Here is a 57,671-nt window from a genome sequence, read left to right as displayed (position 1 = left end):
CTGGATCTGGAAGCCAATGGCGTGCCCATCGTCGGCACCTCGCCGGACATGATCGACGCCGCCGAAGACCGCGAGCGTTTCCAGAAGCTGCTGCAGGACCTGGGCCTGCGTCAGCCGCCCAACCGTACCGCCCGTACCGAAGCCGACGCGCTGCAACTGGCGCAGGAAATCGGCTATCCGCTGGTGGTCCGCCCGTCCTACGTGCTGGGTGGCCGCGCCATGGAAATCGTCCACGAGCAGCGTGACCTGGAGCGCTACATGCGCGAAGCCGTCAAGGTTTCTCACGATTCGCCGGTGCTGCTGGATCGCTTCCTGAACGACGCCATCGAAGTCGATGTGGACTGCCTCTCCGACGGTGAACGCACCTTCATCGGCGGCGTGATGGAACACATCGAACAGGCCGGCGTGCACTCGGGTGACTCGGCTTGCTCGCTGCCGCCGTATTCGCTGTCCAAGGACACCATCGAAGAACTGAAGCGCCAGACCGCGCTGATGGCCAAGGGCCTGAACGTGGTCGGTCTGATGAACGTGCAGTTCGCCATCCAGCAAAGCGAAGTCGATGGCAAGACCGTCGATACCGTCTTCGTGCTGGAAGTGAATCCGCGTGCATCGCGTACCGTGCCCTTCGTCTCCAAGGCCACCGGCCTGCAACTGGCCAAGATTGCGGCACGCTGCATGGTCGGCCAGTCGCTGGACAGCCAGGGCATCAAGAACGAAGTGGTGCCGCCGTACTACAGCGTGAAGGAAGCCGTCTTCCCGTTCGTGAAGTTCCCCGGCGTGGACACCATCCTCGGCCCCGAGATGAAGTCCACCGGTGAAGTCATGGGTGTGGGCAAGACCTTCGGCGAAGCCTTCGTGAAGTCGCAGATGGGCGCCGGCGTGAAGCTGCCGACCTCGGGCAAGGTCTTCCTGTCGGTGAAGAACAGCGACAAGCCGCGTGCCGTGCAAGTAGCGCGTGACCTGGTCGCGCTGGGCTTCTCCATCGTCGCCACCAAGGGCACGGCGGCGGCCATCAGTGCTGCCGGTATCCCTGTTGCCACCGTCAACAAGGTGGTCGAAGGTCGTCCGCACATCGTGGACATGGTCAAGAACAACGAGATCGCCCTGGTGGTGAACACCGTTGAAGAAAAGCGCAACGCCATCGCCGACTCCGGAGCGATCCGTACCTCGGCACTGGCGGCGCGCGTGACCACCTTCACCACCATCGCCGGTGCCGAAGCGGCAGTGGAGGGCATGCGCCATCTGGAGTCCTTGGACGTCTACGATTTACAAGGCCTGCATAAAGCTATACACTAAACCCACAACACGTTACTTTGTCGGCTGTAGTTGACGCCGACAAGCTAAGAGGGCATCTGAGCAATCGATGCCCTCTCTGACTTTTGGACGACACCCTGCGGCCACAACATGTTCAATGTTGCAGGGCAGCGCCGTCCGGGGACGCTAAGGACATGACGCCATCCCGCCATCGGCAACCGCCTGGCGTCATGTCCTTAGCGGCTCTGAGTCAGGAGCGCGTGTTGTTGAAGAGCTGACGGAATCCTGCAGCAACGGTCCGTTCACCAGCCAGACTGTTCCCGTAAAGACGACGCTTGTCCGCCAAGTTGGCGGCAATGGTGTGCTTTTGCGTGTTCATCGGCCGGCGGACCTTGGATGCGTCTTCCGTGTACCCCTAACCTTGAGCAAGAGACTTATGAGCACAGTTCCCCTTACCAAGCGTGGCGCCGAACTTCTGAAGGAAGAATTGCACCGTTTGAAAACCAAAGACCGCCCTGAAGTCATCAATGCGATCGCCGAAGCGCGCGCGCAGGGCGACCTGTCCGAAAATGCCGAATATGAGTCGGCCAAGGAACGTCAAGCCTTCATCGAAGGCCGCATCGCCGACCTGGAAGGCAAGCTGGGCGCGGCCCAGATCGTCGATCCGGCCGAACTGAACGCGGAGGGCCGGGTGGTTTTCGCCTCCACCGTGGACCTGGAAAACCTGGACAGCGGCGAGAAGGTGACCTACCAGATCGTCGGTCTGGACGAAGCCGACATCAAGGAATCCAAGGTGTCCGTGACCTCGCCCATCGCCCGTGCCCTGATCGGCAAGAGCGCCGGTGACGTGGTGGCCGTGGAAGCCCCGTCGGGTCTGAAAGAATATGAAATCCTGGAAGTGCGCTACGTCTGACGTGGCGTGATGGCGCGGCCCCGTGAAAAAGCAAGCGGGGCGGGTGTCGTAGCGATCGGCTTGATCCGTCTGTGAGATCCGTCCGTATGAGTTGCCTGCAAGTCCGACGAGCCGGAAATGAAAATGCCCGCATCAGCGGGCATTCTGTTTTCTTGGCCTTCGAAGAAGGCCGGTCGCGGCGGATCAGCCCAGCGACTTCTTGGTGCTGCGCTGGCGCGGCTTGGCCTTCTTGACCAGGCCGCCGGCGGTGATGCGTTCATTGCCCTTGAGCATGACCTTGCTCACTGAAGGGCGCTTGGTGGCGTGCGACTTGACGATGGTCACTTCGCGCAGGCCGCCCTTGGCGCCGGCGGCGGTTTTCTTGGCATCGTCCTTTTGCGGGCGATACAGGACCAGCAGCTTGCCGATGTGCTGTACCGGTGCGGCCTTGAGCTCGGCGCAGATGGTTTCGTAGATCGCAATGCGCGCTTCGCGGTCGTCGCCGAAGACGCGAACCTTGATCAGGCCGTGGGCATCGAGGCTCTTGTCGATTTCCTTCATCACGGATTCGGACAGGCCGCTTTCGCCCACCATCACGACGGGGTTCAAGGCATGGGCCTGGGCGCGCAGTTCGCTGCGCTCGGCGGGAGTCAATGTCAACATGGGAATGCAGGTTCGGGACGAGGTCTCGGCGGCGCCAAGTTGTCCCTCAATGAGATAAAACCAGTATTCTACGCGAATGGCAAAGAACAAACTGAACAAAAACTGGTTGCACGACCATATCAACGATCCTTATGTGAAGCTTGCACAAAAGGAGGGTTATCGTGCGCGCGCCGCCTACAAGCTCAAGGAAATCGACGAGGAAGAACGCCTGATCAAGCCCGGTCAGGTCATCGTCGATCTCGGCTGCACGCCCGGGAGCTGGTGCCAGTACGTACGCAACAAGCTGGCCGGCGCCGAGGGTGGCGGCATCCATGGCACCATCATCGGTCTGGACATCCTGCCGATGGATCCGATTGCGGACGTTCACTACATCCAGGGCGACTTCCGCGAAGATGAACCGGTGCGCCAGCTGGAAGCGCTGCTGGACGGCCGCAAGGTCGACCTCGTGCTGTCGGACATGGCGCCCAACCTGTCGGGCGTGGCCATTGCCGACGCAGCGCGGGTGGAGTACCTGATCGACCTGGCCATCGAATTTGCCCAGTTGCACATGAAACCTGGCGGCTCCTTGCTGGTCAAGTGTTTCAATGGGACCGGATACAACGAGCTGGTGCACAAATTCCGGGCCGAGTTCAAGACCGTGATGTCCAAAAAGCCCAAGGCCAGCCGTGACAAGTCCTCGGAAATATTTCTTCTGGGAAAGATCCTGAAGAATCCGAGCCACTGAATCGGCAGGATTTGATGCAAAAGCGGTCTGCTGCAGGATGTTCGGTGCAAGATCTACAGTGTTTCTGACCAAATACTGAATTTTCCTGCCTTGTTTTGCCTGCTTTCAACCCTATATCGACCAATGGAAATCGTCCGCGCGCGAGTTCCGGTGATGTGGGCGGACAGACATCTGCTGTTCCTGCTATTGCGGAATTAATGAAATGGCAACGAAGCAACTGTGGTGCTGCGCATGCGAGGCAATTGTGCGTTGCGCGATGGCACGGCAGCGCAAGGCGGACGGCGGTTTTCTGTGTAAGGGTGGTTGAATCCGGGTAAAATCGGACAATACAAAGGCAACGTGGCGCCCAGGCGTCGGAGGAGTTCCAGTGAACAATATGTTTTCCAAGGCTGCCATATGGGTGGTCATCGCGCTCGTGCTGTTTATGGTATTCAAACAGTTCGACAGCCGCAGCATGGCAACCAACGCCAAGCCGATCGCGTATTCGGACTTCATCTCCGAGGTCAAGGCCGGTCACATCAAGGATGCGACCATCGAGGATCGCAACATCATCGCCACCACCCAGGACGGCACCAAGGTCAAGACCGCGACCACCATCCTGGATCGTGGCCTGGTCGGTGACCTGCTCAACAATGGCGTGAAGTTCGACGTGCGTCAGCCGGAAGAGCAGTCCTTCCTGTCGCAGATCTTCATTTCGTGGTTCCCGATGCTGTTGCTGATCGGTGTCTGGATCTTCTTCATGCGCCAGATGCAGGGCGGTGGCAAGGGCGGTGCCTTCTCCTTCGGCAAGTCCAAGGCCCGCATGCTGGATGAGAACAGCAATTCCGTCACCTTCGCCGACGTCGCCGGTTGCGACGAAGCCAAGGAAGAAGTGCAGGAGCTGGTCGAGTTCCTGCGTGATCCGACCAAGTTCCAGAAGCTGGGTGGCCGCATTCCCCACGGTGTGCTGATGGTCGGTCCCCCGGGTACCGGTAAGACCCTGCTGGCGCGCGCCATCGCGGGCGAAGCCAAGGTGCCGTTCTTCACCATTTCGGGTTCCGACTTCGTGGAAATGTTCGTCGGCGTGGGTGCATCCCGCGTGCGCGACATGTTCGAAAACGCCAAAAAGCATGCTCCCTGCATCATCTTCATCGATGAAATCGACGCCGTCGGTCGCCATCGCGGTGCCGGCATGGGCGGCGGTAACGACGAACGTGAACAGACCCTGAACCAGATGCTGGTGGAGATGGACGGCTTTGAAGCCAATTCCGGCGTCATCGTGATCGCCGCCACCAACCGTGCCGACGTGCTGGACAAGGCGCTGCTGCGTCCGGGTCGCTTCGATCGCCAGGTGATGGTCGGCCTGCCCGATATCCGTGGTCGCGAACAGATCCTGTACGTCCACATGCGCAAGGTGCCCATCGCTCCGGACGTCAAGGCCGATATCCTGGCCCGTGGTACCCCCGGCTTCTCCGGTGCCGACCTGGCCAACCTGGTCAATGAAGCAGCCCTGTTTGCGGCCCGTCGCAACAAGCGTCTGGTTGAGATGCAGGACTTCGAAGATGCCAAGGACAAGATCGTCATGGGTCCGGAACGCAAGTCGGCCGTGATGCGCGAAGAAGAACGTCGCAACACCGCCTACCACGAGTCCGGCCACGCCGTGGTCGCCAAGCTGCTGCCCAAGGCCGATCCAGTGCACAAGGTCACCATCATGCCGCGTGGTTACGCACTGGGCCTGACCTGGCAACTGCCGGAACATGACCGCGTGAACATGTACAAGGACAAGATGCTGGAAGAGATCTCGATCCTGTTCGGTGGTCGTATTGCTGAAGAAATCTTCATGCACCAGATGTCCACCGGCGCTTCCAACGACTTCGAGCGTGCCACCAAGCTGGCCCGTGCGATGGTGACCCGCTATGGCATGTCCGTCACCCTGGGTACCATGGTGTATGAAGATTCGGAACAGGACGCCTACTTTGGCCGCATGTCTTCCAAGACCGTATCCGAAGCCACCCAGCAAAAGGTGGATGCGGAAATCCGCAGCATCCTGGACGAGCAATATGCGCTGGCCCGCCGCCTGCTGGAAGAACATCGCGACAAGGTCGATGTCATGGCCAAGGCCCTGCTGGAATGGGAAACCCTGGACGCCGATCAGGTCAACGACATCATGAACGGTGACGAACCGCGTCCTCCGCGCAACGGTGTGCCGGCCAAGAAGTCGTCCTCGGACAACAATCGTCCCGGCGACGTCACCCCCAACGCCACGGCACCTGCCTGAAGCGTGACGGTAACGACGCAGGGCAGTCTGCGGTAAGAGAAAAAGGTGAGGAGCAATCCTCGCCTTTTTTCATTTTGTCCTCCCCCGACCCCTCGCTTCGAGGCCGTCATCTCCCGGCAGGTGCGGGCGAAAGAAGCAGGCAGCCGGCATGCGGCGGTGTATCATGCTGCGCCACGCAGTAGTGCACCGCCCGTGGCGGAAGCTGAACACCCGTTCCACCCTGATAGAAGCAAGATGACGCAAGCATTCCTCAAATGCGGCAGGTTCCGCCTGCCGGTACAGCAAGGTCGCCGGCCGCTGGTCATGGGCATCCTCAATGTGACGCCGGACTCGTTCTCCGACGGCGGTCGCCACCACTCGCTGGAAATGGCCCTGGGCCATGCCGAACAGATGATCGCCGATGGCGTGGACATCATCGACATCGGCGGCGAATCCACCCGCCCCGGCATCGCGCCCTTGTCGCTGGAGCAGGAGCTGGAACGCGTCATGCCGGTGATCTACGCGCTGCGCGATTGCGGCAAGCCCCTCTCGCTGGACACCTACAAGCCCGCCGTTATGCGCGAAGCGCTGCTGGCGGAAGTGGACATGATCAATGACATCAACGGCTTTCGCGCCGAGGGCGCCATCGAGGCAGTCAGGGACAGCGAGGCCGGCCTGTGCGTGATGCACATGCAGGGCCAGCCGCAGACCATGCAGCAGGCGCCCGTCTACCAGGATGTGGTGACCGAAGTTGCGCATTTCCTGCAGGGGCAGGTGGATTTGATGCAGGCCGCCGGGATCGCCCGCGAGCGCATCTGCATCGATCCCGGTTTTGGCTTTGGCAAGACAGTGGAGCATAATCTTGCTTTGCTCAAAAGCACGCGCCGCCTGATCGGCCAACTGGACATGCCGCTATTGGCGGGCATGTCCCGCAAATCCATGATCGGTGCGGTCACCGGCAAGCCGCTGGAGCGGCGTATGGCCGGCAGCATCGGCGCGGCGCTGGCGGCAGCGCAGCAGGGCGCGATGATCATCCGCGTACACGACGTGGCCGAGACCGTCGATGCCCTCACCATGTGGCAGGCCGGGCGGGAAGACATCTGAGACCGGCCATCCGGCGAGGCGAACCGCCTGGCCCGGGTGATGGAAGAGTGACACAGACAAGGGAGACGGGCCAACCATCCGGTGGCCCGCAGGAAAGCGTTAGAGGAATCAAGATGGCAGCAAAATATTTCGGCACCGACGGCGTACGCGGTCGTGTGGGTGTGGCCCCGATCACGCCTGATTTCGTCATGCGCCTGGGCTACGCCGCAGGCAAGGTGCTGACCCAGGCCAAGGATGGCGCGGCGCGGCGCACGGTATTGATCGGCAAGGACACCCGGATTTCCGGCTACATGCTGGAAGCCGCCCTGGAAGCCGGTTTCGCGGCGGCCGGGGTGGACGTCTGGCTGGCCGGGCCGATCCCCACCGCGGCCGTGGCCTATTTGACCCGCGCCTTGCGGCTCTCGGCCGGCGTGGTGATATCCGCATCGCATAATCCGTATCACGACAACGGCATCAAGTTCTTTTCCGCCAGCGGCAACAAGCTGCCGGATGCCGTCGAAGCCGATATCGAGGCGGCCCTGGAGCGGCCCATGGACTGTGTGCCCTCCGAGAAGCTGGGCAAGGCACGTCGTCTCAATGATGCCGCCGGTCGCTACATCGAATTCTGCAAGAGCACCTTCCCCGGGGCCATGGACCTGCGCGGCATGCGCCTGGTGGTCGATTGTGCCCACGGCGCGGCCTACAACATCGCGCCCCATGTGTTCCACGAACTGGGGGCCGAGGTCATCACCATCGGCAACCAGCCCGATGGCCTGAACATCAACGAGGATTGCGGTGCCACCGCGCCCAAGACTCTGGTGGCGTCGGTGCGCGAATACCGCGCCGACCTGGGCATCGCGCTCGACGGCGATGCCGACCGCCTGATCATGGTCGACGACAGCGGCCGCATCTACAACGGCGACGAACTGCTCTACCTGATGGTCAAGGACAGGCTGGCCACCGGCGCGATCGATGGCGCGGTCGGCACGCTCATGACCAACATGGCCCTGGAGGTCGCCTTCAAGAAGATGGGCGTGCCCTTCGCGCGTGCCAAGGTGGGTGACCGTTATGTGCTGGAAGTGCTGCAGGAAAAGGGCTGGCTGCTGGGCGGCGAGGGTTCCGGTCACCTGCTGGCGCTGGACAAGCACACCACCGGCGACGGCATCGTCTCGGCGCTGCAGGTGCTGTCGGCCCTCAAGCGCGCAGGCCAGACCCTGGCACAGATGACGGCGGACATCAGCCTGTATCCGCAGTCGCTGATCAACGTGAAGATCCCAGCCGGTTACGACTGGAAATCCAACACCGCCTTGCAGGCGGAAAAGGCGGCCGTAGAAGAACAGCTGGGCGAGCGCGGACGCGTACTGCTGCGCCCCTCCGGTACCGAGCCCCTGATCCGCGTGATGGTGGAGGCCCAGGAGGCCGAACTGGCGCGCAGCATGGCGCAGCGTATCGCCGCCAAGGTGCTCTGAGTTCTTCCTGTTTCGGACTGCGGACGATGTCAAAAGAGCTAGCCCAAATCCTCATGGTGGAAGACGAACCCAGCATCGCGGAGCTATTGCGCTTCACGATGCAGGGGGCTGGTTTCGCCACCACCATTGCCACCGATGTGGCCCAGGCCCGCAAGTTCATTGCCGAGGCGCTGCCCCACGTGATCCTGCTGGACTGGATGTTGCCGGACAGCTCGGGCCTGGTGTTGCTGAGCGAATTGCGGCGTGATCCGCGCACCGCCGCGCTGCCGGTCATCATGCTGACCGCCAAGGGCATGGAAGAAGACAAGGTCAAGGGCTTGAACGAGGGCGCCGATGACTACGTGACCAAGCCCTTTTCACCCAAGGAACTGGTGGCGCGGGTACAGGCACTGTTACGCCGCAAGACCCCCGAGATCGGCAGCCAGGTGCTGCGGTATCGCGACATCGGCATCGATGTCGAGCGGCGCGAAGTCTCGGTCGGTGGCCGGTCGGTGACGCTGGACCAGGCAGAATTCAAGCTGCTGCGTTATCTGGTGGCCCATCCGGAACGCATCTTCTCGCGTGCCCAGTTGCTGGACAAGGTGTGGGGTGACCATACCTTCATCGAAGAACGCACGGTGGACGTGCATATCATGCGTCTGCGCAAATCGCTGGGTGATCTCGCGCATTACGTGCAGACGGTGCGTGGCATGGGCTACAAGCTCAGCGGCGAGCAATGATCGCCCTTCAGGTGGTCGGCCTGCGCCGCTGAAGCCGCATCATGAAAAAAGCGATCCGAGGATCGCTTTTTTCATGGCTGCTCCCTCTCGCCAGGCTCAGTCCAGCGGCACACTGCGATAGCGGTTGACCTCCGAGGCCGACACCCATCCGCCCTGATTTCCCCAGCTGTTGAGCACATAGGACAGCACCGCCGCCACCTCGGAATCGCTCAGTTGCGGCCCGAAGGGCGGCATGCCGAAGGGATAGGGATTGCCGGTCGTGGATGGCGGAAAACCGCCATTGAGCACGGTGCGAATCGCATTGAGCGGTTGTGGCCCGGCGATGGCATGGTTGCCCGCCAGCGGCGGATAATCCGGCGCGCTACCCTGGCCCTTGCCGCCATGACAGTCCACGCACAGTGATCCGTAGAGCTTTTGGCCCTGCTTGAGGATGCGCTCGGCTTCCACCGGCTCCGGGCGCGGTGCGCCGGAGTCGGCCGAACTTTCCGATGAGGGTGCCGGCAGCGTCTTGAGGTAGACGCTGATGGCCGAGATGTCGCTATCGGTCAGATATTGCAGGCTGCGGCCGACGATTTCCGACATGGGCCCCAGCGCCGTACCGCGAGCCGATACCCCGGTCTTGAGCAGGGCGGCAATATCGGCCTCGCTCCAGCTTCCCAGCCCCTGCTCACCGCCATGCAGTGGCGGCGCATACCACGCCAGCGCCGGTATCACGCCGCCCTCCAGCGCCAGCGGCGCCAGGCTCGCGCCCAGAGCGTTGCGTGCGCTATGGCAGGCGCTGCAATGGCCGGCGCCCTGGACCAGATAGGCGCCACGGTTCCATTGCGCATCGCGTGCCGGGTCGGGCGTGAAGCTGCCTGGTTTGAAATACAAGGCACGCCACAGCCCCAGCAGCATGCGCTGGTTGTAGGGGAAGCGCAGTGCATGATCGCGATTGGGCTGATTGACCGGCGGCAGGCTCTGCAGATAGGCGAAGAGGGCATCGCTGTCGTCGCGGCTCATCCGGGTGTAGCTGGTATAGGGGAAGGCCGGATAGAGGAAGCGGCCGTCGCGGCCCCGCCCGTGATGCAGCGCGCGCCAGAAATCGTCGCGGCTCCAGTTGCCGATGCCGGTGGCTTTGTCCGGGGTGATGTTGCTGGTGTAGAGCGTGCCGAAGGGGCTGGCGATGGCGCGTCCACCGGCATATCCCGCTCCGCCGCGCACGGTGTGGCAGGCCATGCAATTGCCGGCCTGCGCCAGGTATTGGCCCTTGAGCCGCTGCGCCTGTGGATCACCGACCGCGGAAGCCACGCCCGGGTCCTCGCTGCCCAGGCTCTGCCAGGCCACCACGCCAGCCAGGCCCACCAGCGTGCCGGCGGCGCCCAGCAGCAGCCACTTCAGGCCGGTCGTCCAGGGCCGCCTCATGGTATTGCTCCCATCGTGCCGGGCTTCGACAGCGCCGGCCCCATGCTGCCGCACTGTGCGGGCAATCGCTTGGCCGGTGCAGCGGCCGGGCGGTAATTCGGTGGCACCGGCTGCGCCGCCAGCCAACTGCTGGCGGCGTTGATGTCTTCCGGGCTCAGGGCGCGGGCGATCTCGCCCATGCAGTCGGGCGCCTTGGCCTTGCGCTCGCCGTTGCGCCAGGCGCCCAGCTGCGCATTGATGTAATCCCGTGGCAGTCCCAGCAGCCCAGGGATGCCCGGTGCCACGCCGGCCAAGCCGTCACCATGGCAGGCGGCGCAGGCCGGAATGCGTTGCGCCGGCCGGCCGGTGGTAACCAGCTGGCGGCCGCGTTCCAGCACCGTTGCGCTGGCCTCGGTGGTGACTGGCGGCGGGTAGGGCGGATGCTGGTCGGCAAAGAAGGCGGCGATCTGCTGCAGATAGTCGTCCGAAAGATTGGCCAGCAGGTAATTCATCATCGGGTAACGGCGCTGGCCATCCCGGAAGCTCTGCAACTGATGCAGCAGATAGCCTTCGGGCTTGCCGGCGATGCGCGGGTAATAGCCATCGGCGGTAGCGCGCCCTTCCTTGCCGTGGCAGGCGGTACAGGCTGCCATCCGTTCCGCCATGCCGGGCACTGCCCTGGCATCGGCAGGGGAGGCCGTCGACTGGGCCATGGCTGGCGCGTATGCAATCCAGGTCCCCAGTGCGATGGCAGCAATTTCCTTCATATTTGTTATGAGCGGGCGCATCGACCTATTGTAGTGCAAGGCGCCACTGTGCTTGCAGCTTTGCAAGCCCGGGCGCAGCGGATACAATAGCGGCCTTGCTGCCCCCGTAGCTCAGTGGATAGAGCGATCCCCTCCTAAAGACAATTGGGCAGCGGCTGCCGAAAGGCGCCGCGTGAATGGAGTCAAATTCGGTGAACCCTGACAGCGCCTGGTCGTGATGGCTGCGCGGCTGCTGGCAATACCGAGCCAAGCCGGCTTCCGTGAGGACGCCGGAAGGTGTAGAGACTAGACGGCTCCGGTCTAAAGGCCAGTGCATCGATGGCACTGCCCACGATCAAGGTATAGTCCAGACCACAAACAGACTCTGGTGGCGAAAGCCATAGTGGTATGAAGGGATAGGTCACACGTTCGATCCGTGTCGGGGGCGCCAGCATAAAAAAAGCGCAGAAGTCAGCTTCTGCGCTTTTTCATTTTCTGCCCCACCAGTGTCACATCACCGTGGGGCAGCCTCACTCCGATCCATCATCGGTCAATGGCCCTGGTTGGTGCTGTCCAGGAAGCGGCGCGCGTTGTCGCTCTGGGGGCGCGTTCCCGAAGGCGAGGGGGCAGCGCCCGGGCTGCCGGGCGCGCTGCCTGGCACGTTCGGCGCCGGCTGGGCCGTGCCCGGGGCGGCCGGGGTCTGGCTCGGGGTCCAGCCGAAGAAGTTCGAGATCGCATCCACCACCGTCACACCCACATTGGTCACCAGACCGTTGTTCGGGGTGAAGTTGTCGTAGTACGGTTCGCCATCGATGAAGCGGATGCCGTCCGGCACCGGCTGGTCGAACTGCGGCACGCCCTTCAGGGCCTTGGCCATGTAATCCACCCAGATCGGCAGCGCCAGCTGGGCACCGAATTCCATGCCACCCAGGCTCTTGGGCTGGTCATACCCCATCCACACCACGGTGGCCAGCGTGCGCTGGTAACCGGCGAACCAACCATCCACCGCATCGTTGGTGGTACCGGTCTTGCCGGCCAGGTCGGTGCGGCCGATGCTATTGCTGCGCGCGCCGGTGCCGCGCTGGGCCACGGACTTGAGCAGGTTGGTCATCATGTAGCTGTTGCGCTCGGCCACCACGCGCGGTGCGCCATTGCCGACGATCAGCGGGTCCGCCTTGGACAGCACCTTGCCGCGGGCGTCGGTGATCTGCGAGATCAGGTAGGGCTGGATCTTGTAGCCGCCATTGGCGAACACCGAATAGGCCGCCGACAACTGCAGCGGATTGGTCTGCCCAGCACCCAGGGCCATGGGCAGGTAGGGCGGAACCTTGTCGGCATCGAAACCATAGGTGCCGGTGATGAAGTCCTTGGCGTAAGGCACGCCGATGTAGTCCAGCGTGCGGATGGCCACCAGGTTGACCGACTTCTGCAGGGCCGTGCGCACCGTGATCGGGCCGGCCGGGGTTTCGTCATCCTTGGGTTCCCAGTTAGGCTGGCCGGGGCCGGCAGGGTAGGACACCGGAGCATCGTTGACGATGGAGGCGGGCGCAAAACCCTTCTCCAGCGCTGCTGAATAGATGAAGGGCTTGAATGTGGAGCCGGGCTGGCGCCAGGCTTGCGTCACGTGGTTGAAGTTGTTCTGGGTGAAGTCGAAACCGCCCACCAGCGCGCGGATGGCACCGTCCTGCGGCACCACCGACACCAGCGCTGCTTCCACTTGCGGCAGCTGCACCACCTGCCAGTTCTGCTTGGCATCCTGCATCACGCGGATCAGCGCGCCGGGGCCGATGCGCACTTCCTTCTTGGCCTTTTCCGACAGCGCCGATGCCACGAAGCGCAGGGCTTCGCCCTTGATGCTGATCTTGTCGCCGCTGCGCAATACGGCGTCGATCTGCTTGGGGCTGGCAGCCACCACCACGGCGGCCAGGATGTCATCGTTGTCCGGGTGGTCGTCCATCACGTCGTCGATGGCGGAGGCACGATCCTCCGCGTTTGAGGGCAGCTCGATGGTCTCTTCCGGACCACGGTAGCCATGGCGACGGTCATAGTCCATCACGCCCTTGCGCACGGCCAGGTAGGCGGCCTGCTGGTCGGCGGCATTGACGGTGGTGTAGACGTTGAAGCCCTGCGTATAGGTGTCTTCCTTGTACTGGGCGTACACCATCTGGCGCACCATTTCATTCACATATTCGGCATGTACCGTGTACTGGCTGCCCGGTGCACGCACCTTCAGTTCTTCCTTGGAAGCCTTGTCGTACTGCGCCTGGGTGATGAAGCCCACGTCCAGCATGCGCTGCAGGATGTACTGCTGGCGGATGTGGGCGCGCTTGGGGTTGACGATGGGGTTGTAGGCTGATGGTGCCTTGGGCAGGCCGGCCAGCATGGCGGCTTCGGCCAGGGTGACGTCCTTGAGGTCCTTGCCGAAATAGGTGCGGGCGGCAGCGGCAAAGCCGAAGGCGCGCTGGCCCAGGTAGATCTGGTTCATGTAGACCTCCAGGATCTGGTCCTTGGTCAGGGCATGTTCGATCTTGTTGGCCAGCAGCACTTCATAGAGCTTGCGGGAGAAGGTCTTTTCCTTGGTCAGGAAGACATTGCGCGCCACCTGCATGGTGATGGTGCTGGCCCCCTGCGAGGCGCTGCCGCGCAGCACGTCGGTCACCAGGGCGCGGGCGATGCCGATCCAGTCGATGCCGCCGTGCTCATAGAAGCGATAGTCCTCGATGGCCAGCACGGCATTCTTCATGTCGGCCGGGATGTCGTCCAGCTTGACCAGGCTGCGCTTTTCTTCACCGAATTCGCCCAGCAAGACCTTGTCTTCGGACCAGATGCGCAGCGGGACCTTGGGCCGGTAATCGGTGATCAGGTCCAGCGAGGGCAGGCGCGGGTTGATGAAGATCAGGGCGTAGACCACCAGTAGCGCGCCGGCGATGGCCAGGCCCACGATGGACAGACCGATGAACTTGGCGATGTTGGGATTGAGAAAGCCGCGCTGGCGGCGCAGCGGGTCTGGCAAGGTTGAAAGAGGCATGGGATCAGTACGAATCGGGATGCGCTATCTTACAGCATCGGGCCGCCAGGCCGGCGGGGAGGGCTGGGACAATGCTTTACCAGTTGTAACATCGATCCCTTTCGACGCTGAAATTCGAGATTTTGTAGTTATTTATCGTCAACAACGTTGCCGCCGCGACAATCCGGCGCGCGTCGCGCGCTCTGCCGCAGCGGACGCTTCCTGAGCTTAAATCAGCATTTCGGCGGCGCAGTCGGTACAATGCCGCTCTTGTTCCGCTTCTGCGCCGCTGCGGCGCCTTGCAAGCGACTTCGCATCCATCCTGCGCGGCCCAGGCCGTCGCATTCACGCAGATCACGCTACTCACGCTATGGCAGTCATTTCCCTCTCCGACGCACAACTGGCCTTCGGCCACGTCGCGCTCCTCGATCACGCCGAATTCTCGCTGGAGACCGGCGAACGCATCGGCCTGATCGGCCGCAACGGCACCGGCAAGTCGTCGCTCCTGAAGATCATCGCCGGTCGCTCGAAGCTGGACGATGGCCTGCTGGTGATGCAGCAGAACCTGAAGATCGCCTATGTCGACCAGGAGCCACATTTCCCGGAAGAGATGACGGTGTTCGACGCCGTAGCTTCGGGCCTGGGCGAGTTGCCGGCTTTGCTGGCCGAATATGAAGCCATCACCGGTCAGTTCGGCGGTGATAACGACGATGCCCTGCTGGAGCGCATGCACCAGATCCAGACCGTGCTGGACGCGGCCGACGCCTGGTCCATCGGCAACAAGGTCGAGACCACGCTGGACAAGCTGAACCTGAACCGCGAAGCGCGCATCGGTGAACTCTCCGGCGGTATGAAGAAACGCGTGGCCCTGGCCTGCGGCCTGGTGGGCAACCCCGACGTGCTGCTGCTGGACGAGCCGACCAACCACCTGGACTTCGGCTCCATCCTGTGGCTGGAAGGCCTGTTGCGCGACTTCAAGGGGAGCATCCTCTTCATCACCCACGACCGTAGTTTCCTGGACAACGTCTCGACCCGCATCATCGAACTGGATCGCGGCAAGATCCTGTCCTTCCCCGGCAACTTCAGCACCTACCAGACCCGCAAGGCCGAGCTGCTGGCCAACGAGGAAGTGGAAAACGCCAAGTTCGACAAATTCCTGGCCCAGGAAGAGGTCTGGATCCGCAAGGGCGTGCAGGCCCGCCGTACCCGCGACGAAGGCCGCGTGCGACGTCTGGAAGCGCTGCGCGTGCAGCGCAGCGAGCGCCGCGACCGGCAAGGACAGGTCAAGCTGGAAGTGGGTACCGGCGAGCGCTCCGGCAAGATCGTGGCGGAACTGGAAAACGTCAACAAGGCCTACGGCCCCAAGACCATCGTGCGCGATTTCAGCACCATCCTCATGCGAGGCGACAAGGTCGGCCTGATCGGCCAGAACGGCGCCGGCAAGACCACGCTGCTCAAGCTGATCCTGGGTGAGGAAGCGCCGGACAGCGGCACCGTCAAGCAGGGGACCAAGATGCAGGTCGCCTATTTCGATCAGATGCGCGCGCAACTGAATGAAGAAACCACGCTGGCTGACACGATTGCTCCGGGCAGCGACTGGGTCGAGGTCAACGGCCAGCGCAAGCACGTGATGACCTATCTGTCGGACTTCCTGTTCGCGCCGGAACGCGCCCGCTCGCCGGTACGTACGCTCTCCGGCGGTGAACGCAACCGCCTGCTGCTGGCGCGGCTGTTCGCCAAGCCGGCCAATGTGCTGGTGCTGGACGAACCGACCAACGACCTTGACATCGATACGCTGGAATTGCTGGAAGAACTGCTGGAAGAATATCCGGGGACGGTGTTCCTGGTCAGCCACGACCGTATGTTCCTGGACAATGTCGTGACCCAGGTGATCGCCGCCGAGGGCAATGGCGTCTGGCGTGAATATGTGGGTGGTTATTCCGACTGGGAGCGCCAGCGTCCGACCACGCAGGCGGCCTCCAAGGCTGGCGCCAAGGCGGCCGACAAGGTCGCCGACAGCGGCGAGGTCAAGGCCGAATCGACCATGGCGGCACCGGTGGCTGCGCCCGCGGCCAAGAAGAAGCTGAGCTACAAGGAACAGCGTGAGCTGGAAGAACTGCCCAAGCGCATTGCGGCACTGGAAGCGGAGCAGAAGCAGATTTCCGAGAAGCTGGCCGACCCCGACCTCTACAAGAAGAGTGCCGATGACGCCGTCAAGCTGAACCAGCGTTTCGCCGAGATCGACGAAGAACTGCTGGTCAGCCTGGAGCGCTGGGAAGAGATCGAAGGGAAGAAGTAAGCCCGCTCAGCTCGGCTTGCGCAAGGCTTCGCGCAGGTCGGGCAGCATCTCGCGCAGATTGGGCGCATCTTCGGCATACGGACGCAGAGCCAGGTAGGCTTCCAGATCTTCCAGCGCCGCCTGGGCCATGCCCAGATTGGCGAAGGCCAGGCCGCGGTCGCGCTTTTCGGTGACTTCTTCGGGCAGGAGGATCACCAGGCGTTCCTGCACGTCCAGCACCTGTTGCCAGCGCTGGCTTTCCATGAAGATGGCTTTCAGGTTGCGCAGCATGCGCGCCAGGATTTCGCGTGGATGAGCCGCCCGCAGATAGGCTGCCAGGGGCAGTTCGTCGCCAAACTCTTCTTCCGGCTGATGGGCCAGGAAGGGCTCCAGACGCTCTTCCAGTTCTTCCCGCGACAGGCTGGAACCGTTCATGGGGTCCAGCACGATTTCACCCGACTGTACCGATAACTTCATCAAGAAGTGGCCAGGGAATGAAACCCCCTTCATGTCCAGCCCGATCTGCTGGGCCAGTTCGATATACACCACCGCCAGCGAGATAGGGATGCCGCGTCGGGTCGAGATGACGCGGTGGATGTAGCTGTTGTCGGGGTCGTAGTAATTGTTGACGTTGCCGGCGAAGGCCATTTCCTGGAAGAAGAACTGGTTCAGCATGCGCAACTTCTGGATTTGCGACGCATCCGGCGGCAGCCGCTGCCTGAGCTTGAGCGCCAGGGTGTCGAGCGCCATTTCCTCTTCAGCGAAATCCATTTCGGGATAGAAATCCTGTCCCAACGTCAGGGCGGATTCGAACAAGGGGATCGAATCGTCCTGGCGCACCAGCGAAGCAAAATAGTCGAGGGAGGTGAGCGTCATGACACCCATGCTATCAAAATATTGCGCGCTGCGTCAGGTCTGCCTGGAGGCGAGTGAAATTTGTTGTTTCACTCTACCTCTTTGTTTTGCTGAAGCGGCAAGAGAGCTGGTTCAGCGCCTCAGCGGCGGGCGATCCGCTTGAACTCGCGCAGGCGGAAACCCATGGCAAACAGCGGTCCGAAATAGGCCGCTGCGCACACCACCAGCACTAGTCCCAGCGCGGCAATGCGCAGCAGGGGCTGGGCGCGCAGGGCGACCCAGTCGAAGTGACCGGCGATCCACAGGGCGACGCCGGCCATCACCAGCAGCGCGCCGCACAGACGCACCAGGAACAGGCCCCAGCCCGGTCGCGGCACATAGATCTGGCGTCGGCGCAGGCCGATGAACAGGCACAGCGCATTGAGGCAGGCCCCCAGCCCGATGGACAGCGCCAGGCCGGCATGGGCGAAGATCGGCACGAACAAGCTGTTCATGGCCTGGGTGGCGATGAGCACGCCGACGGCGATGATCACCGGGGTGCGGATATCCTGTTTGGCATAGAAGCCGGGCGCCAGGATCTTGACCAGGATCAGTCCGATCAGGCCCACGCCATAGGCCACCAGCGCGTGGCCGACCATGGTGACGGAAAGCGCGTCGAAACGGCCGTAGTGGAACAGGGTGGCGGTCAGCGGTTCGGAGAGCGTGGCCAGTCCCACCGCGGCCGGCATGGCCAGCATGAAGGTCAGCCGCAGCCCCCAGTCCAGCAGGGCCGAGTATTCCTCCATGTCCTGCGCGGCGTGGGCGTTGGACAGGCTGGGCAGCAGGATGGTCCCCAGGGCGACGCCCAGCAGGGCGGTGGGGAATTCCATCAGGCGGTCGGCATAGGTCAGCCAGGAGACGCTGCCGTGCTCCAGGCGCGAGGCGATGTTGGTATTGATCATCAGGCTGATCTGCGCGGCCGAGACGGCAAAGACGGCCGGCCCCATTTTCTTCAAGACCCGTTTGACGCCCTCGTCGCGCAACCCGAGCATGGGATTCCAGTACAGACGCGGCAGCATGCCGATCTTCACCAGCGCCGGCACCTGGATGGCCACCTGCAGGATGCCGCCCACCAGCACGGCGAAGGCCATGGCGTAGATCGGCTGCTCCATGAAGGGCGCTACGAACAGCGAGGCCACGATGAAGGCCACGTTGAGCAGCACCGAGGTCACGGCCGGGATCTTGAATTCCTTCCAGGTGTTGAGGATGCCTCCGGCCAGCGCCACGAAGGCCATGAAGCCGATGTAGGGGAACATGATGCGGGTCATCAGCACCGAGGCGTGGAAGGCGTCCGGGTTGTACTGCAGGCCGGTGGCGATGAAATAGACCACGAAGGGGGTGGCCACGATGCCGATCACGCAGGTGATGAGCATCACCCACATCAGGGCGGTGGCGACGTGGTCGACCAGATGTCTGGTCTCTTCGATGCCGCGGCGGTTCTTGTATTCGGCGAGGATGGGTACGAAGGCCTGCGAGAACGCACCCTCGGCAAACAGGCGACGCAGCAGGTTGGGGATGCGGAAGGCGATATTGAAGGCGTCGGTGTAGGCGGAGGCGCCGAAGGCGCGGGCAAACAGGATTTCCCGGACCAGTCCGGTGATGCGCGAGAGCATCGTCATGCCGGAAATGGCGGCTAGCGTTTTATGCAAGTTCATGGAGCGGCATTATAGCGGGGGGCTGATGGCGGCGGCCGCTGGCGCGACCCTGATCCGGTGATCCCGGCGCCAGGTGAATGGACGTGGCAACACGGCGGGTGCTGGTAGAGTGGCCGTAGCGCCGGCTGGTTCGATGCCGGCTGACAATTTCTTCATGGCAATCCGTGGGCCGCGGTTGTCGCATGGCGGCCGATGCAGGCCTGTTTACAGCAGTTCAGCGACAGAAGAGGACAAGTTGATTGCCTTGTCGGGTGAATCTGGTTATAATCCGATGCTTTACAGAATTTGGCATCGCGAGTCCTCGGGGTTTGCGGCGCAAACGACTCTCGATTTAGGATAATTTTCATGGCAAATACCGCACAGGCACGTAAGCGTGCTCGTCAAGCAGTCAAGCAAAACGCTCACAACTCGAGCCAGCGCTCGACCCTGCGCACCGCAATCAAGGCAGTTCGCAAGGCCATCGCCGCCGGCGACAAGGCTGCAGCAACCTCCGTGTTCCAATCTTCCGTGTCGACCATCGACAGCATCGCCGACAAGAAGATCATCCACAAGAACAAGGCTGCTCGCCACAAGAGCCGTCTGGCTGCTGCCCTGAAGGCCCTGGCTGCTTAATTGCTGCATGGCTTGAGCTGAAGCGCGGTTCACCCGCTTCAGACTGCAGTACAAGAAAACCGCTTGCTCGCAAGCGGTTTTTTGCGTTGGTAGATCGATTTCTGCTGGCTTGACTGCTCGCCGTCGGCCGGGGCGGACCCCGGCCGGCGCCTGCTTACTGCGGCAGGCCCTCGATCTTGGTGCCGGGCTTGATGTTTTTCTGCTTGAACCAGCCCTTGTTCATCTCCAGCGCATAGACCGCCGCGCGCTTGGCGCAGTGGGAGTCCAGAGTCTGTTCCTTCATTTCCTCGATGTTGATGATGACGCCTTTTTCATCCATGAAGGCTACCGAGAGCGGGATCAGGGTATTTTTCATCCACATGCATACCCCGGCCGGCTGACCGAACAGGAACAGCATGCCTTCGTTGTCGGCCATCCGGTCGCGGAACATCAGACCCTGCTCGCGCTCGGCCTCGGTCTTGGCCACTTCGGCCTTGATCAGGTGGATGCCGATGTTGAGCTGGGTGGTGGGGAATTTGCGTACCGACGGCGTCTGGGCGCTGGCGCTGGCAATGCATCCGACCGCCAGCAGGGCGGCGGTGGTGCACTGGAAAAGGCGGGAAAGTGAAGATTGGCGCATGTTCAATATCTATCGTAGATCGGATGGTGCGAAGAGCAAGCAGGATAGCAGGAGCCGGGCAGGGCGCAACAGTGGATGAGCGAGCGGGCCTGCCAAAGCGCGCGGACATGAAAAAAGGCAGGACCAGCCTGCCTTTTTCTTGATGCGGACGCTAATTACTTAGCTTCAGCTGCCTTCTTTGCCTTCTTGGCCTTCTTTGCCTTCTTGGCCTTCTTTGCCTTCGGAGCAGCGGCTTCAGCCTTCGGCGCTTCCGGAGCGGCCGGAGCTTGTGCGAAAGCAGCAGTTGCGAACAGACCAGCGATCAGAGCGGCGATCAATTTTTTCATTTTGCGTCCTTCAATTCAACATGTTAGGGATGTGAGGCAAACGATGATTCGTGCGAATCACTGCCAATAACGGTGGGCGCGGATGAAGGTTGACACTGATTTTGATCTTTTTTACGAGGATTGAAGAAGAATGATGCACTCTGCCACAATAAAATGTTGTCAGAATGTTCAGTTTTTGGGCCTTGGACTGTTCAGGATGGGGTGTCCAGTGCTGCCGGATCGACCTCACGCCATTCGCCGGGCATCAGAGGATGGCTTGCCAGTGAGAACGGCCCGATCGCGATGCGCACCAGGCGCAGCGTCGGCAGGCCGACGGCAGCCGTCATCCGGCGCACCTGGCGGTTCTTGCCTTCGCTGATGGTGAGCGCGATCCAACTGGTCGGCTGGTTCTGGCGCTGGCGGATCGGTGGTGTGCGCGGCCACAGCCAGGGCGGTTCTTGGATCAGCCGGGCCTGGCTGTGCTGGGTCACGAAATCGCCCAGGTCCAGCGGCTTGCTCAAGCGTTGCAGCACCTCAGGGCTGGCCTGGCCTTCCACCTGGGCCAGATAGGTCTTGGGCTGCTTGCGCCGGGGATGGGCAATGGCATGCTGCAGCTTGCCGTCATCGGTGAGCAGGAGCAGGCCCTCGCTGTCGGCGTCCAGCCGGCCGGCGGGATAGACATTGGGAATATCGATGTAGTCGGCCAGGGTCTGGCGTTCGGGGTGGGCCGAGAACTGGCTCATCACCTGGAAAGGTTTGTTGAATAAGATCAGAGGCATGCGCTAGTGTCGCAAAAACATGGCATTCCGTAAAATCCTGATGCATAATCGTCCACGGATGTCCTATATCTTATATAAGACCTTGCGCGTGCATTCCGGAATTTCCCCGACTCAAACCACGGAAATCTCTTAAAATTCCCCGCTTGTATGACAATCCAGGCAATGGCGACCTGCTGGTCGCCTGGTCCGGATTGCCGCTGATGCCTTCTATCCCTTCTATCGCCACCGCCTCAACCATCGGAGACCACGATGTCGTACCAACATATCCAAGTGCCTGCTGAAGGGCGCAAGATCACCGCCAACGCCGATGACACCCTCAATGTCCCCAATAACCCCATCATCCCCTTCATCATGGGCGATGGCGTGGGCGTGGATGTGACGCCGGTGATGCTCAAGGTGGTCGATGCCGCCGTGGAAAAGGCCTACGGTGGCGCGCGCAAGATCCACTGGATGGAAATCTACGCCGGCGAAAAGTCGACCCGGCTGTATGGTCCCGATGTCTGGCTGCCGGATGAGACCCTGGACGTGCTCAAGGAATACCTGGTCTCGATCAAGGGGCCCCTGTCCACGCCGGTCGGCGGCGGTATCCGCTCGCTCAACGTGACCATGCGCCAGCAGCTGGACCTGTACGTCTGTCTGCGTCCGGTGCGCTACTTCAAGGGTGTGCCCTCGCCGTTGCGCGAGCCGGAGAAGACCGACATGGTGATCTTCCGCGAGAACTCCGAGGATATCTACGCCGGCATCGAATGGCAGGCCGGCACACCGGAAGTGAAGAAACTGATTGAGCTGCTGACCCGCGAGATGGGCGTCAAGAAGCTGCGCTTCCCGGAGACCTCTGCTCTGGGCATCAAGCCGGTCTCGCGCGAAGGTACCGAGCGCCTGGTGCGCAAGGCGATCCAGTACGCCATCGATCACGACAAGCCCTCGGTCACCCTCGTCCACAAGGGCAACATCATGAAGTACACCGAAGGTGCTTTCCGTGACTGGGGCTACGCGCTGGCCGGCCGCGAGTTCGGTGCCGAGCTGATCGACGATGGTCCGTGGATGCGCCTCAAGAACCCCAAGACCGGTCGCCAGATCGTGATCAAGGATGCGATCACCGATGCCTTCTTCCAGCAGGTGCTGATGCGCCCGGCGGAATACAGCGTGATTGCCACCATGAACCTGAACGGCGACTATATCTCGGATGCCGTGGCGGCCCAGGTGGGCGGCATCGGTATCGCGCCCGGCGCCAACATGTCCGATTCGGTGGCGGTATTCGAAGCGACCCACGGTACCGCACCTAAGTACGCCGGCAAGGATTACGTGAACCCCGGTTCCAGCATCCTGTCGGCGGAGATGATGCTGCGCCACATGGGCTGGATCGAGGCGGCCGAGCTGATCATCACGGCCATGCAAAAGTCCGTTTCGTCCAAGCGGGTGACCTATGATTTCGCGCGCCTGCTGGAAGGGGCGACCCAGGTGTCCTGCTCCGGCTTCGGCGAGGTCATGATCGAGAACATGTAATCCCGTCGGTAACAGGAATGGCAAAAATGCAACAGCCGGGGAGACCCGGCTGTTTGCCTTTGGAACGAGGAAAGAGGGATGACGTGGCGCCGCTCGGCCGATAAGGCGCACCAACGAAAAAAGCCCTGCGAGGCAGGGCTTTCAAGAGCGGACCGGGGTTTAAGCGGCGTTCTGGATGTTCGATGCTTGCTTGCCTTTGGGGCCTTGCGTAACGTCAAACTGGACTTTCTGACCTTCTTTCAGGGTCTTGAAGCCGTTCATCTGGATTGCGGAGAAGTGAGCGAACAGATCTTCGCCGCCGTCATCCGGAGTGATAAAGCCAAAGCCTTTGGAATCATTGAACCACTTGACAGTACCTGTTGCCATAAAAGCATCTTTCAAATATTAACTATCACACGAGCCGTCAAAGCAAGAAGCATCGCGCGTCACGCAGCCCCCCTTAAACCGTGCCCCCTTCGCATTGATCAGTTGTTACATTTAGTAACTACTATTCAATGAAATTGCATTGTTCTCGGTCGAAATCCAAAAGTCAAGGAGTTTTCATCACAAACTTTGCGGCCCTGTTTGGCGTATGGGCAAAGATACCCTTGATTTAGGATAAATCATCGTCATCTGCGCAAGGTCCGGAAAACAAGTAATATCTATCTCATCTAGAGGTTACGAGATCATTGTGCGTTGCACAGCTTTTGATGGTCCAATAAACGCATGGCAACCAAGCACGTAAATGATGGCGGTACAGTCCTGGAACGGCAGGAGGCCAAACTCAAGCCGCCGGCGATGTACCAGGTTTTTTTGTTGAACGATGACTATACGCCGATGGAATTCGTCGTCGCAGTCATCCAGCAGTATTTCAACAAGGACCGTGAAACCGCGACGCAGATCATGCTCAAGGTTCACCGCGATGGGAAGGGAATGTGTGGTGTGTATCCCAAAGATATCGCATCCACTAAAGTGGAACTCGTTTTAACCCACGCTCGAAAGGCAGGGCACCCCCTGCAATGCGTGATGGAGGAAGCATGATTGCGCAGGAACTCGAAGTCAGTTTGCATATGGCCTTTGTCGAAGCCAGACAATCGCGTCATGAATTCATTACCGTGGAGCACTTGCTGCTGGCGTTGCTGGACAACCCGTCGGCCGCCGAAGTGTTGCGCGCCTGCTCGGTGAACATTGACGATCTGCGCAAGACGCTGACCAATTTCATCACCGACAATACCCCCACGGTACCCGGTACCAACGAAGTGGATACCCAGCCCACGCTGGGCTTTCAGCGCGTGATCCAGCGCGCCATCATGCACGTGCAGTCGGCGTCCAATGGCAAGAAGGAAGTCACCGGCGCCAACGTGCTGGTGGCCATCTTCGGCGAGAAGGATTCGCACGCGGTGTACTACCTGCACCAGCAGGGCGTGACCCGTCTGGACGTGGTCAACTTCATCTCGCACGGTGTGCGCAAGGACCAGCAGGCCGATCCGCAGAAGGCCCCGGAAGGTGCCGAGGACGTGCAGGCCGAAGGCCAGCAGAAGGAAAGCCCGCTCGACCAGTTCACCCAGAACCTGAACAAGGCCGCCGCCGAAGGCAAGATCGATCCGCTGATCGGCCGCGATTCCGAGGTCGAGCGTGTGATCCAGACCCTGTGCCGTCGCCGCAAGAACAACCCGCTGCTGGTGGGCGAAGCCGGCGTGGGCAAGACCGCCATTGCCGAGGGTCTGGCCTGGCGTGTCACGCAAGGCGATGTGCCGGAGATCCTCAAGAACGCCGTGGTCTACTCGCTGGACATGGGCGCGCTGCTGGCCGGCACCAAGTATCGCGGTGACTTCGAACAACGTCTGAAGGCAGTGTTGAAGCAGTTGAAGGACAGCCCCAACGGCATCCTCTTCATCGACGAAATCCACACCATCATCGGCGCGGGCTCCGCTTCCGGTGGCACGCTGGACGCGTCCAACCTGCTGAAGCCGGCGCTCTCCAGCGGTCAGTTGAAGTGCATCGGCGCGACCACCTATACCGAGTTCCGTGGCGTCTTCGAGAAGGATCACGCGCTGTCGCGTCGCTTCCAGAAGATCGATGTGAACGAACCGACCGTGGAACAGACCGTGCAGATCCTGCGTGGCCTGAAGTCCAAGTTCGAGGAACACCATGGTGTGAAGTATTCTGCATCTGCGCTGACTTCGGCAGCCGAGCTGGCAGCCCGCTTCATCAATGATCGTCACCTGCCCGACAAGGCCATCGACGTCATCGACGAAGCCGGTGCGGCACAGCGCATCCTGCCCAAGTCCAAGCAGAAGAAGACCATCGGCAAGCCGGAAATCGAGGAAATCATTTCCAAGATCGCCCGCATCCCGCCGCAGTCCGTGAACCAGGATGATCGTGCCAAGCTGCAGACCATCGATCGCGACCTGAAGAACGTCGTCTTCGGCCAGGACCCGGCCATCGAAGCGCTGTCGTCGGCCATCAAGATGGCCCGTGCCGGCCTGGGCAAGACCGACAAGCCGATCGGCTCCTTCCTGTTCTCCGGTCCGACCGGCGTGGGCAAGACCGAAGTGGCCAAGCAACTGGCCTTCATTCTCGGTATCGAGCTGGTGCGTTTCGACATGTCCGAATACATGGAGCGTCATGCCGTGAGCCGCCTGATCGGCGCGCCCCCGGGTTATGTCGGCTTCGACCAGGGCGGCCTGCTGACCGAGGCTGTCAACAAGAAGCCGCATGCCGTGCTGCTGTTGGACGAAATCGAAAAGGCGCACCCCGACATCTTCAACATCCTGTTGCAGGTGATGGACCATGGCACGCTGACCGACAACAACGGCCGCAAGACCGACTTCCGCAACGTGATCATCATCATGACCACCAACGCGGGGGCCGAGAGCCTGCAGAAGCGCACCATCGGCTTCACCGAGAAGAAGGAAGCCGGCGACGAGATGGCGGACATCAAGCGCATGTTCACGCCTGAGTTCCGCAACCGTCTGGATGCCATCATCAGCTTCCGCCCGCTGGACGAGGAAATCATCCTGCGTGTGGTCGACAAGTTCCTCATGCAACTGGAAGAGCAGCTGCACGAGAAGAAGGTGGAAGCCGTCTTCTCCGACAGCCTGCGCAAGTTCCTGGGCAAGAAGGGCTTCGATCCGCTGATGGGCGCACGCCCGATGTCGCGCTTGATCCAGGACCTGATCCGCAAGGCGCTGGCCGACGAACTGCTGTTCGGCAAGCTGGTCAGCGGCGGTCGCGTGACGGTGGAGATGGACGACAAGGAGCAGATCAAGCTGGAATTCCCCGAGGGCGACGATTCGTCCCCGCCGGAAGAACCGCAGGAAAAGCTCGAAGTCGAATAAGCCTCAGCTAGTAGATCAGCAAGCCAACAAGGCCACTCCGGGAAACCGGAGTGGCCTTTTGTTTTTGGGGCAGGGTGCTTTCGATCCCCGCGTACACACAACAAGATACACACAACAAAAAACGGCGCGGTCTTCACCGCGCCGTCTCAGGGCAAATCTCAGATCAAACAGGCGTGATCGGAAGACTCAGGGGACCAGTGGCTTGCCCGCTTCCTGCTTGGCCTTCACGATCTGCGTGACCTTCTCGATCATCGACAGACGATAGGCGGTGGCCGGATGCAGCGCCGTATAGCCATTGGGCACACTGGCCGGATACTGCTCGGCCAGGCGCTTCCAGAACGCCGGCACATTGTCGATGTTGTAGCCGGCGCGTGCCAGCAGGTACAGCGACAGGGTATCGGCCGCAGCGTCCAGATCCTGCGGATAGACGCGGATGCCGGCCGTGCCGGCGGTGGTGGTCGGGTCCGGATGCGGCAGCAGCAGGTTGTCGATCACCTCCGCGATGGTCGACACCATGCGCTGGCGGATCGCATGGCCCAGGATGTTGTGGGCCATGTCCTTGGCGATCAGGTAGGCCAGTTCGTCATCGGACTGGGTGAACCTGAGCATGCCGCGGGTGATCAGCACGCGGCGCCCGTCGGCATAGGTGTTGACGTTGTCGGCATTGCCCAGCTCGATGCTGAAGGCGCAGGCATAGGTCAGCGGCACGTTGAGGGTGCTGTTCTGGCCATTGCGCTGCACACCCAGCGCGATCGGCGCTTTCTTGACCACCAGCGGGCTCAGCAGCACGGCGGCCTGGCGTTCGGCATCGGTGCCCTGCGGCATCGGCTTGCCGGCTACCGACATCAGGAAGTCGCCGCGCTGGATGCCCGCCTTTTCTGCACCACTGCCCGGCAGCACGCCGGTGACCTGCAGGCGGTCGTCATAGCCCAGGCTGCGCGCGGTTTCCGCGTATTCGATCGGGAAGGAATACTTGTTCTTGGCGGTGAATCCCAGCAGGTTGCGCGCGTTGCCGCGGCATAGTTGCGCGTTGCTGGTCAGCAGCGGCGCGGCCACGCGATAGAGGCGATCCTGTTGGGCGATCAGTTCACGCAGTTGCGCTTGTTGGGGATTATCGGCGACCGGTTTGGGGGCCGGGGTCACCACCGTCGGCTTGACGGGGGCGCTGGCCGGCGCGGTGCCGGGTTCCTGGGTGGCGCAGGCGGCCAGGATGGCCAGCGGCGCCAGGGTGGCGAGGGTTCTTATCTTCTGCCACGCGGGCAGGGGGGGTACGAGCATGCGGTTCTCCATCAATAGGGGCCTGCTGGGTCCGGGGTGTCCCGGACAGGCCATAGGACAGGCTCATCCTTGTCACGGTTCCTTGTCGCTTTGTACTGTGGCGTAGGACGGCCGCTGGCGCCGCAGCCAGCGGCAGGGACGATTCAGGACTTGCCGGTGCTGCCGAAGCCGCCTTCGCCGCGCCCGGTTTCGGTAGAGAACTTGTCTACCATGCTCAAGGCCACCTGTACCACCGGCTGGAACATCAACTGGGCAATCCGGTCGCCCGGCTGCACGACGTAGTCTTCCTGGCCCGAATTGGCCAGGATCACGGCGATTTCACCGTGGTAATCGGCATCGATGACGCCGATGCCCTGTGCCACATGCAGCCCGTGCTTGAGCGAAAGGCCCGAGCGCGAGGCCACGATGGCCACCAGCGAGGGATCCATCATGTTGATGGCCAGGCCGGTCTTGATCAGTTCGCGGCTACCGGCGCGCAGGGTGATCGGGGCTTCGATGCAGGCCCGCAGGTCCAGTGCGGCCGAGCCATCGGTGGCATAGCTGGGAACAGGGATCTGTTCGCCGAGAAGGGGGTTGACGATACGGGCTTCGATTCGACGATGCATATTTCTTCACGGGTGATGGAATGACAAGAATGCGCGCCAGGCTGGCGGCGTGCATCACCTAAGGCCGCAATTCTAGCAACTTCCATCTTGGAATGGATGTTTCTTGCCACCCTGGCGAAAAGCGGGGATGGACGCGCGAGCCCGTTGGTTCGGACAGCCTTGGTGCACTGCAATGTCCGATCGAGGTGCAATCGCGCCAATGTCGGGCCTGATGCCATGGCCACCAAGGCCGTGGCAGGGCGAGGAAAATATCCCCAATCGGCTGTAAGCGCATGGCCCATGCGGCTCGCGGCATCCTGTCGCCACCTCTGGCACAGTTTCTGCTCATGACCTTAGGCAAGATTATGCATTATGCATAATCAACTTCGCCATGCCGCTGACACGCGGCATGCGGGTCATCTTCCGTGCCATCCATGCCATTCAAGCAGTCTTCAGGAGCAGGAGCCCATGTCGGACCACCGTCTAGAAGTCGACAATCTGAGCCACGCCTTCATCAAGGCCAACGGCGAAGAAATCCGGATATTCCAGAACCTTCAATTCAATGTCGGCAAAGGTGAGATCGTCGCCATCGTCGGTCGCAGTGGCGCAGGCAAGAGTACGCTCTTTAACCTCATCTCGGGCCTGCTCAAGCCGACCGCCGGTCGCATCGTGCTGCAGCCGCGCGAGGATGGTCGCGCCGGCAGCATTGCCTACATGTTGCAGAAGGACTTGCTGCTGCCCTGGCGGACCATCCTCGACAACGCCGTGCTGGGCATCGAGTTGCAGCGCGATGTCACCGAGGCCGACCGTGAGCGCGCCCGCGCCATGCTCAAGCGCTACGGCCTGGACACCGTGGCGCAGTCCTATCCGCATGCGCTCTCCGGCGGGATGAAGCAGCGCGTGGCCTTGTGTCGCACGTTGCTGGCCGATCCCACCGTGGTGCTGCTGGACGAACCCTTCTCGGCACTCGACTACGAAACCCGCCTGATGCTGGAAAACGATGTCATCAGCCTCACGCGCAGCGAAGGCACCAGCGTCATCCTGGTGACCCACGACATCGACGAAGCCATCGCCATGAGCCAGCGGGTGGTGGTGCTCGGTGGACGTCCGGCGCAGATCATGCGCGAGCAGCACATCGTGCTCACGGTGGAGGGCAGCGATGGCCTGCGCGACGCCGTCAGCGCCCGGGGCGCGCCGGAATTCCCGCACTACCACAAAGAGATCTGGAACGCCCTGCGTGCCAGTGACGTCGCCCACGCCAGCACCTGAGGAGAGAGTGATGAAATCCAAAGACGGCAGCGCCACCGCCATCGTCGCCACCTTGCTGGTGGTGGCCGTCATCGTGTGGCAGATGGCGGCCCAGTCCAATCTGATCAACGGTCAACTGCTGGGCTCGCCGGCGGGAATCTACAAATCCGCCGTGATCGGCCTGAGCCAGGGGCAACTGCTCTACGACACCTGGGTCACCCTGGTGGAGACCCTGCTGGGCCTGTTGCTGGGCAGCGGCCTGGGCATCGCGCTGGGGCTGGCACTGTGGTTCTATCCACGTACTTCGGCCATCGTCGAGCAGTTCTCCATCCTGCTCAACAGCATTCCCAAGATCGCGCTGGGGCCCTTGATCATCATCTGGTTCGGCTCGGGCATGGTGTCCAAGATCTGGCTGGCGGGGATCTCCACCTTTGCGGTTGCCATCATCTCTTCCTGCGCCGCCGCCCAGGAGGTCGACAAGGATCTCCTGAACCTGTTCAAGTCCTTCAAGGCTCAGCGCGCCAAGGTGTTCAAGAAGCTGATCCTGCCGGCGTCGGTGCCGTGGATCTTTTCCATCCTGCGCATCAACATCGGCTTCGCCCTGATCGGGGCGGTCGTGGGCGAATTCATCGCCTCCGAAAGCGGACTCGGGCATGCGGTCTTCGTGGCCGGCTCGCTGTTTGACCTCAATACCGTCTGGCTGGGCGTGATCATCCTCACGCTCATGGCGGCCTTACTCACCTGGCTGGTAAAACTGACTGAAGAAAGGGTAATTTCATGGAAAGGCGAACAATGAAGTCCATCCGCAAGGCAAGCGCAGCCGCACTGCTGTGCATCGGCTGTTTCGGGAGCAGCGTCGCGATGGCCGCCGAGAAGGCGGTGATCTACCAGGCCTTCCAGTCCATCCAGTATCTCCCCCTGTATGTCGCCATGGGCGAAGGATTGTTCGCCAAGCGCGGTCTGGAAGTGCAGAAGGTGACCGCCGGCGGTGGCGCCCAGGGTGTGGCGGCGGTCATTGGCGGTCATGCGGATTTCTCGCTGCAAGACCCGATGACGGCCGTGCTGGCCAATCTCAAGGGCGCGTCCTTGACCAATGTGGCCATGGTGGTGGCGGGCGTGCCGGTGTGGACGGTCGCGCCGGCCAATTCGCCGATCAACTCGCTGGCCGACTTCAAGGACCGGACCATTTCCACCGCCATCCCGCCGTCGACCTCGACCTACTTGCTGCAGAACCTGCTCAAGGAAAAGGGCCTCAGTTCGGTCAAGCTCAATACGGTGGCCATCGGTACCGAGATATCGCCGGTAGCCGCCGGCCGTGCCGATGCGGCGACGCTCTACCAGCCGCAGGTGGAGCAGGCGCTGGCCAACGGCTACAAGATCGTGCATGACTTCGCCAAGCAGTACAACGGTGTCTACGCCTTTTCCACGATTGATACCCTCAAGTCCACGGTGGAGAAAAAGCCGCAAATGGTGCAAAGCTTCGTTGCCGGTATCGCCGATGCGGAAAAGCTGATGCAGTCCAATCCGGAAGTGGCCTACAAGGTCGCCATCGCCGAGTTCCCGCAACTGGACCCGACGGTGGTACGCGCGGCCGTCAAACGCCTGCTGGAGCAGAAGGTCTACCCGGCCACCCCGGTCATCTCGCGTGAAGCCTTCCAGGCCGGTCTGGATCTGCAGATTGCCATCGGCAACGTCAAGCCCGGGCAGGTCACCTACGAGAGCGCGGTCGACAACAGCTTCGCCGAAAAGACCACCAAGCCTTAAGATTGCCATGTGCCGCGCCGTGCATCCTGGCCCTCGGCCACGGACGCACGGCAGCCAGCCGGTCGCGCAAGTGCAGTTGACTGCGCAGTTGATTGCGCAGCGGATTGGCAGGACGGCACCGCCACCCAGCAGCAGAGGAAGACGATCATGACCACAGAAGCGACGCAGACCGCACCCGCATCCGTACCCGCATTCGCCCCCGACCCCAGTCCCCTGGCCACCGCCGTGGCGGCCGCCGACCATCTCGACGAGCGGCTGCGGGCCTTCGTCTGGCGCCCGCAGAGCTATCCCGCCGCCCAGAACACCAGCGGGCCGCTGGCAGGCATCCCGGTGGCAGTCAAGGACCTCATCGATACCGCCGACATGCCCACCGCCTATGGTTCGGCGATCTTCGCCGGCCATCAACCCGCCGCCGATGCCTGGATCGTGGCCCGGCTGCGCCAGGCCGGCGCCATCATCTTCGGCAAGACCGTGACCACCGAATTCGCCTGGCGTGATCCCGGCGCCACCGTCAACCCCTGGCATCCGGGCTACACCCCCGGAGGTTCCTCCAGTGGCTCGGCGGCGGCAGTGGGCGCGGGCATCGTCGACATCGCCCTGGGTACACAGACGGTCGGCTCCGTCATCCGCCCGGCCGCCTATTGCGGCGCCTATGGCTACAAGCCGACCTTTGGCCGCATTCCCACCGAGGGCACGCACAAGCTCGCCCCCTCACTGGATCACCTGGGTTTCATCACCTCCAGTCTCTACTGGTCGGCGGTCATGCATGCCGTGATCGTGCGCGACGGCACCATTGCACCGCCCGTCTCGGCGAGCGCCTTCCATGCCGGCGTCAAACCGGCCCGTGTCGGTATCTATCGCAGTTCGCGCTGGGCGCAGGTACAGGGTGAGGTCCAGCAGAATGTCGATGGCGTCATCCGGCGCCTGGAAAGGCATGGCGTTGCCTGCGTACCGGTGGAATTTCCCATCGACCTGGTCGAGATGCATGCCCTGATCAACGAGATCCTGGCCTACGAAGCGCGGGCCGCCCTGCTGGACGATATCCGCGGCAAGGAGGACCTGGCCGGTCCCAACATCCGCGCGCTTATCGAGGCCGGTGCCGCCATCAGCGATGTGCGCTACGAAGAGCTGTGCGCGCGGCTGGCCAGCCTCAGGGCCGAGCGTGACCGCGTCTTCGACGGGCTCGATGCGGTCCTGACCCTGCCTTCGCCGACCACCGCCTTGCCAGGTCTGGACAAGACCGGCGATGCGATCTTCTGCACCCCGGCGACCTTGCTGGGCTTGCCGGCGGTGACCTTGCCGTCGGGGTATTCGTCCGACTTCCTGCCCTTCGGCGTGCAACTGATCGGCCCTGGCGATCAGGACCTGGCCTTGCTGCAGCACGCCCAATGGATCAGCACGATCCTGCCCACGATCCGGCCGGCGCAGCGGATGGAGAACTGAGCCGGCCGGCGGGCGGAGCCGGCGCAAGGGTGCGCTTGCACCGGCCTGCCGGGCAGGCCACAATGAGGCTTCCCCCATCCTGCAGTGCGCCGCAGGGGGCGTGCCGTCCAGCTCAACGTGCTCATGTCAAAAGCCTTCAAAACCATAGAGCAGCAGGTCCTAAGCCAGCTGCGCAACGATATCCTGCGCGGCAACTATCGCCCCGGTGACAAGTTGCGCCAGGACGATGTCGCGCGCCGCTTCGAAGTCAGCACCACGCCCGTACGCGAGGCTTTCCGGGGCTTGCGTTCGGAGGGGCTGGTGACCATCGATGCCAACAAGGGTGTGGTGGTCAAGGGACTCTCGGTACAGGACGTAGCCGAGATCTATGAACTGCGCATCGTGCTGGAGCCGCTGCTGGCACGCAAGTCGGTTGCCTCGATCCGGCCCGATGCCCTGGAGGCGGCCGCCGCGCTGCACGAGCAGATGTGCCGGGCCGACGACCCCCATGCCTGGGCGGCGCTGAACTGCGATTTCCATGATCACCTCATGCGCAGTGAACAGGGATCACGCCTGTACGAGATGGTCCGTAACCTGTTGTTGGTGGCCGCACCCTATGTCTCGCTGTCGATCTACCTGCTGCCGCAGATCCAGCTGACCGACAATGAAGAACACGCGCAGATCCTGCAAGGCTACCGGCAGCGCGATGCGGCCCTGGTCGAACAGATCGTGCGCCAGCATCTGCAGCAGACGCTGGAGGCGATCCAGGATTCGGTCAACGAAGAGACCTTGGGCAGCGCGTTTCGCTAATCTGGCGATTGCGCCATGCGGCGCGCAATCTCGCGGATCAGCTGGCGTGCCAGGGTCTGCTTGTCGGCGCGCGGCAGGGCGCTGTGGCCCTGGTCGTCGAACAGCATCAGGGAGTTGTCGTCACGGCCGAAGGTCTGGTGGCCGATATTGCCGACCAGCAGCGGGATGTTCTTCTTGATGCGCTTGGCCGCGCCGTATTGTTCCAGGTTCTCCGATTCGGCCGCAAAGCCCACGCAATAGGGGCGTTGGGGCAGGGCGGCGACGGTGGCGAGGATGTCGGGGTTCTGCACGAATTGCAGTGCTGGCGTGTCCTGCTCGTTCTGTTTCTTCAGCTTCTGCGTGCTGGCATTGGCCACGCGCCAGTCGGCCACCGCTGCCACCGCCACGAACAGGTCTTGCCCGGTCACATTGCCCATCACCGCATCGTGCATCTGCTGTGCCGTCTGCACGTCCACGCGACGCACGCCATAGGGTGCCTCCAGCGCCGTCGGGCCGGATACCAGGGTCACTTCCGCGCCTGCTTCACGTGCCGCCCGGGCGATCGCATAGCCCATCTTGCCCGAGGACAGATTGGTGATGCCGCGCACCGGATCGATGGGTTCGAAGGTCGGCCCGGCCGTCAGCAGCACGCGGCGGCCCGCCAGCAGCTTGGGCTGGAAGGCGGCGACGATCTCTTCCAGCAGCTGTATCGGTTCCAGCATGCGGCCTTCTCCGACTTCGCCACAGGCCTGCGCGCCGGCATCGGGGCCGAGCAGCAGGATGCCGTCCTCCCTGATCTGGCGCACATTGCGCTGGGTCGCCGGGTTCTGCCACATCTCCACGTTCATGGCCGGTGCAACCATCAGGGGCAGCCGTGCCGGACGCGCCACGCACAGCGTCGAGAGCAGGTCGTCACAGGCGCCATGGGCCAGCTTGGAGATGAAGTCGGTGGAGCAGGGCACGATCACCACCGCATCGGCATCGCGGGTGAGGTTGATGTGCGGCATGTTGTTGTCCATGCGCGCATCCCACTGGTCGGTATAGACCGGGTTGCCGGTCAGTGCCTGCATGGTGACGGCGGTCATGAAATGGGTGGCCGCCTCGGTCATCACCACATGCACCGACGCCCCGGCGCGGCCGAGTTCACGCGCCAGCATCGCGGCCTTGTAGCAGGCCACGCCGCCGGTCAGGCCCAGTACGATTTTCTTGCCAGCCAGTTCCATTGCTTGCTCCCTTGCGCCAGGTGGCGCGCCGCAGGTGGGTTGCCGTTCTTGTCGTTGTTACTTCCGGGAGACCCGGCGCAGTTCATCCACCACGAACAATACCGCACCCACGCAGATCGCACTGTCGGCGATGTTGAAGGCCGGCCAGTGCCAGTTGCCGACATAGACGTCGAGGAAGTCGATCACGTGGCCATAGACCACGCGGTCGATCACGTTGCCGATGGCGCCGCCCAGGATCAGCGCCAGCGCCCAGCAGAACATGCGCTGGCCGGGATGCTTGCGCAGCAGGTGGATGATGAACACCGCCGCACCGATGCCGATGGCGGTGAACAGATAACGCTGCCAGCCACCGCTGGCGGCCAGGAAGCTGAAGGCCGCGCCCTTGTTGTAGACCAGCACCAGGTTGAAGAAACCGGTCACCGGCAGCGATTCGCCGTAGTGGAACAGTTTCAGGATGGTGATCTTGGAGAGCTGGTCCAGCAGCAGCACGATGGTGGCGATGCCCAGCCAGGGCAGCAGCCCCTGGGTGGAAGAGGACGAGGCGGAAGATGAGGAGCGCTTTTTGGTTGCCATGGATGTTCTTGTTTGAGTGAGCTGCCCGCTGCGCAGAGTGCAGCGGGCAGCTTGCAAGGCCGTCCTGCGTGGATCAGGCGATCAGGTCATCAGGCGAAGCGACGCTTCTCGCCCTGGCCGAACAGGTTGCTGACGCAGCGGCCGCACAGGCCGGGATGCTCGGGATGAGATCCGACATCGGCGCGATAGTGCCAGCAACGTTCACATTTCTGCTGGGTCGAGGGCGTGACCACCACACCTTCTTCCTCGGTGCTGGCCACGCGGGTCACGCTGGCTGCGGAGGTGATGAGCACGAACTTGAGGTCTTCACCCAGGCTCTCCAGCAGGTCGGCCTTCTCGCCCGACACCTTCAGTTCCACCTCGGCCTGCAGGGAAGAACCGATGCTGCCGGCGATACGCACTTCTTCCAGCTGCTTGGTGACAGCAGCGCGCACTTCGTGCAGCACTGCGAACTTGGCCAGCAGGGCTTCGGCATCGGCCACTTCCGGCAGCGCGTAGTAGGTCTGCGAGAAGATGGTCTCGCCGCTGGCCTCGAAGGCTTCCTTGCCGGCAAAGAAGCTCCAGGCCTCTTCGGCGGTGAAGGACAGGATCGGTGCCATCAGGCGCAGCAGCGACTGGGTGATGTGCCACACCGCGGTCTGGGCCGAACGACGCGCCGCCGAATCCACGCCGCTGGTGTAGAGGCGATCCTTGAGGATGTCCAGATAGAAGCCGCCCAGGTCTTCCGAGCAGTACATCTGCAGCTTGGCCACCACCGGGTGGAATTCGTAGGTCTCGAAGTGCGCCAGGACCTCAGCTTGCAGGCGCGCCATGTTGGCGATGGCGTAGCGGTCGATCTCCAGCAGCTCGGCCACCGGCACGGCGTGCTGCGCCGGGTCGAAGTCGGCCGTGTTGGCCAGCAGGAAGCGCAGGGTATTGCGGATGCGGCGATAGGCTTCCACCACGCGCTTCAGGATTTCGTCCGAGATCGACAGTTCGCCCGAGTAGTCGGTCGAGGCCACCCACAGGCGCAGGATTTCAGCGCCCAGCGAGTCCGAGACCTTCTGCGGGGCCACCACGTTGCCCTTGGACTTGGACATCTTCTTGCCCTCGCCATCAACCACGAAGCCGTGCGTGAGCAGGGCCTTGTAGGGCGCGCGGCCATTCAACATGGACGAGGTCAGGAGCGACGAGTGGAACCAGCCACGATGCTGGTCCGAGCCTTCCAGGTACAAGTCGGCCGGGAACTGCGACTGCTGGCGGTGCGAACCACGCAGCACCGTCTGGTGGGTGGTGCCGGAGTCGAACCAGACATCCAGTGTGTCGCGGTTCTTGACGTAGTGCTCGGCATCCTCGCCCAGCAGTTCCTTGGGGTCCAGCGCCTGCCAGGCTTCGATGCCGCTCTTCTCGATGCGCTGGGCCACCTGTTCGATCAGCTCCGGCGTGCGCGGATGCAGTTCGCCCGTTTCCTTGTGCACGAAGAAGGCCATCGGCACGCCCCACTGGCGCTGGCGCGACAGGGTCCAGTCCGGACGGTTGGCGATCATGCCGTGCAGGCGTGCCTTGCCCCAGCCGGGGAAGAAGGCGGTGTCCTCGATGCCTTGCAGCGCGGTCTGACGCAGGCTGGGCCCGCCATCCTTGGGCGTGTTGTCCATGCTGGCGAACCACTGTGAGGTGGCGCGGTAGACGATGGGGGTCTTGTGGCGCCAGCAATGCATGTAGCTGTGGTCGAACATGACCAGCTTGAACAGCGAACCCACTTCTTCCAGCTTGGCGCAGATCGGCTTGGAGGCTTCCCAGATGGTCAGGCCGGCGAACAGCGGCAGCCAGGACGCATAGCGGCCATCGCCCATGACCGGGTTGAGGATGTCGTCATCCTTCATCCCGTGCGCCTTGCAGGAGATGAAGTCTTCGATACCGTAGGCCGGCGCCGAGTGGACGATGCCGGTACCGCTGTCGGCGGTCACGTATTCACCCAGGTAGACCGGCGAGAGGCGGTCGTAGCCGGCATCGGCCTTGGCCAGCGGATGGTGGAAGCGGATCAGCGAGAGCTTCTCGCCGGTGGTGGTGGCGATGATCTTGCCTTCCAGGCCGAAGCGCTGCATGCAGGATTCGACCAGGTCCTTGGCCAGGATCAGCAGCGTGGCTTCGCCGTTGCGGCTGGTCTCCACCAGCGCGTATTCGAATTCAGGGTGGACGTTGAGCGCCTGGTTGGACGGGATGGTCCAGGGCGTGGTGGTCCAGATGACGATGTAGCCGTGTCGGGTCGGCAGGTCGGCCAGGCCGAAGGCGGTGGCCAGCTTGTCGTGTTCGGCGAAGGGGAAGCCGACATCGATAGCCGGGTCGCGCTTGTCCTGGTATTCCACTTCCGCCTCGGCCAGGGCCGAGCCGCAATCGAAGCACCAGTTCACGGGCTTGAGGCCACGATAGACATAGCCCTTCTCCAGGATCGTGCCGAGCGCGCGCAGCTCATCGGCTTCGTTGGAGAAGTTCATGGTCTTGTACGGGTTGTCCCATTCACCCAGCACGCCCAGGCGGATGAAGTCGGCCTTCTGGCGCTCGATCTGCTCGCCGGCGTAGGCACGTGCCTTGGCCTGCACTTCGGCCACCGGCAGGTTCTTGCCGAACTGCTTCTCGATCTGGATTTCGATGGGCATGCCGTGGCAATCCCAGCCCGGCACGTATTGCGCGTCGAAGCCAGCCATGTTGCGGGCCTTGACGATCATGTCCTTCAAGATCTTGTTGACGGCGTGGCCGATGTGGATGTCGCCATTGGCATACGGCGGACCGTCATGCAGGATGAACTTGGGCCGGCCGGACGATGCTTTGCGGATACGTTCGTAGACCTTCTTCTCCTGCCACTGCTTGACCCATTGCGGCTCGCGCTTGGCCAGGTCGCCGCGCATGGGGAAGGCGGTCTCGGTCATGTTGACCGGGTATTTGGAGGGCGCCTTGCCGGCTTTTTCCGGTTTGCCGGGCTTGGCGGAGTTGTCGTTGCTGGACATGAGAAAGCTTTCCTTGGATGCAGTGTGATTCTGGCGCCGGGCGTGCTGAGATGCGCGCTGGCGAAATGCGGATGGGGCGGCTGGACGACGGCGGGAGCGCTGCTCCGGCCATCGCCCAGCGTTCAAATTCGGTCGGTGGCCGAGACGGCGAAGCCGGCGTTCTCGCGGAACCAGGCGCGGGCATGGTCGACGTCGCGGGCGATGGCGGTGGTCAGTGTGGGCAGGTCCACGTACTTTTCCTCGTCGCGCAGCTTCTGCAGGAACTCGACCCGCACCAGCTTGCCGTAGCAATCGCCCTGGAAATCCAGCAGGTGGGTTTCCAGCAGGACCCGCCCGCTGTCATCCACGGTCGGGCGCACGCCCAGGCTGGCCACGGCCGGCAGCGCTTGTTCGGCCAGGCCATGCACCTGCACCACGAAGATGCCCGACAGCGCCGGACGCTTGTGGCCCACGCGCATGTTCAGGGTCGGGAAGCCGATGGTGCGGCCCAGTTTCTTGCCATGGACCACGCGCCCGCTGATGGCGTAAGGGTGGCCCAGCAACTGGCGCGACAGGTCGAAATCGCCCTCGGCCAGTGCCGCCCGCACGGCGGAAGAAGAGATGCGTACGCCGGCATTGGTCACCGTCGGCAGGGCATGGACTTCGAAGCCGTACTGCTTGCCGGCCGCGATCAGGGTATCGAGGGTGCCGGCGCGGCGCGCGCCGAAACAGAAGTCGTCGCCCACCATCAGCCACCGCACGTGCAGACCCTGCACCAGGATCTTTTCGATGAAGTCCTGCGGGGAGAGGGCGGCGAAATGGCTGCCAAAGTGTTCCACCACCACGCGGTCGATGCCGGAATGGGCCAGGGCTTCGAGCTTGTCACGCAGGTTGGCGATGCGCGCCGGGGCGCGTTCAGGGGTGCCGGCCAGTTGGGCGAAGAATTCACGCGGATGCGGTTCGAAGGTCATCACCGCCGCGTCCAGGCCCAGTTTGCCGGCGGCCTCGCGCACGCGTGCCAGCAGGGCCTGGTGGCCCAGATGCACGCCGTCGAAATTGCCGATGGTCAGCGCGCACGGGGCGCGCGATTCGGCTGTGGGAAGTCCGCGAAATACCTTCATTGAGCCGCTGGATAGATGCGCTGTTACAAAAGCCTTCCATTATAAATGGTTTCGGAGGCTTTCCCTGATTTGGTGGCGGGATCGGGGCGATCAAGCGCCTGCTTGCGCATCTCAGGAAGCTTTTTTCACATTTCCTGATAGAAATATTGCTTTTCGTGCATGCCTGGCAAGTCTTATCTCGGCTCGGTCAATTTCAGCGCAGGGCCGGCACCGCTTCCGGCTCCTGCAACTGGCGTGCCTCGGCCAGCATCCAGATGGTGATCTTGCGCACTTCCAGCTTGCTCTGGGTGATGTGGGCGCGCAGCAGGATCTGCGCCTCGGTGGCGCGACGCTTGGCCACCAGCTGCAGGATCTTGCCGTGTTCCTCGTAGGTGGCGTCGACGCGCTTCTTCTTGAGGAAGTCCAGGCGGCGCACGATGCGGATCTTTTCGGTGACCTCGGTATGGACCCGGGTCATCTCCTGGTTGCCGGCGGCCGCCACCAGGTTGGTATGGAAGGCCTCATCCAGTTCGGCCACCTGCACCGCGTCGGCGAGCCGGTCTTCCGGCTGCACCAGCCAGATCGCGTTCAACTGTTCCAGGCCGGCGCCGGGCTCTTCCTGGCTGCACAGCTTTTCCAGCGCCGCCATCTCCAGCACGATGCGCAGGTCGTAGAGATTGTCGAGCCGGTCGAAATCGATGGGGCAGACCTTCCAGCCGCGCCGGAAGCCCACCTCCAGATAGCCTTCGCGCTGCAGCCGGAACAGCGCATCCCGCAGCGGTGTGCGCGAGACGCCCTGGCGCTGCGCCATCTCGGTCTCGGTGAAATTGTCGCCGGGCAGCAGGCGGAAGCTGAAGATGTCGTCCTTGATCCGGTGATAGACCTGTTCGGCGAGCGGATTGGCAACGGTGACGGTCATGGCGCGGGCATTCTGGTGTTCTCGGGAGGCGGTCTCATGCCATCAGGCTGACGTGGGCGGCGACGATGCGCCAGCCTTCTTCCATGCGGACCCAGGTCTGCATCTGACGGCCGATCCGGTCGGACGTGTGGTCCGTGAATTCGGTGGAGACGGTAGCATAGTCGGTGCCGAAGGTAGTGACAACGGTACGCTGCAGCTTGCGCGAGGCCGGTACCGGGGTGCAGGTCTTGCGATACTGGCGGATCGCTTCGCCGCCCAGCAGTACCTCGCCCACGCCATAGCGCACCGTCTGCGGCGCATACCAGAACCAGCGGTCCAGGGTGGGGATGTCATTGACCAGCAAGGCGTATTCGTAATCGGTGAAGGCCTGTTCGACCTCGGCCACCACATGCGGCAGGTTCACTTGCATCATGGATTTTCTCCTGTGTAGGCAGCCACGCCGGCCTGCAGTTGCGCCAGCGGGGTACGCCAGCCGACGATGCCGCCCTGCGCCGTCAGCATCTCCAGCGTGGTGCGATGGAAGTCGGGGAAGTAGCTGGCGCAGGCATCCTCGATCACCAGGCATTCGTAGCCACGGTCATTGGCCTCGCGCATCGAGGTCTGCACGCAGACTTCGGTGGTCACGCCGGCCACCAGCAGGTGGGTGATGCGACGCTCCTGCAGTTGTGCATGCAGGTCGGTGGCGTAAAAGGCGCCCTTGCCGGGTTTGTCGATGACCAGTTCCCCCTCCACCGGGGCCAGTTGCGGCAGGATCTGGTTGCCCGGCTCGCCTTGCACCAGGATGCGGCCCATCGGCCCGACATCGCCGATGCCCAGCGTCGGATTGCCGCGCAGGCGCTTGGAGCGCGGGCAGTCCGACAGGTCCGGCAGGTGCGATTCGCGCGTATGCACCACCAGCATGCCGGCCTCGCGTGCCAGCTGCAGCAGCGCCGCCACGGTCGGCACGATGGCCGCCAGCGGCCGTACGTCATTGCCGAGGGCACTGCCGAAGCCGCCTTCCTCGATGAAGTCGCGCTGCATGTCGATCACCACCAGCGCCGTGCTGCGCGGGTGGAACTGATAAGGGTAGGGCGTGGCGTCGATACGGATCATGCGGCCTCGGCGTGAGTGGGTTGTTCGGAGTGGCCCGCCATCCAGCGGCCCAGCGCGGCGCGGTCGGCGCCCCGGGTGGCGACGTCCTGCGCCACATGCACGATGCGGCCTTCGGTCATCACCAGGATGCGGTCGGACAGTTCCAGCAATTCGTCCAGGTCTTCGCTCACCAGCAACACCGCAGCCCCGCGTGCGCGGGCCTGCAGCAGGCGGGCGTGGATGTCGGCCACCGAGGCGAAGTCCAGGCCGAACACCGGGTTGGCCACGATCAGTACATTGGGCGCCGTGGCGTTGTCGCCGTGATGGGCATCGCCAGCGGCCGCATGCTCGCCCAGTTCGCGCGCCAGCACGGCGCGCTGCACGTTGCCACCGGAGAGCGTGCCGATGGCGCGTTCCGGCAATGGCGGCTTGACGTTGAAGGCACTGATGAGCGATTGCGCCTGGCGCTTCATGGCGGCGCGGTCGATGCGCCAGCCACCGCGTTTGAAGGGAGCGACGTCGAAGTTGCGCAGCGCCATGTTCTCGGCCACGCTCATGCCGGGGATGCAGGCATTGCGCAGCGGTTCTTCCGGCAACGCGAACACGCGCAGGCGGCGCATCTCGGCGCGGGTGGCGGCGTAGGGCGCGCCGGCCACGTGGATCTCGCCCTGCAGGTGACGGCGCTGGCCCAGCAGGGCTTCCACCAGTTCCTTCTGGCCATTGCCGGAGATGCCGGCCAGCCCCACGATCTCGCCCTGCCTGACCTGCAACGACAAAGCCCGCACCGCCGCCACGCCACGATCATTGTTGACCGTGAGATCGCGCACCTCCAGTCCCACCGACGCCTGCGCCGGCACCGCAGGGCGTGCCACCTGCGCCTTTTCCTGGCGGGCATGGCCCATCATCCAGTGCGCCAGCTCGTCCGGGCTGGTATCGGCCACGCGGGCGCTGCCCACCAGCCGGCCCTTGCGCAGCGCGGTGACATCGTCGGCATAGGCGCTCACTTCATGAAACTTGTGGGTGATCATCAGCACCGTCAGCTCCTGCTGGCGCGTCAGCGCGTGCATCAGGCCCAGCACTTCGTCGGCCTCCTGGGGCGTGAGCACCGAGGTCGGCTCATCCAGGATCAGGAAGCGACGCCGCAGATAGAGTTGCTTGAGGATTTCCAGCTTCTGTTTTTCGCCGGCCGAGAGGCTGCTCACCGCCCGGTCCAGCGCCAGCCGGAAGGGCATGCGCGCCATGAATTCTTCCAGTGCTGCGCGCTCGCTGCCCCAGCGGATGCGCCAGGGCAGGTCGCCCCGCGCCAGCAGCAGGTTTTCAGCCACGTTCAGGCTGGGCGCCAGCGTGAAGTGCTGGTAGACCATGCCAATGCCCAACTGGCTGGGAGTGCGCGCACCCCGGATGTCCACCTCGCGCCGGTCGGCCATCACGCTGCCCTGGTCGAGCGGGCTATACCCCACCAGACCCTTGACCAGCGTGCTCTTGCCGGCGCCGTTCTCCCCCAGCAGGGCATGGATGGTGCCGGCGCGGATCTTCAGCGACACCTCGTCCAGCGCCCGGAAGCTGCCGAAGGACTTGCCGGCGCCGAGGATTTCCAGCTCGAGCGCGTGCATGATCAGGCCCCGATCACATCGATCAGCGCGGCCGAATCCGAGACCGCGCCGAAGACGCCACCCTGCATCTTGATCATCGACAGCGCTGCCAGGTGGTTGTTGTGGTCGGTGGCGCCACAGCAGTCGGCGAGCATCACGCATTCGAAGCCGCGGTCATTGGCCTCGCGCATGGTGGTGTGCACGCAGACATCGGTGGTGATGCCGGTCAGCACGATGTTGCGGATGCCCCGGGTGTGCAGGATCATTTCCAGGTCGGTGGCGCAGAAGGAGCCTTTGCCGGGTTTGTCGATGATGATCTCGCCGGCGATGGGCGCCAGTTCCGGAATGATTTCCCAGCCCGGCTCGCCACGCACCAGGATGCGGCCGCAGGGACCGGCGTCGCCGATGCCCACGCCATTGGTGCCGATCTGGCGCGAGCGCCAGCGCTTGTTGGCAGGCAGGTCGGAGAGGTCGGGGCGGTGACCTTCGCGGGTGTGGATGATGGTGTAGCCACCGGCGCGCATGGCGGCCAGCACGCGCTTGATCGGCTCGATCGGCGCGCGCGTGAGCGAGAGGTCGTAGCCCATCTTGTCGACGTAACCGCCGATGCCGCAGAAATCGGTCTGCATGTCGATGACGATGAGTGCGGTATTGGCCGGGGTCAGGGCGCCATCGTAGGGCCAGGCATAGGGTTCGGCCTTGATGAAGAGTTCGGACATGGTGGCTCCTAGCTTAATTATCGGGATTGTCGGAATTATCGGGTCAGGCTCAGTTCGCCCGGGGCGCTGGAGAGCGTGCGGTCGGGACGGCATGTGAGGATCATGATCAAGAGCGTCAGCGCATAGGGCGCCGCATTGAATAGGTAGTAACCGGAGGTCACGCCCACCGCCTGCAGCGCCGGGCCGAGTGCGCCGGCCGCGCCGAACAGCAGCGCCGCCAGCAGGCAGCGCCAGGGCTGCCAGCGCGCGAAGATCACCAGCGCCACCGCCATCAGGCCCTGGCCGCTGGAGAGACCTTCGTTCCAGCTGCCGGGGTAGTACAGCGACAGATAGGCACCGCCCACCGCTGCCAGGAAGCCGCCTGCGGCGGTGGCGGCGATACGTGTGCCGGTCAGGCGATAACCCAGGGCGCGGGCGGTTTCGGCATGGTCGCCCACCAGCCGCAGCGCCAGCCCCCAGCGCGTGGCCGACAGGCCCCATTGCAGCAGCAGGGCCAGCGCCACGCCGACGAAGAACAGCGCATTGATCTGCAGGGCGTGGTGCAAGCGCTCATTGCTGCTCCAGGCGCCCAGGTCGATGGAAGGCAGCATCGGCGCCTGCGGCTGGATGAAGGGCTTGCCCAGGAAGAAGGCCAGGCCGGTGCCCAGCAGCATCAAGGCAATGCCGAAGGCGATGTCGTTGACCCGTGGCAGCGAGCACACCACCCCGTGCAGCACCCCCAGCAGCAAGCCCGAACAGCCCGCCGCCAGCACCCCCAACCAGGCCGAGCCGGTGTAGAAGGAGGCCGCATAGCCGGTCATGGCGCCGCAGACCAGGATGCCTTCCAGCCCCAGGTTCACGCGCCCGCCTTTTTCGGTGAGGCATTCGCCCAGGCTGACGAAGAGGAAGGGTGTGCCGACCCGGATCGCCCCGGCGAACAGCGCCAGCAGCAGGGTCGCATAGTCGAAGTCATGCATGGCGGGACTCCTTGCTCGGGAGGGTGGGCGCCGCCTGCTGCCAGCGCAGCTTCAGGGCAGCCAGGCGGCCGGTGATGGATTCCCAGGCCAGCAGGTTGCAGAACAGCAGGCCCTGCAGCACCAGCGTGGTAGCGTCGGGCAGGTCCAGTCGGCGTTGCAGCAAACTGCCGCTGGCTTCCACGCCACCGATGACGATTGCGCAGACAATGATGGCCAGCGGATTCTGGCGCGCCGCGAAGGCCACCAGGATGCCCGAGAAGCCATAGCCGGCCAGCAGCGCACTGGTGGCGCTGCCTTGCACGGCGCTGACCTCGAACATGCCCGCCAGTCCGGCCGCCGCGCCCCCCAGCGCGCAGGCCGTGAGCACCAGGCGATTGACCGACAGCCCCACCAGCCGTGCCGTGCGCACATTGCCGCCCACCACGCCCATGGCAAAGCCGGACACGCTATGGCGCAGGAACACCCAGGCCGCGATACAGGCGATGGCGCCCCAGGCCAGGCCCCAATGCACTTCCAGCCCCGGCAGCGAACCCACCAGATAGGGATCCGGCAAGGGCAGGGTGGAGGGCTTGTTCAGGCTGGCCGGGTCGCGCAGCGGGCCTTCCACCAGATGCTTGAAGACCGCTACGGCGAGATAGGACAGCAACAGGCTGGAGATCGTCTCGTTGACACCGCGCCACTGGCGCAGCCCGCCGCACAGGGCGATCCACAGGCCACCGGCCAGCATGGCAGCCACGGCCATGAGCACCAGCATCACCAGCGCCGGCAGGCCCGGCAGCAGTTGCGGCATCACCGCCGCCGCCAGCCCGCCCAGCGCCAGCGCGCCCTCGCCACCGATGACGATCAGGCCCACCCGCGCCGGCAGGGCCACGCACAGGGCAGTCAGCAGCAGGGGCGCGGCACGTTGCAAGGTGTTTTGCCAGGCGAACAGGGTACCGAAGGCACCCTGGTAGATCAGCAGGCAGGCATCGCCCGCCGGCTTGCCTTGCACCAGCAGGAACAGCACGAACAACAGCAGCGTGCCGGCCAGGGCGCACAAGGTCGGCAGGGCCGGCGCCACGCCATTGAGCAGGGCCGACCGCAGCCTGCGCCAGGGCGAGGCCGTCGGTCCGGTCGGCGCAGCCACGCCGGGAGCGGGGAGGGTAGTCATGGTGCCGTCCTGCGTGGTTGCGTCAGACCTGGCCGACCACGCCGGCCACCAGGTAATTCATCTTCTCCAGCGCCACATCGGTCTGGACCTGGGTGGTGCCGGCCGGGATCACGGTATTGCCCTTGTTGTCCTTGATCGGTCCCTTGAAGATCTGGAACTTGCCGGCCAGCATCTGGGCCTTGATGTCGTCCGCCTTCTTCTTGGCCGGGGCGCTCACGGCTGCGCCATAGGGCGACATCTTCACGAAGTTGTCCTTCAGGCCGCCGCGCAGGAAGTTGATCATGGGCTTGCCTTCCAGCGTGGCCTTGACGATCTCGGTATAGGGGGTGGCCCAGTTCCACTCGGCGCCGGTGAGATAGCCCTTGGGCGCCAGCGCAGCCTGGCTGGCGTGATAGCCGGTGGTCATGATGCCGCGCTTTTCGGCGGTCTCGACGATCACCTTGGGGCCGTCGACGTGGCAGGTGATGACGTCGCAACCCTGGTCGATCAGGCTGTTGGCGGCTTCGGCTTCCTTCACCGGCAGCGACCAGTCACCGGTGAAGATGACGTGGCAGGTGATGGCGGGATCGACCGACTGCGCGCCCAGGGTGAAGGCGTTGATGTTGCGCAGAACCTGCGGGATGGGCTTGGCGGCGATGAAGGCCAGCTTCTTGCTCTTGCTCATGTGGCCGGCCACTACGCCGGAGAGGTATTCGCATTCCTCGATGTAGCCGAAGAAGCTGCCCACGTTCATCGGGTGCTTGCCGGCGGTCCACAGGCCGCCACAGTGGGCGATGCGCACCTTGGGATATTTCTCGGCGATCTTCAGGACATGCGGGTCGAAGTAGCCGAAGGAGGTCGGGAACAGCAGGGTGGCGCCATCCTGCTGGATCATGGCTTCCATGGTCTTTTGCACGGCCACGGTCTCGGGGACCTTTTCTTCTTCGATTACCTTCACGCCCGGCATCTTCTTGATGATGGCGGCAGCTTGCGCATGCGACTGGTTGTAGCCGAAGTCATCGCGCGCGCCGACATAGATGAAGCCCACGGTCAAGGGACCGGCGGCCAGCAGATCGAGCGGGAAGGCGGCGCCCAGGGCGGCGGCTCCGGACAGTTTCAGAAAATCGCGGCGGTTTTTCATGTTGTTGTGCTCCAGTCTAGGCGTGGGTGGATGGTCGGGTGGTCGGGTGGTCGAATGGTCGGGTCGGTCTGTTGGCGACGGCATTGATGATCAGGACAGGCTCAATGTCCCCGGCGCCTGCATCCGCGCCGGTTTGCGCACTTCGCGCTGGAAGATTTCCATGGACAGTTTCTTGGCCGCGATGAAGCCCGCCTGAGACAGCGTCTCCACCGTGCGCGGTCGTGCATCCTGGTAATGCAAGATGTCTGCCACCGCCGTCGGGCGTTTGGTCAGCAGCAGGATCTGGTCGGCCAGGTAGACCGCCTCTTCCAGATCGTGCGAGACCAGGACCATGGTAGTGCCGGTCTGCATGAAGACCTGCTGCAGCTTTTCGCGGATGAACAGCGTCATCTCGAAATCCAGTGCCGAGAAGGGTTCGTCCAGAAACAGCACTTCCGGCCCCGGCGCCAGGGCGCGCATGATGGAGGCGGTCTGCTGCTGACCGCCGGACAGCTCGTAGGGATAGCGCATGAGGTCGAACTTGACGTCGAAGGACGCCACCAGTTCATCGACCCGGTGCTTGATCTCGGCCTTGGACTTGCCTTCCAGCTTCAGTGGATAGGCGATGTTGTCGATGGTGCGCAGCCACGGGAACATGGCATCGCGGTAGTTCTGGAACACGTAGCCGATCTTGGTCTGGGCCAGCGACTTGCCATCGAACAGGATCTGCCCGGCATCGATGGGAATCAGCCCGGCGATCATGTTGATCAGCGTGGACTTGCCGCAGCCATTGGGGCCGAAGACGGAGACGATCTGGTGCTTGGGGATGTCCAGGTCGAAATTCTCGTACAGGGGCCAACCGGCGAAATGCTTGGTCAGGCCGCGAATGGTGATATGGGTGCCTGGCGGCCCCGGAACGAACGGGGTTTCCGGGGGCAGGTCGATCTTGGGACTGAGGACGACACTCATCTTCCGCTCCAGTGGACGATACGTTTTTCGATGATGATGAAGACCACGTTCAGCACGTAACCGAGGGCGCCGGCCGCGAGGATGGCGGCATACATCTCGCGTACGTTGAGGACCTGCTGGGTGTCGATGATGCGGTGACCCAGGCCGTTCTCGGAGCCGATGAACATCTCCGCCACGATCACGATCACCAGCGCCATCGAGACCGCGCTGCGCAGACCCACGAAGGTGGCTTGCAGGCTTTCCCACAGCAGCACGTCGCAGAAGATGCGCCAGCGTGACGCCCCCATCACCTTGGCCGCCATGACGCGCTGCTTGCGGGCGTTGAGCACGCCATAGGCGCTGTTGAAGAGCACGATCAGGAAGGCGCCGAAGGCAGCGATGGCGACCTTGTTGATGTCGGAGACGCCGAAGATCAGCAGGAACAGCGGGATCAGCGCAGACGAGGGTGTGGAGCGGAAGAAGTCGATCAGGAATTCCACGCTGCGGTAGGCGCGTTCATTGCTGCCCAACAGCACCCCGATGGGGACCCCCAGCACCATGGCGATGACAAAGGCCTCCAGCGTGCGCACCACCGTGACGGTAAAGTCCATCAGCAGCGGTCCGCCGGCCAGGCCCTTGAACATGGCCATGAGCGTGGCTTCGGGCGGCGGCAGCAGGATCGCCTTGATCCAGCCGGCGCGCACCACCAGGTCCCACACCACGAACAGTGCAATGGGGCCGACGATGGGCAAGAGTCGGCCCAGTGCCGGGCGCTTGCGCACGACGGGTGTTGGGGGCGCAGTCGCCGTGGGCTTGCTGGCGGCCACGGTCACGGAAGGAGCGACGGTCTCGTTCATGATGGCCTCAGCCCTTGTAGATCAGGTTGTCGACCACGATGCGTTGAGAGAACACACCCTTCTCGACGAACAGGTCGTAGAACTTCTGGAAGTAGGCGATATCGCTGGGCTTGAACTCGTTGTAGAGCATGTAGGCCGCCAGCGGCACTTCATTGGTGAGCGAACCCTCGATGGCGGTATAGCCCTTGAGGTAGGTGCGCGCCTGGTCGGGCTTGCTGCGCACCAGTTCGATGCCACGCGCATAGGCGGCGATGTATTTGCGGGCCACTTCGGGATGTTTCTTGATGAATTCCGTGGTCAGCGCTGCCGCACCGCCATGCCAGGGCGCCATCGGGTCGCCCAGGATGTACTTGGCGATCACGCCCGCTTCCAGCACGCGGGTGGTGTTGTTCATGCGGCCGACGGTGCCGGTGGGTTCCAGCGTATAGGCGGCATCGACCTGGCCGGCGGCCAGCGAGGCCACGTGCTGGCCGATGGGCAGCTCCACCACGGTGGCGCCGGTGGCACCGGCCCGTTCCAGCACGGTCTTGGCCAGCGTGACGTTCTGGATGCCGGGGCCGGAGGCGACCTTCTTGCCCTTCAATTCAGCAATCGATTTGACCGGGCTGTCCTTGGGCACCAGGAATTCATCGAGCACGTACTTGGCATTGCTGGGGTTGGTGGCGAAGATCTTGAACAGTCCCGGCTGCGCGATCTCGCCGATGGCTAGGTTGCCAGCGCCGGTGCCATTGGCCGAGCCATCGGCGCGGCCGGCCAGCATGGCTTCCATCACCTGCTGGGCGCCGGCGAACTTGATGGCCTGCACTTCCAGCCCGGCTTCCTTGAAATAGCCCGCTTCTACGGCGGCGTAGAAGGGCAGGCCGGCCGCCACCGGCCAGTAGCCGATGCGGATCGGTGGCGTCTGCGCGCGCAGGATGGCCGGGGCGCCAGCGATGGCGGCGCCCGCCGCCACCACACCGGCCCTGGCGATGAAGCGGCGGCGGGTGGTGTCCTGCAGGGGGGAGAGGGTGTTCTTTTTCATGAGCAGCTCCGTGGTGAGGTGTCGGTCGTATCGGTCGTATCGGTCGTATCGGTCGTGTCAGTTCAGCGAATCGAGGTAGTGGACCCAGCCGCCGTGGTGGGTGATGTCGGTGGCGCCGGCAATGCCGGCCGGCTCGCAGATGAAGCCCTTGACACTGCTGCCGTCGGCCAGCTCCACCGTGCCGATGCCCAGCGGTGCCGGAATGGCGGCCACGAAGCCGCCGAACTGGCGCAGCGGCATTTCCCACACTTCCACCGCGATGGCGGCGCCATCGCCTTCGGTGCGGGCCAGGCCGGGTTTGGGCGGGGTGGTGCCAGCCAGGGCATACAGGCGGTACTGGGCGGCGGTGCGGGTGACGGCTACGCGGCGCGCCCCGGCTTCCAGCAATTGCCAGTTCAGCGGCTGGCCGGAAAGGTGGGCGCCGACCACGCAGACCTTGATGGTGCTTTCATTGAAGGGCAGCGGCGCGGCGGCAATCGCATCGGCCTGGGCGGCACCGCCCAGTTGCTGCTGCAGGCGCGCACCAGCCTCGGCCAGCAGGTGGTCGGACCCGGCCGGGCCGATCAGGGTCACACCGGCCGGCAGGCCGTCGCGCCGCCACACGCCAGGGATGGCCAGGGCCGCCATGTCCATCAGGTTGACGAAGTTGGTGTAGTAGCCCAGTTGCGAATTGCGCACCACAGGATCGGCCTGGACCTCGGCGATGGTGGGGAAGGTGGTGGTGGTCGGCACCAGCATCAGGTCGCTGCCTTCGAGCAGGTCTTCGGCCTCGCGTCGCAGGTCGGCCAGGCGGTACTGGGCATTGAAGGCATCCACGGCGTCGTAATTGTCCGACTGGGCGGTGATCTGATGCACCACGGGGTCGATGGCCTGCGGGTTTTCCAGGAAGAAGTCGCCCAGCGCGGCGCGGCGTTCAGCCACCCAGGGGCCCTGGTACAACAGCTGCGCGGCATCGCTGAAGGGAGCGAAGGGAATGCGCGCCAGCGTCACGCCGGGCAGTGCCGCGATCTGCGCCAGGCTGCGCTCCCAGGCTTCCTGGGCGACCGTGTCGCCGTAGAACTCGCAGACATCAGGAATGGCGATGCGGTAGCCACGGCGCTTCACGCCCAGCATCGCCGGGCGGCGCGAATAACCGTCCTCGGCGTCGTAGCCGGCGGCGCTGTGTAGCACGCGCCAGGCGTCGGCCACGTCGTGGGCGAAGATGGAAATGCAGTCCAGCGTGCGGCAGGCCGGCACCAGGCCACGTGCGCTGATGAGTCCCTTGGTCGGCTTGAGGCCCACCAGATGGTTAAAGGCGGCCGGCACACGGCCCGAGCCGGCGGTATCGGTGCCCAGCGAAAACATCACCTGTCCCAGCGCCACGGCCACGGCCGAACCGGAACTGGACCCGCCCGAGACATACTGGGGCTTGATCGCATTGCGCACCGCGCCGTAGGGTGAACGCACGCCCACCAGCCCGGTGGCGAACTGGTCGAGATTGGTCTTGCCCACCAGCAGCGCGCCGGCAGCCTGCAGGCGCTGCACCACGGTCGCGCTCTGGCTGGCCAGACGGCCGAATTCGGGGCAGGCGCCGGTGGTGGACATGTCGGCCACGTCGATGTTGTCCTTGACCGCGAAGGGGATGCCGAACAGCGGCATGGTCTCGAACACCGCCTCGCCCTTGATCTGCAGCATCAGGTCCAGGGCGGCCGCCTGTTGCTTGAGCTGCTTGGCCGGCACCCGGCTGATCCAGACTTCATTGCGACCGGCGCTGTCGATGCGCGCCAGCAGATCGGCCACGGTTTGGCCCGGAGTGGTGCGTCCCTCGCGGTAGGCCGCCAGCGTGGCTGCAATGGTGGGGGTGCCGGCGGAGGTGCCGATGTTGGCGGCCGCCTGGAAGGCGGCTTGTTGTGGAGTCTGGGTAGCGTTCATTTTGGATATTCAAACTTGAATACAAGATTGAATATCTTTAAGCAGAAGGCGTGCCAGGCCATCGTCAGGCGCTGCGGTGGGAGGAGGAAGTCAGGCAGGAAGCGGCTTTGCGGCAGAAATTGCCGCACGGCAGGATGTCATGGGAGCAACGGCGCAGCTTGTCGATGAGACAAATTGGTGAGGCCTGCGCCGTTTTTGCACCTCAAGTGCGGCGGGTCTGCACGTTTAGGCGGCAGGGTGGTCAGCCCGGCATCACAGCTCGCCCCATACCGCATTGAGCGCAGCCAGCGCAGCCAGCCCTGCGGTCTCGGTGCGCAGCACGCGGCTGCCCATGGACAGCATCAGCGCGCCCTGGGCGCAGGCGAGGTTTTCCTCTTCCTCGCTGAAGCCGCCTTCCGGGCCGACCACCAGGGTCACCGCCTGCGGCGGGTGATGACGCGCCCAGCCGGAGAGCGGCTGTTCACCGCGGGGAGAGAGCAGGATGCGCCGGTGCAGGTCGCTCTGGGCAATCCAGCGCCTGAAGTCGGTCACTTCGGCCAGATGCGGCAGGCGGTTGCGGCCGCATTGTTCGGCGGCAGCGTGGATGATGCCTTGCCAGTGGGCTTGCTTCTTCTCGGCGCGTTCGCCCGACAGTCGTACCACGCAGCGCTGCGCGGCCAGCGGTTGCAGGGAGGTGGCGCCCAGCTCCACGGCCTTTTCCACGATCCAGTCCATTTTCGATCCCTCCGGCAGGGCCTGGGCCAGGGTCAGGCCATAGGGCAGCTCGGCCTCGCGCGCGGCAAAAGTCTTCAATTCCGCATGGGCGCGCTTTTTTTCGATGGCGGTCAGGCTGGCGATGTATTCACCCCCTTCGCCATTGAAGAGGGTGATGGTGTCGCCCGGCTGCAGGCGCAGCACCTGCACGTGATGGGCAACGGGCTCGGGCAGGACCACGGCCGAACCGATAGCCAGGGGATGCGGGAAGTAGAAACGGGGCATGGGGTGGGGTCCTGGGGTGAGGGAGATCAAGAAAAGGCAAGAAACACCGGAAAACCTTGCCAGTCCGTGCAGGGACCGGCCCCGAATTTTAATCCCCCCGGCGCACTCTGGTAAAATACGGCCCCGCGCTTGTTCCGGCTGATCCGGGCGGGCGCATTGGCTTCAGAACCCGTTTTCAGAACCTGATTTTCCTGACCCACCCTGACTCACGCGCCAGTCGGCGCCTCCAGCACAGCACATTCAGACCTCGACATGATTTCCACTCTCCCCACCGACAAGATGGCCAACGCGATCCGCGCGCTGGCGATGGACGCTGTTCAGAAAGCCAATTCCGGTCACCCGGGCATGCCGATGGGGATGGCCGAAATCGCAGTCGCCCTGTGGGCCAAGCACTATCGCCACAATCCGGCCAATCCGCAGTGGGCCAACCGCGACCGCTTCGTGCTTTCCAACGGCCACGGCTCCATGCTGCAGTACGCGCTGCTGCACCTGACCGGCTACGACCTGTCGATGGACGACATCAAGAACTTCCGCCAGCTGCACTCCAAGACTGCCGGCCACCCCGAAGTGCATATCACCCCGGGCGTGGAAACCACCACCGGCCCGCTGGGCCAGGGCATCACCAACGCCGTGGGCATGGCGCTGGCCGAAAAGCTGCTGGCGGCCGAATTCAACAAGCCCGGCCTGTCCGTGGTCGATCATTACACCTACGCCTTCGTCGGCGATGGTTGCCTGATGGAAGGCATCTCGCACGAGGCCTGCTCGCTGGCGGGCGTGCTGAACCTGTCCAAGCTGATCGTGCTGTATGACGACAACGGCATCTCCATCGACGGCCACGTCGAAGGCTGGTTCAAGGACGATACCCCGAAGCGCTTCGAAGCCTACGGCTGGAACGTCATCCCGGCCGTGGACGGCCACAACGTCGAGGCGGTCAGCGCCGCCATCCACCAGGCCAAGCTGGCCGACAAGCCGACCCTGATCTGCTGCCGTACCGTCATCGGCAAGGGTTCGCCCAACCTGGCCGGCACCGACAAGGTGCACGGTGCCGCCCTGGGTGACAAGGAAATCGCCGCCGTGCGCGAAGCGCTGGGCTGGCCCTCCGCCCCCTTCGAGATCCCGGCCGATGTCTACGCCGCCTGGGATGCCAAGGCCACCGGTGCCGATTTCGAATCCAGCTGGAAGCAGACCTTCGATACCTACGCCGCCCAGTACCCGGCCGAAGCCGCCGAACTGCTGCGCCGCCTCAAGGGCGAACTGCCGGCCGCGTTCGAATCGACGGTGACCGCCTATATCAATTCCACGCTGGAAAAGAAGGAAACCATCGCCACCCGCAAGGCCAGCCAGAACGCCATCCAGGCCTATGCGCAGGCACTGCCGGAATTCCTGGGCGGCTCGGCCGACCTGACCGGCTCGAACCTGACCAACTGGAAGGAATCGGTGGCCGTGCGCGCCGACCAGCGCGGCAACCACATCAACTACGGTGTGCGCGAGTTCGGCATGAGCGCCATGATGAACGGTATCGCCCTGCATGGCGGCTACCTGCCCTTCGGCGCCACCTTCCTGACCTTCTCCGACTACAGCCGCAATGCCCTGCGCATGGCTGCGCTGATGAAGATCCGTTCGCTGTTCGTGTTCACCCACGACTCCATCGGCCTGGGCGAAGACGGCCCCACCCACCAGTCGGTGGAACACGTCTCCAGCCTGCGCCTGATCCCCAACCTGGACAACTGGCGTCCGTGCGACACCACCGAGACCGCCGTGGCCTGGGCCGAGTCGATCAAGCGCAACGATGGTCCCAGCACCCTGATCTTCTCGCGCCAGAACCTGCCCTTCCAGGAGCGTACCGACGCCCAGGTCAAGGACATCGCCCGTGGCGGCTATGTGCTGCGTGATGCGCCCAATGCCAAGGTGGTGCTGATCGCTACCGGCTCCGAAATCGAGCTGGCCACCAAGGCCGCCGATGCGCTGACCGCCGAAGGCATCGCCGTGCGTATCGTCTCGATGCCCTCGACCGACGTGTTCGACCGCCAGGATTCGGCCTACAAGGCATCGGTGCTGCCGCGTGGCATCCCGCGCGTGGCCATCGAGGCCGGCGTGACCGCCTTCTGGTACAAGTACGTGGGCCTGGAAGGCGCCGTGGTCGGTATCGACACCTTCGGCGAATCAGCACCGGCTGGCGTGCTGTTCAAGCACTTCGGCTTCACCGTCGAAAACGTGGTGGCCAAGGCCAAGGCAGTGCTGGCTTGAACGCTACGCCAGCCATGAGCGAGCAGATCCTGATCCGCCGCGCCCGCAAGGGTGATGCGGCGTCGATCGCCGGTGTGCGTATCGACGCCTGGCGTGCCAGCTATCGCGGCCTGGTGCCGGACAGCTACCTCGACCATTTGAAGCCCGAGGAAAGCGTCAAGCTGTGGGAACAGGTGCTGGAAGCCTCCTCGGATGCGGCCTGTACCTTCGTGGCCGAGAGCGGTGGCGAGATCATCGGTTTTGCCTCCGGCATGACGCTGGCCGAAGCCCGCTTCGGCTGCGATGCCGAGCTGACCGCGATCTGCGTGCTGCCCGATGAACAGCGCCGTGGCCTGGGCAAGCGCCTGCTGGCCAATGTCGCGGCCACCCTCATCAGCGCCGGCGCGACCGGCCTGATGGCGTGGGTATTGAGCAAGAACGAAGGCGCCGGGGAATTTTTCGAGTCGCTGGGGGCCGAAAGGCTTTATGAACAAACCTTCACCTGGGATGATGGCAGTGAACTGGACGAGATCGGTTTCGTCTGGCGCCAGCTGAAGTCCTGAGCGTGGATGCGGTAAGAACAAGAACGGCAGGAAGGCCGGAAAAGGCGGAATCATGACCGGGCCAGTGCGCCGCCAGGGCGTAGGCTGACGGGCAGGTCGCTTTACCGGCTATCGGTTTGCATCGATTTTTACTACTTGAGGAGAACAGCATGACCATTCGCGTAGCAATCAACGGTTATGGCCGTATCGGCCGCAATATCCTGCGCGCCCACTACGAAGGCGGCAAGAAGCACGATATCGAAATCGTCGCCATCAACGACCTGGGTGATCCGAAGACCAATGCCCACCTGACCCAGTACGACACCGCCCACGGCAAGTTCCCCGGCACCGTGACCGTCGATGGCGATTCCATCGTCGTCAACGGCGACCGCATCAAGGTGCTGGCCCAGCGCAATCCGGCCGAGCTGCCCTGGGGCGAGCTGGGTGTGGACGTGGTGCTGGAATGCACGGGCTTTTTCACCACCAAGGAAAAGGCCAGCGCCCACATCAAGGGCGGCGCCAAGAAGGTGATCATCTCCGCTCCGGGCGGCAAGGACGTGGACGCCACCGTCGTCTTCGGCGTGAACCACCAGGTGCTCAAGGCGTCCGACACCGTCATCTCCAACGCCTCCTGCACCACCAACTGCCTGGCACCGCTGGTGCAGCCGCTGCACGAAAAGATCGGCCTGGAAACCGGCCTGATGACCACCATCCACGCCTACACCAATGACCAGGTGCTGACCGACGTGTATCACGAAGACCTGCGTCGCGCCCGTTCGGCCACCCAGTCCATGATCCCGACCAAGACCGGCGCTGCTGCAGCGGTCGGCCTGGTGCTGCCGGAACTGAACGGCAAGCTGGACGGTTTCGCCATCCGCGTGCCGACCATCAACGTCTCGCTGGTGGACCTGTCCTTCGTGGCCTCGCGCGACACCACCGTGGATGAAGTCAATGCCGTCCTGAAGGCTGCTGCCGAAGCCGGTCCGTTGAAAGGCATCCTGACCTACAACACCGAGCCGCTGGTGTCGGTGGACTTCAACCACAACCCGGCCTCGTCCAACTTCGACGCCACCCTGACCAAGGTCTCCGGCCGTCTGGTGAAGGTGTCGTCCTGGTACGACAACGAGTGGGGCTTCTCCAACCGCATGCTGGACACCACCGTCGCCCTGGCAACGGCCAAGTAAGACGCATGTCCTGGCGCCCCGGCCCCGGTTCCCGGGGCAGGAGCGTCAATTTCAGGGCTGTTTCGGCTTCTTTTCCTCGTATGCAAGCCTGCTTGCCGCGGTGAGAATAGACGGATCAGCCTGCAAAAGGAGAGGAAGGCTGTTGCGAGCGCCGCTTGCAATGGCCTTTTTTCCATTTGCGCATTTGCCTGTCAACAACAAGAGCAACCGACTCAACGAGGGACCGCATGTCAGCAAGCTCATCCCAGGCCCGTCGCCTGTTGGCCAACCTGGCCTTGATATCCGCCGTCAGCCTGTCGCTGTCCGCGTGCGATTACATCAGCAGCTTTTCCAAGCCCAAGCAGACCCCGGAAGAGGCCAAGGCCGAGGGTATCGCGCTGGGCGCCGGCTGCCGCCAGGCCGGCCAGAGCCTGGAAGACTGCTACCAGCGCAATCCCGATGCCCTGAAGGCCGGCATCTTCACCGGCTGGAAGGACATGCACGAATACATGGCGGCCAAGGGCATTCAGACCGTGACGCCGCCGGCACCCGCGGCCGATGCGGCCAAGGATGACGCCAAGGGAAAAGATGGGAAGGACAAGGATGCCAAGGACAGCGATCGCAGCAGCCGTGCCCGCGAACGTGATGCCAATCGCGACAACGCCCGCTCGCGTGACCGCGAAAGCTCCTCGTCCTCCCGCGACAGCAGCACGAGCGATCGTCGCGCCAGCCGCGAAGACAAACAGCCACCCAAGTACTGATCTTCACCTGGCGATCAGTTCGCCTTCAGGAAAAAGGGATGCACCGGCCGGTGCATCCTTTTTTTTCACTTTTGCGCCGACATGGCCATTTCAACCGAACACCTGCTGCCACAGCCGGATCACGCAGGCACGTTCATGCTCCACGCGGATGGCGTCGATATGCGCCCGGTCCGAACCCTGTAGCCGGATCTGGTGCTGCAGCTTGCGGAAGAGACGATAGGCGTTGGCCGCCTCGTCGGCCATGAGGGCATCGATCAGGCCCAGCTGCGCCGCCAGCTTCAACAGCGCGATGTTGCCGATGTCGCCGGTCAGCTGCGGGTGGTCGCAGGCATGGCGCAGGACCAGGTACTGCACCATGAATTCGATGTCGATCATGCCGCCCTCGTCGTGCTTGAGGTCGAACATCATGCTGCGGTTGGGATGGGCGTCGCGCATGCGGCGCCGCATGGAAAGCACTTCCTCTTCCAGCTTGTCGGCGTCGCGCGGCTGGCGCAGCACGCGCTCGCGCAGCGCCTCGAAACGTTCGCCGATGGCGCTGTCGCCGGCACAGAAACGGGCGCGGGTGAGGGCCTGGTGTTCCCAGATCCAGGCGGCGTTGAGCTGGTATTTCTCGAAGGCCGACAGCGGCGACACCAGCAGGCCGCTGGCGCCGTCCGGACGCAGGGCGATG

General features: G+C 63.4%; 51 protein-coding genes (2 of these 51 cut by a window edge). 21 read left to right on the top strand and 30 right to left on the bottom strand.

Features of this window, described 5'->3' with window-relative positions; genetic code table 11:
- Both carB and greA read left to right on the top strand, forming a co-directional pair.
- Positions 1-1,296, top strand: partial view of a carbamoyl-phosphate synthase large subunit gene (gene carB / locus VE092_RS22010; RefSeq protein ID WP_324880038.1) — the 3' end only. 1,938 nt of this gene lie to the left of the window's left edge; only the last 1,296 of its 3,234 coding nucleotides appear in the window; its start codon lies beyond the left edge, outside the window; the stop codon is at positions 1,294-1,296.
- Between the two features lie 394 nt (positions 1,297-1,690).
- Positions 1,691-2,167 (top strand): transcription elongation factor GreA, encoded by a 477-nt coding sequence (gene greA / locus VE092_RS22005; RefSeq protein ID WP_013233401.1) that lies wholly within the window; start codon positions 1,691-1,693, stop codon positions 2,165-2,167.
- Between the two features lie 183 nt (positions 2,168-2,350).
- Here the strand turns inward: greA and yhbY are convergent, their stop codons facing one another.
- Positions 2,351-2,809, bottom strand: coding sequence for a ribosome assembly RNA-binding protein YhbY (gene yhbY, locus VE092_RS22000; RefSeq protein WP_324880037.1), 459 nt, complete (start codon positions 2,807-2,809; stop codon positions 2,351-2,353).
- A 76-nt stretch (positions 2,810-2,885) separates the two neighbouring features.
- On the opposite strand from yhbY, the gene VE092_RS21995 reads away from it, so the two are divergent.
- The 5 genes from VE092_RS21995 to VE092_RS21975 all read left to right on the top strand — a co-directional run bounded on the left by VE092_RS21995 (position 2,886) and on the right by VE092_RS21975 (position 9,040).
- Complete coding sequence (locus VE092_RS21995; RefSeq protein WP_324880036.1) at positions 2,886-3,533, top strand: RlmE family RNA methyltransferase; 648 nt, start codon at positions 2,886-2,888, stop codon at positions 3,531-3,533.
- A gap of 367 nt (positions 3,534-3,900) precedes the next feature.
- Entirely contained in the window at positions 3,901-5,790 is a 1,890-nt protein-coding gene (gene ftsH / locus VE092_RS21990) for an ATP-dependent zinc metalloprotease FtsH (RefSeq protein ID WP_324880035.1), read from the top strand.
- Positions 5,791-6,024: 234 nt separating this feature from the next.
- Positions 6,025-6,873 carry a dihydropteroate synthase gene (folP, locus tag VE092_RS21985; RefSeq protein WP_324880034.1) on the top strand — a complete coding sequence of 283 codons (849 nt, stop codon included), beginning with the start codon at positions 6,025-6,027 and terminating at the stop codon, positions 6,871-6,873.
- 113 nt (positions 6,874-6,986) lie between these two features.
- Positions 6,987-8,321, top strand: a complete 1,335-nt coding sequence (gene glmM, locus VE092_RS21980) for a phosphoglucosamine mutase (RefSeq protein WP_324880033.1) — start codon at positions 6,987-6,989, stop codon at positions 8,319-8,321.
- 26 nt (positions 8,322-8,347) lie between these two features.
- Positions 8,348-9,040, top strand: a complete 693-nt coding sequence (locus tag VE092_RS21975) for a winged helix-turn-helix domain-containing protein (RefSeq protein WP_324880032.1) — start codon at positions 8,348-8,350, stop codon at positions 9,038-9,040.
- Positions 9,041-9,136: 96 nt separating this feature from the next.
- Here the strand turns inward: VE092_RS21975 and VE092_RS21970 are convergent, their stop codons facing one another.
- The 3 genes from VE092_RS21970 to VE092_RS21960 form a co-directional block, all read right to left on the bottom strand.
- Positions 9,137-10,444, bottom strand: coding sequence for a cytochrome c (locus VE092_RS21970; RefSeq protein WP_324880031.1), 1,308 nt, complete (start codon positions 10,442-10,444; stop codon positions 9,137-9,139).
- The gene (locus VE092_RS21965) at positions 10,441-11,211 is read right to left on the bottom strand and encodes a c-type cytochrome (protein ID WP_414653517.1); all 771 of its coding nucleotides are present in this window, start codon (positions 11,209-11,211) and stop codon (positions 10,441-10,443) included. Before VE092_RS21965 ends, VE092_RS21970 begins: the two co-directional genes overlap by 4 nt.
- Positions 11,212-11,719: 508 nt before the next feature.
- A complete protein-coding gene (locus VE092_RS21960) occupies positions 11,720-14,197 on the bottom strand; it encodes a penicillin-binding protein 1A (protein ID WP_324880029.1) in 2,478 nt (825 codons plus the stop codon).
- A gap of 349 nt (positions 14,198-14,546) precedes the next feature.
- Between VE092_RS21960 and VE092_RS21955 the strand changes: the two genes are divergently transcribed.
- The gene (locus tag VE092_RS21955) at positions 14,547-16,475 is read left to right on the top strand and encodes an ATP-binding cassette domain-containing protein (RefSeq protein WP_324880028.1); all 1,929 of its coding nucleotides are present in this window, start codon (positions 14,547-14,549) and stop codon (positions 16,473-16,475) included.
- Positions 16,476-16,481: 6 nt separating this feature from the next.
- On the opposite strand, the gene VE092_RS21950 is transcribed toward VE092_RS21955, so the two are convergent.
- Positions 16,482-17,330, bottom strand: coding sequence for a SirB1 family protein (locus VE092_RS21950; RefSeq protein WP_324880027.1), 849 nt, complete (start codon positions 17,328-17,330; stop codon positions 16,482-16,484).
- Between the two features lie 119 nt (positions 17,331-17,449).
- A complete protein-coding gene (gene murJ / locus VE092_RS21945) occupies positions 17,450-19,003 on the bottom strand; it encodes a murein biosynthesis integral membrane protein MurJ (protein ID WP_324880026.1) in 1,554 nt (517 codons plus the stop codon).
- Between the two features lie 345 nt (positions 19,004-19,348).
- On the opposite strand from murJ, the gene rpsT reads away from it, so the two are divergent.
- Complete coding sequence (gene rpsT / locus VE092_RS21940; RefSeq protein ID WP_006463174.1) at positions 19,349-19,615, top strand: 30S ribosomal protein S20; 267 nt, start codon at positions 19,349-19,351, stop codon at positions 19,613-19,615.
- Positions 19,616-19,769: 154 nt separating this feature from the next.
- On the opposite strand, the gene VE092_RS21935 is transcribed toward rpsT, so the two are convergent.
- The 3 genes from VE092_RS21935 to VE092_RS21925 form a co-directional block, all read right to left on the bottom strand.
- Entirely contained in the window at positions 19,770-20,234 is a 465-nt protein-coding gene (locus VE092_RS21935; RefSeq protein ID WP_324880025.1) for a DUF192 domain-containing protein, read from the bottom strand.
- A 155-nt stretch (positions 20,235-20,389) separates the two neighbouring features.
- Positions 20,390-20,560 carry a hypothetical protein gene (locus VE092_RS21930; protein WP_006463172.1) on the bottom strand — a complete coding sequence of 57 codons (171 nt, stop codon included), beginning with the start codon at positions 20,558-20,560 and terminating at the stop codon, positions 20,390-20,392.
- 191 nt (positions 20,561-20,751) lie between these two features.
- A complete protein-coding gene (locus VE092_RS21925) occupies positions 20,752-21,318 on the bottom strand; it encodes a pseudouridine synthase (RefSeq protein ID WP_324880024.1) in 567 nt (188 codons plus the stop codon).
- 249 nt (positions 21,319-21,567) lie between these two features.
- On the opposite strand from VE092_RS21925, the gene icd reads away from it, so the two are divergent.
- Positions 21,568-22,824 (top strand): NADP-dependent isocitrate dehydrogenase, encoded by a 1,257-nt coding sequence (gene icd / locus VE092_RS21920; protein ID WP_324880023.1) that lies wholly within the window; start codon positions 21,568-21,570, stop codon positions 22,822-22,824.
- 159 nt (positions 22,825-22,983) lie between these two features.
- On the opposite strand, the gene cspE is transcribed toward icd, so the two are convergent.
- The gene (cspE, locus tag VE092_RS21915) at positions 22,984-23,190 is read right to left on the bottom strand and encodes a transcription antiterminator/RNA stability regulator CspE (RefSeq protein WP_006463169.1); all 207 of its coding nucleotides are present in this window, start codon (positions 23,188-23,190) and stop codon (positions 22,984-22,986) included.
- Between the two features lie 339 nt (positions 23,191-23,529).
- Between cspE and clpS the strand changes: the two genes are divergently transcribed.
- A complete protein-coding gene (gene clpS / locus VE092_RS21910) occupies positions 23,530-23,844 on the top strand; it encodes an ATP-dependent Clp protease adapter ClpS (protein ID WP_006463168.1) in 315 nt (104 codons plus the stop codon).
- Entirely contained in the window at positions 23,841-26,144 is a 2,304-nt protein-coding gene (gene clpA / locus VE092_RS21905) for an ATP-dependent Clp protease ATP-binding subunit ClpA (RefSeq protein ID WP_006463167.1), read from the top strand. The genes clpS and clpA overlap by 4 nt, the downstream gene beginning before the upstream one ends.
- Before the next feature lie 186 nt (positions 26,145-26,330).
- Here clpA and VE092_RS21900 read toward each other — a convergent pair whose 3' ends face one another.
- Together VE092_RS21900 and dut are read right to left on the bottom strand one after the other, a co-directional pair.
- A complete protein-coding gene (locus VE092_RS21900) occupies positions 26,331-27,422 on the bottom strand; it encodes a M48 family metalloprotease (protein WP_324880022.1) in 1,092 nt (363 codons plus the stop codon).
- Positions 27,423-27,565: 143 nt separating this feature from the next.
- Positions 27,566-28,027, bottom strand: a complete 462-nt coding sequence (gene dut, locus VE092_RS21895; protein ID WP_324880021.1) for a dUTP diphosphatase — start codon at positions 28,025-28,027, stop codon at positions 27,566-27,568.
- Positions 28,028-28,474: 447 nt separating this feature from the next.
- On the opposite strand from dut, the gene VE092_RS21890 reads away from it, so the two are divergent.
- The 5 genes from VE092_RS21890 (at position 28,475) to VE092_RS21870 (ending at position 33,250) form a co-directional block, all read left to right on the top strand.
- Entirely contained in the window at positions 28,475-29,275 is an 801-nt protein-coding gene (locus VE092_RS21890) for an ABC transporter ATP-binding protein (RefSeq protein WP_102661285.1), read from the top strand.
- Between the two features lie 10 nt (positions 29,276-29,285).
- A complete protein-coding gene (locus tag VE092_RS21885; protein WP_006463161.1) occupies positions 29,286-30,050 on the top strand; it encodes an ABC transporter permease in 765 nt (254 codons plus the stop codon).
- A complete protein-coding gene (locus VE092_RS21880; protein WP_233207486.1) occupies positions 30,047-31,018 on the top strand; it encodes an ABC transporter substrate-binding protein in 972 nt (323 codons plus the stop codon). The genes VE092_RS21885 and VE092_RS21880 overlap by 4 nt, the downstream gene beginning before the upstream one ends.
- Positions 31,019-31,165: 147 nt before the next feature.
- Positions 31,166-32,461 carry an amidase gene (locus tag VE092_RS21875; RefSeq protein ID WP_324880020.1) on the top strand — a complete coding sequence of 432 codons (1,296 nt, stop codon included), beginning with the start codon at positions 31,166-31,168 and terminating at the stop codon, positions 32,459-32,461.
- A gap of 123 nt (positions 32,462-32,584) precedes the next feature.
- Complete coding sequence (locus tag VE092_RS21870; RefSeq protein ID WP_324880019.1) at positions 32,585-33,250, top strand: GntR family transcriptional regulator; 666 nt, start codon at positions 32,585-32,587, stop codon at positions 33,248-33,250.
- Here VE092_RS21870 and coaBC read toward each other — a convergent pair.
- The 17 genes from coaBC to VE092_RS21785 form a co-directional block, all read right to left on the bottom strand.
- A complete protein-coding gene (gene coaBC, locus VE092_RS21865; protein WP_324880018.1) occupies positions 33,247-34,452 on the bottom strand; it encodes a bifunctional phosphopantothenoylcysteine decarboxylase/phosphopantothenate--cysteine ligase CoaBC in 1,206 nt (401 codons plus the stop codon). The genes VE092_RS21870 and coaBC overlap by 4 nt on opposite strands.
- 57 nt (positions 34,453-34,509) lie before the next feature.
- Positions 34,510-35,025: a signal peptidase II gene (lspA, locus tag VE092_RS21860; protein ID WP_006463156.1), complete on the bottom strand. Its 516-nt coding sequence runs from the start codon at positions 35,023-35,025 to the stop codon at positions 34,510-34,512.
- A gap of 89 nt (positions 35,026-35,114) precedes the next feature.
- Positions 35,115-38,009 carry an isoleucine--tRNA ligase gene (gene ileS, locus VE092_RS21855; protein ID WP_324880017.1) on the bottom strand — a complete coding sequence of 965 codons (2,895 nt, stop codon included), beginning with the start codon at positions 38,007-38,009 and terminating at the stop codon, positions 35,115-35,117.
- Between the two features lie 122 nt (positions 38,010-38,131).
- Complete coding sequence (locus VE092_RS21850) at positions 38,132-39,109, bottom strand: bifunctional riboflavin kinase/FAD synthetase (RefSeq protein WP_324880016.1); 978 nt, start codon at positions 39,107-39,109, stop codon at positions 38,132-38,134.
- 193 nt (positions 39,110-39,302) lie between these two features.
- A complete protein-coding gene (locus VE092_RS21845) occupies positions 39,303-40,007 on the bottom strand; it encodes a GntR family transcriptional regulator (protein ID WP_234295873.1) in 705 nt (234 codons plus the stop codon).
- Positions 40,008-40,041: 34 nt separating this feature from the next.
- Entirely contained in the window at positions 40,042-40,419 is a 378-nt protein-coding gene (gene hpxZ, locus VE092_RS21840) for an oxalurate catabolism protein HpxZ (protein WP_006463152.1), read from the bottom strand.
- Positions 40,416-41,099, bottom strand: coding sequence for a cysteine hydrolase (locus VE092_RS21835; RefSeq protein ID WP_324880015.1), 684 nt, complete (start codon positions 41,097-41,099; stop codon positions 40,416-40,418). The genes hpxZ and VE092_RS21835 overlap by 4 nt, the downstream gene beginning before the upstream one ends.
- Positions 41,096-42,691 carry an ABC transporter ATP-binding protein gene (locus VE092_RS21830; protein WP_324880014.1) on the bottom strand — a complete coding sequence of 532 codons (1,596 nt, stop codon included), beginning with the start codon at positions 42,689-42,691 and terminating at the stop codon, positions 41,096-41,098. Before VE092_RS21830 ends, VE092_RS21835 begins: the two co-directional genes overlap by 4 nt.
- A gap of 2 nt (positions 42,692-42,693) precedes the next feature.
- The gene (locus tag VE092_RS21825) at positions 42,694-43,389 is read right to left on the bottom strand and encodes an isochorismatase family cysteine hydrolase (RefSeq protein ID WP_324880013.1); all 696 of its coding nucleotides are present in this window, start codon (positions 43,387-43,389) and stop codon (positions 42,694-42,696) included.
- Positions 43,390-43,424: 35 nt separating this feature from the next.
- A complete protein-coding gene (locus VE092_RS21820) occupies positions 43,425-44,345 on the bottom strand; it encodes an ABC transporter permease (RefSeq protein WP_006463148.1) in 921 nt (306 codons plus the stop codon).
- Entirely contained in the window at positions 44,338-45,495 is a 1,158-nt protein-coding gene (locus VE092_RS21815) for an ABC transporter permease (RefSeq protein WP_006463147.1), read from the bottom strand. The genes VE092_RS21820 and VE092_RS21815 overlap by 8 nt, the downstream gene beginning before the upstream one ends.
- 22 nt (positions 45,496-45,517) lie before the next feature.
- Positions 45,518-46,615 (bottom strand): BMP family ABC transporter substrate-binding protein, encoded by a 1,098-nt coding sequence (locus tag VE092_RS21810; RefSeq protein ID WP_324880012.1) that lies wholly within the window; start codon positions 46,613-46,615, stop codon positions 45,518-45,520.
- A gap of 90 nt (positions 46,616-46,705) precedes the next feature.
- Positions 46,706-47,563 (bottom strand): ABC transporter ATP-binding protein, encoded by an 858-nt coding sequence (locus tag VE092_RS21805; RefSeq protein ID WP_324880011.1) that lies wholly within the window; start codon positions 47,561-47,563, stop codon positions 46,706-46,708.
- Positions 47,560-48,399 carry an ABC transporter permease gene (locus tag VE092_RS21800; RefSeq protein ID WP_324880010.1) on the bottom strand — a complete coding sequence of 280 codons (840 nt, stop codon included), beginning with the start codon at positions 48,397-48,399 and terminating at the stop codon, positions 47,560-47,562. The genes VE092_RS21805 and VE092_RS21800 overlap by 4 nt, the downstream gene beginning before the upstream one ends.
- A 7-nt stretch (positions 48,400-48,406) precedes the next feature.
- Complete coding sequence (locus VE092_RS21795; RefSeq protein ID WP_324880009.1) at positions 48,407-49,420, bottom strand: ABC transporter substrate-binding protein; 1,014 nt, start codon at positions 49,418-49,420, stop codon at positions 48,407-48,409.
- A gap of 57 nt (positions 49,421-49,477) precedes the next feature.
- A complete protein-coding gene (gene atzF, locus VE092_RS21790; protein ID WP_324880008.1) occupies positions 49,478-51,331 on the bottom strand; it encodes an allophanate hydrolase in 1,854 nt (617 codons plus the stop codon).
- A 252-nt stretch (positions 51,332-51,583) separates the two neighbouring features.
- Complete coding sequence (locus VE092_RS21785; protein ID WP_324880007.1) at positions 51,584-52,309, bottom strand: 16S rRNA (uracil(1498)-N(3))-methyltransferase; 726 nt, start codon at positions 52,307-52,309, stop codon at positions 51,584-51,586.
- 201 nt (positions 52,310-52,510) lie between these two features.
- Between VE092_RS21785 and tkt the strand changes: the two genes are divergently transcribed.
- The 4 genes from tkt to VE092_RS21765 all read left to right on the top strand — a co-directional run bounded on the left by tkt (position 52,511) and on the right by VE092_RS21765 (position 57,001).
- The gene (gene tkt, locus VE092_RS21780) at positions 52,511-54,556 is read left to right on the top strand and encodes a transketolase (protein WP_324880048.1); all 2,046 of its coding nucleotides are present in this window, start codon (positions 52,511-52,513) and stop codon (positions 54,554-54,556) included.
- Positions 54,557-54,570: 14 nt separating this feature from the next.
- Positions 54,571-55,098: a GNAT family N-acetyltransferase gene (locus VE092_RS21775; RefSeq protein WP_324880047.1), complete on the top strand. Its 528-nt coding sequence runs from the start codon at positions 54,571-54,573 to the stop codon at positions 55,096-55,098.
- A 149-nt stretch (positions 55,099-55,247) separates the two neighbouring features.
- A complete protein-coding gene (gene gap / locus VE092_RS21770) occupies positions 55,248-56,261 on the top strand; it encodes a type I glyceraldehyde-3-phosphate dehydrogenase (RefSeq protein ID WP_077237813.1) in 1,014 nt (337 codons plus the stop codon).
- A gap of 227 nt (positions 56,262-56,488) precedes the next feature.
- Entirely contained in the window at positions 56,489-57,001 is a 513-nt protein-coding gene (locus VE092_RS21765; RefSeq protein ID WP_324880006.1) for a hypothetical protein, read from the top strand.
- A 90-nt stretch (positions 57,002-57,091) separates the two neighbouring features.
- On the opposite strand, the gene glnE is transcribed toward VE092_RS21765, so the two are convergent.
- On the bottom strand, positions 57,092-57,671 hold the 3' portion of the coding sequence (glnE, locus tag VE092_RS21760) for a bifunctional [glutamate--ammonia ligase]-adenylyl-L-tyrosine phosphorylase/[glutamate--ammonia-ligase] adenylyltransferase (RefSeq protein ID WP_324880005.1). Its footprint extends 2,138 nt past the window's final position; 580 of the gene's 2,718 nt are visible here — the last part of the coding sequence; its start codon lies off the right edge, out of view — the gene reads right to left on this strand; the stop codon is at positions 57,092-57,094.

Source organism: Herbaspirillum sp. (assembly GCF_035644555.1).
Lineage (GTDB): Bacteria > Pseudomonadota > Gammaproteobacteria > Burkholderiales > Burkholderiaceae_D > Herbaspirillum.
This window is presented reverse-complemented; position numbering and strand designations above follow the sequence as displayed.

Coding starts and splice junctions, on each gene's coding strand:
- atzF (WP_324880008.1), bottom strand. CDS start 51,331: ATGAACGCTACCCAGACTCCACAACAAGCCGCCTTCCAGGCGGCCGCC.
- VE092_RS21830 (WP_324880014.1), bottom strand. CDS start 42,691: ATGCACGCGCTCGAGCTGGAAATCCTCGGCGCCGGCAAGTCCTTCGGC.
- VE092_RS21835 (WP_324880015.1), bottom strand. CDS start 41,099: ATGATCCGTATCGACGCCACGCCCTACCCTTATCAGTTCCACCCGCGC.
- glmM (WP_324880033.1), top strand. CDS start 6,987: ATGGCAGCAAAATATTTCGGCACCGACGGCGTACGCGGTCGTGTGGGT.
- VE092_RS21805 (WP_324880011.1), bottom strand. CDS start 47,563: ATGAGTGTCGTCCTCAGTCCCAAGATCGACCTGCCCCCGGAAACCCCG.
- VE092_RS21900 (WP_324880022.1), bottom strand. CDS start 27,422: ATGCTCGTACCCCCCCTGCCCGCGTGGCAGAAGATAAGAACCCTCGCC.
- VE092_RS21965 (WP_414653517.1), bottom strand. CDS start 11,211: ATGCGCCCGCTCATAACAAATATGAAGGAAATTGCTGCCATCGCACTG.
- VE092_RS21785 (WP_324880007.1), bottom strand. CDS start 52,309: ATGCCCCGTTTCTACTTCCCGCATCCCCTGGCTATCGGTTCGGCCGTG.
- gap (WP_077237813.1), top strand. CDS start 55,248: ATGACCATTCGCGTAGCAATCAACGGTTATGGCCGTATCGGCCGCAAT.
- yhbY (WP_324880037.1), bottom strand. CDS start 2,809: ATGTTGACATTGACTCCCGCCGAGCGCAGCGAACTGCGCGCCCAGGCC.
- VE092_RS21800 (WP_324880010.1), bottom strand. CDS start 48,399: ATGAACGAGACCGTCGCTCCTTCCGTGACCGTGGCCGCCAGCAAGCCC.
- VE092_RS21925 (WP_324880024.1), bottom strand. CDS start 21,318: ATGCCTCTGATCTTATTCAACAAACCTTTCCAGGTGATGAGCCAGTTC.
- icd (WP_324880023.1), top strand. CDS start 21,568: ATGTCGTACCAACATATCCAAGTGCCTGCTGAAGGGCGCAAGATCACC.
- cspE (WP_006463169.1), bottom strand. CDS start 23,190: ATGGCAACAGGTACTGTCAAGTGGTTCAATGATTCCAAAGGCTTTGGC.
- VE092_RS21885 (WP_006463161.1), top strand. CDS start 29,286: ATGAAATCCAAAGACGGCAGCGCCACCGCCATCGTCGCCACCTTGCTG.
- VE092_RS21880 (WP_233207486.1), top strand. CDS start 30,047: ATGAAGTCCATCCGCAAGGCAAGCGCAGCCGCACTGCTGTGCATCGGC.
- VE092_RS21815 (WP_006463147.1), bottom strand. CDS start 45,495: ATGACTACCCTCCCCGCTCCCGGCGTGGCTGCGCCGACCGGACCGACG.
- greA (WP_013233401.1), top strand. CDS start 1,691: ATGAGCACAGTTCCCCTTACCAAGCGTGGCGCCGAACTTCTGAAGGAA.
- hpxZ (WP_006463152.1), bottom strand. CDS start 40,419: ATGATGCAAGTGAACCTGCCGCATGTGGTGGCCGAGGTCGAACAGGCC.
- VE092_RS21950 (WP_324880027.1), bottom strand. CDS start 17,330: ATGACGCTCACCTCCCTCGACTATTTTGCTTCGCTGGTGCGCCAGGAC.
- dut (WP_324880021.1), bottom strand. CDS start 28,027: ATGCATCGTCGAATCGAAGCCCGTATCGTCAACCCCCTTCTCGGCGAA.
- VE092_RS21765 (WP_324880006.1), top strand. CDS start 56,489: ATGTCAGCAAGCTCATCCCAGGCCCGTCGCCTGTTGGCCAACCTGGCC.
- VE092_RS21820 (WP_006463148.1), bottom strand. CDS start 44,345: ATGCATGACTTCGACTATGCGACCCTGCTGCTGGCGCTGTTCGCCGGG.
- VE092_RS21870 (WP_324880019.1), top strand. CDS start 32,585: ATGTCAAAAGCCTTCAAAACCATAGAGCAGCAGGTCCTAAGCCAGCTG.
- lspA (WP_006463156.1), bottom strand. CDS start 35,025: ATGGCAACCAAAAAGCGCTCCTCATCTTCCGCCTCGTCCTCTTCCACC.
- VE092_RS21955 (WP_324880028.1), top strand. CDS start 14,547: ATGGCAGTCATTTCCCTCTCCGACGCACAACTGGCCTTCGGCCACGTC.
- VE092_RS21970 (WP_324880031.1), bottom strand. CDS start 10,444: ATGAGGCGGCCCTGGACGACCGGCCTGAAGTGGCTGCTGCTGGGCGCC.
- murJ (WP_324880026.1), bottom strand. CDS start 19,003: ATGAACTTGCATAAAACGCTAGCCGCCATTTCCGGCATGACGATGCTC.
- VE092_RS21850 (WP_324880016.1), bottom strand. CDS start 39,109: ATGAAGGTATTTCGCGGACTTCCCACAGCCGAATCGCGCGCCCCGTGC.
- VE092_RS21845 (WP_234295873.1), bottom strand. CDS start 40,007: ATGACCGTCACCGTTGCCAATCCGCTCGCCGAACAGGTCTATCACCGG.
- clpS (WP_006463168.1), top strand. CDS start 23,530: ATGGCAACCAAGCACGTAAATGATGGCGGTACAGTCCTGGAACGGCAG.
- folP (WP_324880034.1), top strand. CDS start 6,025: ATGACGCAAGCATTCCTCAAATGCGGCAGGTTCCGCCTGCCGGTACAG.
- VE092_RS21890 (WP_102661285.1), top strand. CDS start 28,475: ATGTCGGACCACCGTCTAGAAGTCGACAATCTGAGCCACGCCTTCATC.
- VE092_RS21975 (WP_324880032.1), top strand. CDS start 8,348: ATGTCAAAAGAGCTAGCCCAAATCCTCATGGTGGAAGACGAACCCAGC.
- VE092_RS21795 (WP_324880009.1), bottom strand. CDS start 49,420: ATGAAAAAGAACACCCTCTCCCCCCTGCAGGACACCACCCGCCGCCGC.
- rpsT (WP_006463174.1), top strand. CDS start 19,349: ATGGCAAATACCGCACAGGCACGTAAGCGTGCTCGTCAAGCAGTCAAG.
- VE092_RS21810 (WP_324880012.1), bottom strand. CDS start 46,615: ATGAAAAACCGCCGCGATTTTCTGAAACTGTCCGGAGCCGCCGCCCTG.
- VE092_RS21995 (WP_324880036.1), top strand. CDS start 2,886: ATGGCAAAGAACAAACTGAACAAAAACTGGTTGCACGACCATATCAAC.
- VE092_RS21960 (WP_324880029.1), bottom strand. CDS start 14,197: ATGCCTCTTTCAACCTTGCCAGACCCGCTGCGCCGCCAGCGCGGCTTT.
- VE092_RS21875 (WP_324880020.1), top strand. CDS start 31,166: ATGACCACAGAAGCGACGCAGACCGCACCCGCATCCGTACCCGCATTC.
- VE092_RS21775 (WP_324880047.1), top strand. CDS start 54,571: ATGAGCGAGCAGATCCTGATCCGCCGCGCCCGCAAGGGTGATGCGGCG.
- VE092_RS21935 (WP_324880025.1), bottom strand. CDS start 20,234: ATGCGCCAATCTTCACTTTCCCGCCTTTTCCAGTGCACCACCGCCGCC.
- coaBC (WP_324880018.1), bottom strand. CDS start 34,452: ATGGAACTGGCTGGCAAGAAAATCGTACTGGGCCTGACCGGCGGCGTG.
- clpA (WP_006463167.1), top strand. CDS start 23,841: ATGATTGCGCAGGAACTCGAAGTCAGTTTGCATATGGCCTTTGTCGAA.
- VE092_RS21930 (WP_006463172.1), bottom strand. CDS start 20,560: ATGAAAAAATTGATCGCCGCTCTGATCGCTGGTCTGTTCGCAACTGCT.
- ileS (WP_324880017.1), bottom strand. CDS start 38,009: ATGTCCAGCAACGACAACTCCGCCAAGCCCGGCAAACCGGAAAAAGCC.
- VE092_RS21825 (WP_324880013.1), bottom strand. CDS start 43,389: ATGTCCGAACTCTTCATCAAGGCCGAACCCTATGCCTGGCCCTACGAT.